General features: G+C 62.4%; 51 protein-coding genes (2 of these 51 only partly in view). 19 read left to right on the top strand and 32 right to left on the bottom strand.

The genetic code is table 11. From position 1 onward, the window contains the following. A protein-coding gene (locus AC1DVW_RS15840; protein ID WP_477324240.1) for a DUF72 domain-containing protein crosses the window boundary here: on the top strand, positions 1-229 show its 3' end. The gene continues 575 nt to the left of window position 1, outside the view; only the last 229 of its 804 coding nucleotides appear in the window; its start codon lies beyond the left edge, outside the window; its stop codon occupies positions 227-229. 62 nt (positions 230-291) lie between these two features. Here the strand turns inward: AC1DVW_RS15840 and AC1DVW_RS15835 are convergent, their stop codons facing one another. The 6 genes from AC1DVW_RS15835 to urtA form a co-directional block, all read right to left on the bottom strand. Beyond that, a complete protein-coding gene (locus tag AC1DVW_RS15835) occupies positions 292-468 on the bottom strand; it encodes a hypothetical protein (protein ID WP_477243035.1) in 177 nt (58 codons plus the stop codon). A gap of 502 nt (positions 469-970) precedes the next feature. After that, positions 971-1,666: an urea ABC transporter ATP-binding subunit UrtE gene (urtE, locus tag AC1DVW_RS15830; RefSeq protein ID WP_477324238.1), complete on the bottom strand. Its 696-nt coding sequence runs from the start codon at positions 1,664-1,666 to the stop codon at positions 971-973. A gap of 69 nt (positions 1,667-1,735) precedes the next feature. Beyond that, on the bottom strand, positions 1,736-2,482 hold the full coding sequence (gene urtD, locus AC1DVW_RS15825) for an urea ABC transporter ATP-binding protein UrtD (RefSeq protein ID WP_477324236.1): 747 nt from the start codon (positions 2,480-2,482) through the stop codon (positions 1,736-1,738). Positions 2,483-2,488: 6 nt separating this feature from the next. Beyond that, positions 2,489-3,721, bottom strand: coding sequence for an urea ABC transporter permease subunit UrtC (gene urtC / locus AC1DVW_RS15820; protein ID WP_477324234.1), 1,233 nt, complete (start codon positions 3,719-3,721; stop codon positions 2,489-2,491). Then, positions 3,718-5,334, bottom strand: a complete 1,617-nt coding sequence (gene urtB / locus AC1DVW_RS15815) for an urea ABC transporter permease subunit UrtB (RefSeq protein WP_477324232.1) — start codon at positions 5,332-5,334, stop codon at positions 3,718-3,720. Before urtB ends, urtC begins: the two co-directional genes overlap by 4 nt. A gap of 116 nt (positions 5,335-5,450) precedes the next feature. Beyond that, positions 5,451-6,761, bottom strand: coding sequence for an urea ABC transporter substrate-binding protein (gene urtA, locus AC1DVW_RS15810; protein WP_477243030.1), 1,311 nt, complete (start codon positions 6,759-6,761; stop codon positions 5,451-5,453). Between the two features lie 318 nt (positions 6,762-7,079). Here urtA and AC1DVW_RS15805 point away from each other — a divergent pair, with 318 nt between their 5' ends. After that, on the top strand, positions 7,080-7,469 hold the full coding sequence (locus tag AC1DVW_RS15805; protein WP_477324230.1) for a hypothetical protein: 390 nt from the start codon (positions 7,080-7,082) through the stop codon (positions 7,467-7,469). Positions 7,470-7,509: 40 nt separating this feature from the next. Here the strand turns inward: AC1DVW_RS15805 and AC1DVW_RS15800 are convergent, their stop codons facing one another. Both AC1DVW_RS15800 and cckA read right to left on the bottom strand, forming a co-directional pair. Next, the gene (locus AC1DVW_RS15800) at positions 7,510-8,220 is read right to left on the bottom strand and encodes a purine-nucleoside phosphorylase (RefSeq protein WP_477324228.1); all 711 of its coding nucleotides are present in this window, start codon (positions 8,218-8,220) and stop codon (positions 7,510-7,512) included. Between the two features lie 213 nt (positions 8,221-8,433). Next, positions 8,434-11,007 (bottom strand): cell cycle histidine kinase CckA, encoded by a 2,574-nt coding sequence (gene cckA, locus AC1DVW_RS15795; RefSeq protein ID WP_477324226.1) that lies wholly within the window; start codon positions 11,005-11,007, stop codon positions 8,434-8,436. 217 nt (positions 11,008-11,224) lie between these two features. Between cckA and AC1DVW_RS15790 the strand changes: the two genes are divergently transcribed. Next, positions 11,225-11,941, top strand: a complete 717-nt coding sequence (locus AC1DVW_RS15790; protein ID WP_477243026.1) for a hypothetical protein — start codon at positions 11,225-11,227, stop codon at positions 11,939-11,941. A gap of 146 nt (positions 11,942-12,087) precedes the next feature. On the opposite strand, the gene dksA is transcribed toward AC1DVW_RS15790, so the two are convergent. After that, a complete protein-coding gene (dksA, locus tag AC1DVW_RS15785) occupies positions 12,088-12,504 on the bottom strand; it encodes an RNA polymerase-binding protein DksA (protein WP_006202025.1) in 417 nt (138 codons plus the stop codon). A 254-nt stretch (positions 12,505-12,758) separates the two neighbouring features. On the opposite strand from dksA, the gene AC1DVW_RS15780 reads away from it, so the two are divergent. The 4 genes from AC1DVW_RS15780 to AC1DVW_RS15765 all read left to right on the top strand — a co-directional run bounded on the left by AC1DVW_RS15780 (position 12,759) and on the right by AC1DVW_RS15765 (position 16,529). Then, positions 12,759-13,262 carry a SixA phosphatase family protein gene (locus AC1DVW_RS15780; RefSeq protein WP_477269499.1) on the top strand — a complete coding sequence of 168 codons (504 nt, stop codon included), beginning with the start codon at positions 12,759-12,761 and terminating at the stop codon, positions 13,260-13,262. A 64-nt stretch (positions 13,263-13,326) separates the two neighbouring features. Beyond that, positions 13,327-14,805 (top strand): YcjX family GTP-binding protein, encoded by a 1,479-nt coding sequence (locus AC1DVW_RS15775; protein ID WP_477324224.1) that lies wholly within the window; start codon positions 13,327-13,329, stop codon positions 14,803-14,805. Further along, positions 14,802-15,896, top strand: coding sequence for a YcjF family protein (locus AC1DVW_RS15770; protein ID WP_477243023.1), 1,095 nt, complete (start codon positions 14,802-14,804; stop codon positions 15,894-15,896). Before AC1DVW_RS15775 ends, AC1DVW_RS15770 begins: the two co-directional genes overlap by 4 nt. Before the next feature lie 78 nt (positions 15,897-15,974). Further along, complete coding sequence (locus tag AC1DVW_RS15765; protein ID WP_477243022.1) at positions 15,975-16,529, top strand: hypothetical protein; 555 nt, start codon at positions 15,975-15,977, stop codon at positions 16,527-16,529. 79 nt (positions 16,530-16,608) lie between these two features. On the opposite strand, the gene AC1DVW_RS15760 is transcribed toward AC1DVW_RS15765, so the two are convergent. The 3 genes from AC1DVW_RS15760 to AC1DVW_RS15750 form a co-directional block, all read right to left on the bottom strand. Beyond that, complete coding sequence (locus tag AC1DVW_RS15760; protein WP_477243021.1) at positions 16,609-16,875, bottom strand: hypothetical protein; 267 nt, start codon at positions 16,873-16,875, stop codon at positions 16,609-16,611. 183 nt (positions 16,876-17,058) lie between these two features. Beyond that, a complete protein-coding gene (locus AC1DVW_RS15755; protein ID WP_477324222.1) occupies positions 17,059-18,267 on the bottom strand; it encodes an MFS transporter in 1,209 nt (402 codons plus the stop codon). A 60-nt stretch (positions 18,268-18,327) separates the two neighbouring features. Next, the gene (locus tag AC1DVW_RS15750) at positions 18,328-19,317 is read right to left on the bottom strand and encodes an AraC family transcriptional regulator (protein ID WP_477243019.1); all 990 of its coding nucleotides are present in this window, start codon (positions 19,315-19,317) and stop codon (positions 18,328-18,330) included. 161 nt (positions 19,318-19,478) lie between these two features. Here AC1DVW_RS15750 and AC1DVW_RS15745 point away from each other — a divergent pair, with 161 nt between their 5' ends. Genes AC1DVW_RS15745 through AC1DVW_RS15735 form a run of 3 tightly spaced genes read left to right on the top strand, consistent with a single transcriptional unit; the run spans position 19,479 to position 22,141 of the window. Next, complete coding sequence (locus AC1DVW_RS15745) at positions 19,479-21,317, top strand: monovalent cation:proton antiporter-2 (CPA2) family protein (protein WP_477243018.1); 1,839 nt, start codon at positions 19,479-19,481, stop codon at positions 21,315-21,317. A gap of 4 nt (positions 21,318-21,321) precedes the next feature. After that, positions 21,322-21,870, top strand: a complete 549-nt coding sequence (locus tag AC1DVW_RS15740) for a DUF924 family protein (RefSeq protein ID WP_477243017.1) — start codon at positions 21,322-21,324, stop codon at positions 21,868-21,870. A 25-nt stretch (positions 21,871-21,895) separates the two neighbouring features. Then, complete coding sequence (locus tag AC1DVW_RS15735) at positions 21,896-22,141, top strand: hypothetical protein (protein ID WP_477243016.1); 246 nt, start codon at positions 21,896-21,898, stop codon at positions 22,139-22,141. A 7-nt stretch (positions 22,142-22,148) separates the two neighbouring features. Here the strand turns inward: AC1DVW_RS15735 and folK are convergent, their stop codons facing one another. Genes folK through folP form a run of 3 tightly spaced genes read right to left on the bottom strand, consistent with a single transcriptional unit; the run spans position 22,149 to position 23,859 of the window. After that, the gene (gene folK / locus AC1DVW_RS15730) at positions 22,149-22,661 is read right to left on the bottom strand and encodes a 2-amino-4-hydroxy-6-hydroxymethyldihydropteridine diphosphokinase (protein WP_477243015.1); all 513 of its coding nucleotides are present in this window, start codon (positions 22,659-22,661) and stop codon (positions 22,149-22,151) included. Continuing rightward, on the bottom strand, positions 22,645-23,004 hold the full coding sequence (gene folB / locus AC1DVW_RS15725) for a dihydroneopterin aldolase (RefSeq protein ID WP_477243014.1): 360 nt from the start codon (positions 23,002-23,004) through the stop codon (positions 22,645-22,647). Before folB ends, folK begins: the two co-directional genes overlap by 17 nt. A 3-nt stretch (positions 23,005-23,007) precedes the next feature. Continuing rightward, complete coding sequence (folP, locus tag AC1DVW_RS15720) at positions 23,008-23,859, bottom strand: dihydropteroate synthase (RefSeq protein ID WP_477324220.1); 852 nt, start codon at positions 23,857-23,859, stop codon at positions 23,008-23,010. A gap of 84 nt (positions 23,860-23,943) precedes the next feature. Between folP and AC1DVW_RS15715 the strand changes: the two genes are divergently transcribed. Together AC1DVW_RS15715 and AC1DVW_RS15710 are read left to right on the top strand one after the other, a co-directional pair. Next, a complete protein-coding gene (locus AC1DVW_RS15715) occupies positions 23,944-24,564 on the top strand; it encodes a DUF922 domain-containing Zn-dependent protease (protein WP_477243012.1) in 621 nt (206 codons plus the stop codon). Positions 24,565-24,799: 235 nt separating this feature from the next. Further along, positions 24,800-26,281: an MDR family MFS transporter gene (locus tag AC1DVW_RS15710; RefSeq protein WP_477324218.1), complete on the top strand. Its 1,482-nt coding sequence runs from the start codon at positions 24,800-24,802 to the stop codon at positions 26,279-26,281. A gap of 70 nt (positions 26,282-26,351) precedes the next feature. Here the strand turns inward: AC1DVW_RS15710 and AC1DVW_RS15705 are convergent, their stop codons facing one another. The 3 genes from AC1DVW_RS15705 to AC1DVW_RS15695 all read right to left on the bottom strand — a co-directional run bounded on the left by AC1DVW_RS15705 (position 26,352) and on the right by AC1DVW_RS15695 (position 28,223). Then, positions 26,352-27,380, bottom strand: coding sequence for an NAD(P)/FAD-dependent oxidoreductase (locus tag AC1DVW_RS15705; protein WP_477269480.1), 1,029 nt, complete (start codon positions 27,378-27,380; stop codon positions 26,352-26,354). Positions 27,381-27,461: 81 nt separating this feature from the next. Next, positions 27,462-27,782, bottom strand: a complete 321-nt coding sequence (locus AC1DVW_RS15700; protein WP_258601887.1) for a (2Fe-2S)-binding protein — start codon at positions 27,780-27,782, stop codon at positions 27,462-27,464. 102 nt (positions 27,783-27,884) lie between these two features. After that, positions 27,885-28,223 carry an Hpt domain-containing protein gene (locus tag AC1DVW_RS15695; RefSeq protein WP_477269999.1) on the bottom strand — a complete coding sequence of 113 codons (339 nt, stop codon included), beginning with the start codon at positions 28,221-28,223 and terminating at the stop codon, positions 27,885-27,887. Positions 28,224-28,525: 302 nt separating this feature from the next. On the opposite strand from AC1DVW_RS15695, the gene AC1DVW_RS15690 reads away from it, so the two are divergent. Together AC1DVW_RS15690 and AC1DVW_RS15685 are read left to right on the top strand one after the other, a co-directional pair. Then, positions 28,526-34,537, top strand: a complete 6,012-nt coding sequence (locus tag AC1DVW_RS15690; protein WP_477243008.1) for a coiled-coil domain-containing protein — start codon at positions 28,526-28,528, stop codon at positions 34,535-34,537. 118 nt (positions 34,538-34,655) lie between these two features. Next, positions 34,656-35,027: an Imm1 family immunity protein gene (locus tag AC1DVW_RS15685; protein WP_477269476.1), complete on the top strand. Its 372-nt coding sequence runs from the start codon at positions 34,656-34,658 to the stop codon at positions 35,025-35,027. Positions 35,028-35,059: 32 nt separating this feature from the next. On the opposite strand, the gene AC1DVW_RS15680 is transcribed toward AC1DVW_RS15685, so the two are convergent. The 4 genes from AC1DVW_RS15680 to AC1DVW_RS15665 all read right to left on the bottom strand — a co-directional run bounded on the left by AC1DVW_RS15680 (position 35,060) and on the right by AC1DVW_RS15665 (position 39,146). Further along, a complete protein-coding gene (locus AC1DVW_RS15680) occupies positions 35,060-35,647 on the bottom strand; it encodes an ABC-type transport auxiliary lipoprotein family protein (RefSeq protein WP_477324386.1) in 588 nt (195 codons plus the stop codon). Positions 35,648-35,747: 100 nt separating this feature from the next. After that, positions 35,748-37,121, bottom strand: a complete 1,374-nt coding sequence (locus AC1DVW_RS15675; protein ID WP_477324215.1) for an MlaD family protein — start codon at positions 37,119-37,121, stop codon at positions 35,748-35,750. Positions 37,122-37,135: 14 nt separating this feature from the next. Further along, complete coding sequence (locus AC1DVW_RS15670) at positions 37,136-37,957, bottom strand: ABC transporter ATP-binding protein (RefSeq protein WP_477324213.1); 822 nt, start codon at positions 37,955-37,957, stop codon at positions 37,136-37,138. A 1-nt stretch (position 37,958) separates the two neighbouring features. Next, a complete protein-coding gene (locus AC1DVW_RS15665) occupies positions 37,959-39,146 on the bottom strand; it encodes an MlaE family ABC transporter permease (RefSeq protein ID WP_477243003.1) in 1,188 nt (395 codons plus the stop codon). Between the two features lie 76 nt (positions 39,147-39,222). On the opposite strand from AC1DVW_RS15665, the gene dgcA reads away from it, so the two are divergent. Continuing rightward, the gene (gene dgcA, locus AC1DVW_RS15660; RefSeq protein ID WP_477243002.1) at positions 39,223-40,206 is read left to right on the top strand and encodes an N-acetyl-D-Glu racemase DgcA; all 984 of its coding nucleotides are present in this window, start codon (positions 39,223-39,225) and stop codon (positions 40,204-40,206) included. Here dgcA and AC1DVW_RS15655 read toward each other — a convergent pair. Together AC1DVW_RS15655 and AC1DVW_RS15650 are read right to left on the bottom strand one after the other, a co-directional pair. Beyond that, complete coding sequence (locus AC1DVW_RS15655; protein ID WP_477324211.1) at positions 40,177-41,391, bottom strand: MFS transporter; 1,215 nt, start codon at positions 41,389-41,391, stop codon at positions 40,177-40,179. The genes dgcA and AC1DVW_RS15655 overlap by 30 nt on opposite strands. A 127-nt stretch (positions 41,392-41,518) precedes the next feature. Then, entirely contained in the window at positions 41,519-42,301 is a 783-nt protein-coding gene (locus tag AC1DVW_RS15650) for a UDP-2,3-diacylglucosamine diphosphatase (protein ID WP_477324384.1), read from the bottom strand. A gap of 152 nt (positions 42,302-42,453) precedes the next feature. Here AC1DVW_RS15650 and AC1DVW_RS15645 point away from each other — a divergent pair, with 152 nt between their 5' ends. Beyond that, positions 42,454-43,233, top strand: a complete 780-nt coding sequence (locus AC1DVW_RS15645; protein WP_477324209.1) for an SDR family oxidoreductase — start codon at positions 42,454-42,456, stop codon at positions 43,231-43,233. 173 nt (positions 43,234-43,406) lie between these two features. Continuing rightward, positions 43,407-45,731 carry an NADP-dependent malic enzyme gene (locus AC1DVW_RS15640; RefSeq protein WP_477269467.1) on the top strand — a complete coding sequence of 775 codons (2,325 nt, stop codon included), beginning with the start codon at positions 43,407-43,409 and terminating at the stop codon, positions 45,729-45,731. 5 nt (positions 45,732-45,736) lie between these two features. Here AC1DVW_RS15640 and AC1DVW_RS15635 read toward each other — a convergent pair whose 3' ends face one another. Further along, on the bottom strand, positions 45,737-46,357 hold the full coding sequence (locus AC1DVW_RS15635; RefSeq protein ID WP_477324207.1) for a DUF1287 domain-containing protein: 621 nt from the start codon (positions 46,355-46,357) through the stop codon (positions 45,737-45,739). 165 nt (positions 46,358-46,522) lie between these two features. Between AC1DVW_RS15635 and AC1DVW_RS15630 the strand changes: the two genes are divergently transcribed. Further along, a complete protein-coding gene (locus tag AC1DVW_RS15630; RefSeq protein WP_477324205.1) occupies positions 46,523-47,728 on the top strand; it encodes a DUF2865 domain-containing protein in 1,206 nt (401 codons plus the stop codon). Here AC1DVW_RS15630 and gltX read toward each other — a convergent pair. Beyond that, on the bottom strand, positions 47,646-49,019 hold the full coding sequence (gltX, locus tag AC1DVW_RS15625; RefSeq protein WP_477324203.1) for a glutamate--tRNA ligase: 1,374 nt from the start codon (positions 49,017-49,019) through the stop codon (positions 47,646-47,648). The genes AC1DVW_RS15630 and gltX overlap by 83 nt on opposite strands. A gap of 731 nt (positions 49,020-49,750) precedes the next feature. Between gltX and AC1DVW_RS15620 the strand changes: the two genes are divergently transcribed. Next, on the top strand, positions 49,751-53,509 hold the full coding sequence (locus AC1DVW_RS15620) for a vitamin B12-dependent ribonucleotide reductase (RefSeq protein ID WP_477324201.1): 3,759 nt from the start codon (positions 49,751-49,753) through the stop codon (positions 53,507-53,509). 70 nt (positions 53,510-53,579) lie between these two features. Here AC1DVW_RS15620 and AC1DVW_RS15615 read toward each other — a convergent pair whose 3' ends face one another. From AC1DVW_RS15615 to AC1DVW_RS15590, 6 genes are all read right to left on the bottom strand, one after another. Then, complete coding sequence (locus AC1DVW_RS15615; RefSeq protein ID WP_477324199.1) at positions 53,580-54,365, bottom strand: hypothetical protein; 786 nt, start codon at positions 54,363-54,365, stop codon at positions 53,580-53,582. After that, positions 54,366-54,830: a DUF488 domain-containing protein gene (locus AC1DVW_RS15610; RefSeq protein ID WP_477324197.1), complete on the bottom strand. Its 465-nt coding sequence runs from the start codon at positions 54,828-54,830 to the stop codon at positions 54,366-54,368. It abuts the gene before it with no gap. A gap of 192 nt (positions 54,831-55,022) precedes the next feature. Further along, positions 55,023-55,988 (bottom strand): DUF3592 domain-containing protein, encoded by a 966-nt coding sequence (locus tag AC1DVW_RS15605; protein ID WP_477324195.1) that lies wholly within the window; start codon positions 55,986-55,988, stop codon positions 55,023-55,025. 171 nt (positions 55,989-56,159) lie between these two features. Then, complete coding sequence (locus AC1DVW_RS15600; protein ID WP_477324193.1) at positions 56,160-56,597, bottom strand: VOC family protein; 438 nt, start codon at positions 56,595-56,597, stop codon at positions 56,160-56,162. A gap of 101 nt (positions 56,598-56,698) precedes the next feature. Further along, on the bottom strand, positions 56,699-57,307 hold the full coding sequence (locus AC1DVW_RS15595; RefSeq protein WP_477324191.1) for a class I SAM-dependent DNA methyltransferase: 609 nt from the start codon (positions 57,305-57,307) through the stop codon (positions 56,699-56,701). A gap of 45 nt (positions 57,308-57,352) precedes the next feature. Beyond that, positions 57,353-57,523, bottom strand: partial view of a hypothetical protein gene (locus AC1DVW_RS15590; RefSeq protein WP_477324189.1) — the 3' portion only. The gene runs 3 nt beyond the window's last position; only the last 171 of its 174 coding nucleotides appear in the window; the start codon falls outside the window, past its right edge; the stop codon is at positions 57,353-57,355.

Here is a 57,523-nt window from a genome sequence, read left to right as displayed (position 1 = left end):
GCAGACCGGCAGCGACGACAATCCCGATTGCTATACGCCGAAAGGTCTCGACGAATGGGCAGCGCGGGTAAAGATCTGGGCGGAGGGCAAGGTCCCGGCCGACCTGCCGCGCGCCGATCCCGCGACCGAAGCGCCGGTGAAGCCGCGCGACGTGTTCGTCTACTTCATCACCGAAGGCAAGGTGCGCGCGCCATTCGGAGCCATGGCGCTGATGAAGCGCGTCGGCTAGATTTTCGGCCTGCCCGCAACCGCAGGCAGGCCGATGCTCATGTCCTTTTTGCAGCGGGCGATTTACGCCGCCAGGACGATCTCATTGTAGGCATCGAGATCGACGTAAAAAACCTTGGTGATCTCGCCGATCAATTCGTCGCGGTCGTAGCCTTGCGACCTTAGAATGTTGATGGCGGTAATGATGTCGACGCGCTCCGTGAGCCGTCGCTTCTGGTAGTCTTCGACGAAACGTTCCATCGGCTGTTCTCCTGGCCTGAATGCTCAAACGCGTTGAACACAAAACAGGTCGCAGGAGGGAAGCTAGGTGTGCTTGCTTGTGTGGAACTTGCCGGCTTGACCCGCGCATTCCCCTCGATCTGCGACAAACCAGACTGAAACGGAAGCGGCCGACTCACCAAGGCCAAGCAAAGACTAGCACGCAATATTCGGCGTGCCAGAGGCGCCCATCACTTCGTCATCCTTGGGCGTAGTGAACGCGAAGCGGAGCGAAGACCCAAGGATCCATGCCGTGACTTCGACGCGTCACCAACGGTGTAGAATCTGGAAATGGATGGGGCTTCGGAGAACGGGTTTATTCTGCGCCGCTACACTCTTCGGCAGATGTCATGGCATGGACTCTGGGGTCTGCGCCGCGTCGCTGCGCTCCTTGCTTCGCCCCAGGATGACGACGTGATGGAGAGCTCCGGCTAATCTCCAAGGTTGCGATTCGCCACAGAGGAGAACCGCCACGCTCTCTGAGCTACACCGTCAGAAATTTCCTGACATCCGCCCTGTCCAGATCCTCCGCCGGGCCAGTATGGACGATGACGCCACGGTCCATGATGTTGACCTCGTCGGCGAGCTCGCGGCAGAAATCGAGATACTGTTCGACCAGCAGCACGGCGATGCCGGCCTGGTCGCGCAGATAGCGAATGGCGCGGCCGATATCCTTGATGATCGACGGCTGGATGCCTTCGGTGGGTTCGTCGAGCACCAAAAGCTTCGGCCGCATCACCAGCGCCCTGCCGATGGCAAGCTGCTGCTGCTGGCCGCCGGAGAGGTCGCCGCCACGCCGGCCGAGCATCTGCTTCAGCACCGGAAACAGTTCGAAGACATGAGCGGGAATGTTGCGGTCGGCCCGCTTCAGCGGCGCAAAGCCTGATTCGAGGTTTTCGCGCACCGTGAGCAGCGGAAAGATCTCCCTGCCCTGCGGCACGAATGCGATGCCCGACCGGGCGCGGTCATACGCCGCGCTCCGGTCGAGCGCCTTCCCCTCGAAGGCAACGCTTCCGCTCGTCAGCCGGTGGTGGCCGACGATCGATCTCATCAAACTGGTTTTGCCGACGCCGTTGCGGCCGAGCACGCAGGTGATCTTGCCGGCGCCGGCTTTCAGCGACACGCCGCGCAGCGCCTGGGCGGCGCCGTAGTGCAGCGTGGCATTGGAGACTTCGAGCATGTCAGCGCCTTTTCCAGAACCTGAGGAACGACAGATCGAAGCGATGGAATTGAACCCGCCAGACCATGCTCATCTCCCCAGATAGACTTCGACGACGCGCTCGTCGGCCGAAACGAAATCGAGCGTGCCTTCGGACAGCACCGAGCCTTCATGCAGGCAGGTGACCTTGACGCCGAGCTCACGGACGAAATGCATGTCGTGCTCGACGACGATGACCGAATGGTCGCGCGCGATGTCCTTGAGCAGGCGAGCGGTTTCCTCGGTCTCGGCGTCGGTCATGCCGGCGACCGGCTCGTCGACCAGAAGCAGTTTTGGATCCTGCGCCAACAGCATGCCAATCTCGAGCCATTGCTTTTGGCCGTGGCTCAAATTTGCCGCCAATTCGTTGCGCTTGTCGCCGAGCCTGGTGACGCCGAGGATGTCGTCGATCTGCCGCGCTTCGGACGCCGAGCGGCGATGGAACAGCGCCGGGAAGATCGAACGCGGGCCTTTCAGCGCCAGCATCAGGTTTTCCTCGATGGTGTGGTTTTCGAAGACGGTCGGCTTCTGGAATTTGCGGCCGATGCCCATCATGGCGATCTCGGCTTCGTCATGCTTGGTCAGGTCAACCTGGCCGTCGAAGAAGACCTCGCCCTGGTCGGGCCGCGTCTTGCCGGTGACGATGTCCATCATCGTCGTCTTGCCGGCGCCGTTGGGACCGATGATGGCGCGCATCTCGCCCTTGTCGAGCACCAGCGACAGATTGTTGATCGCGCGAAACCCGTCGAAGGAGACCGAGACGCCGTCGAGATAGAGGATCGTGTTCGACTTGGACATGATCGCTCACTCCGCCGGCTGCGGTTCGGGACTGGACGCGGACCAGTCGCCGGGCTTTGTCGCCGCGCTGCGAACGATCTTTGCCGGCGGTGGACCATCAGCATCGGTGCCGGCTTCCTCGGCGATTGAGGCGGCGCGCATTGCCCTGGCGTTGCCGCGCCAGCTGTCCCACATGCCGATGATGCCCTTGGGCAGGAAGAGCGTGACAGCGACAAACAGCCCACCCAGCGCGAACAGCCAGAACTCCGGCAGCACGCCGGTGAACCAGGATTTGCCGGCATTGACCAGCAGCGCGCCGATGATCGGTCCGACGATGGTGCCGCGCCCGCCAACGGCGGCCCAGACGACGACCTCGATCGAATTGGACGGCTCGAACTCGCCCGGATTGATAATGCCGACCTGCGGCACGTAAAGCGCGCCGGCGATGCCGGCCATCACAGCCGATACGGTGAAGGCAAACAGTTTGACGTTCTCCGCCCGCCAGCCGAGGAAGCGGGTACGGCTCTCGGCGTCACGCACCGCCATCAGCAGCTTGCCGTATTTGGAGCCGACGATGGCCCAGGTGACGTAGACGGCGAGCGACAGCGTCACCGCGCTGGCCGCGAACAGCGCCGAGCGTGTCGCGTCGGCCTGCACGTTGAAGCTGAGAATATCCTTGAAATCGGTCAGGCCGTTGTTGCCGCCGAACCCCATGTCGTTGCGGAAAAAGGCGAGCAGCAGCGCGTAGGTCATCGCCTGGGTGATGATCGAGAGATAGACGCCGGTCACACGGCTGCGGAAGGCGAACCAGCCGAAGACGAAGGCGAGCAGGCCGGGCACGGCCAGCACCATGATGGCGGCAAACCAGAAATGGTCGAAACCGGTCCAGAACCACGGCAGCGCCTTGTAGTTCAGGAACACCATGAAGTCCGGCAGGACAGGGTTGCCATAGACGCCGCGTGAGCCGATCTGGCGCATCAGATACATGCCCATTGCATAGCCGCCGAGCGCAAAGAAAGCGCCATGGCCGAGCGAGAGAATGCCGCAATAGCCCCAGACGAGGTCGAGCGCCAAAGCCAACAGCGCGTAGCAAAGATACTTGCCGGTGAGCGCGACGATGTAGGGCGGGATGTAGAACGCGCTCGTCGGAGAGATGGCCAGATTGAGCAGCGGCACGATGATGGCGACTGCCAGCAGAATGAGAATCGTGATGGCGACGCGGCGGTCGGCGCCAGCGGCGAAGAAGCGTCCGGTGATCATACTTCCACCGCCCTGCCCTTGAGCGCGAACAGGCCGCGCGGGCGTTTCTGGATGAACAGGATGATGAGGACCAGGACAACGATTTTGCCGAGCACGGCGCCGGCATAGGGCTCGAGGACCTTGTTGACGATGCCGAGCGAGAAGGCGCCGACCAGCGTGCCCCAGAGGTTGCCGACGCCGCCGAAGACGACGACCATGAAGCTGTCGATGATGTAGCCGCGGCCGAGATTGGGCGAGACGTTGTCGATCTGGCTGAGTGCGACGCCGGCGATGCCGGCAATGCCGGAACCCAATGCAAAAGTCAGCGCATCGACCCACGGCGTCCTGATGCCCATGGAGGCCGCCATGCGGCGGTTTGCGGTGACGGCGCGCATCTGCAGGCCCCAGGGCGTGCGCTTCATGACATAGAGCAGCACGCCGAAGACGCAGAGCGCGAAGACCAGGATCCACAGACGGTTCCAGGTCACGGCCAGCTGACCAATGGAGAAGGAGCCGGACATCCAGGACGGATTGCCGACCTCCTGGTTGGTCGGGCCAAAAATGGTGCGCACCGCCTGCTGCAGGATCAGCGACACACCCCATGTCGCCAGCAGCGTTTCCAGCGGCCGACCATAGAGGAAACGGATGACGCCGCGCTCGATGATGAGACCGACCAAAGCCGCGACGAGGAAAGCCAGCGGCAGCGCGATGACCAGCGACCAGTCGAACAGGTCGGGGAAGGAATTGCGGATCACCTCTTGCACGACAAAGGTGGTGTAGGCGCCGAGCATGACCATCTCGCCATGCGCCATGTTGATGACGCCCATGACGCCGAAGGTGATGGCGAGGCCGATAGCGGCGAGCAGCAGCACCGATCCCAGCGATATGCCGTACCAGATGTTCTGGCCAGCATCCCAGAATGCCAGCGTCGAGTTGATGTTGGCCATCGCTGCCGTCGCCGCTTCCTTGACCGCGCCTTCGGAGTTGGCCTCGACGGAGGTGAGCAGCGACAGCGCGTCGCGATCGCCGCGGGCGCCGATCAGGGCGATGGCCGCCAGCTTGTCAGCCTCCGGGCGGTCGGACACGAGAATGGACGCCGCGCGGGCCTGTTCGAACAAGGCCTTCACGCTGGCGACGGTTTCGCCAGCGATCGCGGCATCGAGCGGCTCGATGTTGGCGGCATCGGGCGTCTTGAACATGGTGTCGGCGGCGGCGATGCGCACTGCCGGATCCTTGGCGCGCAGCGTCAGCGTGCCCAGCGCATCGCGGATGACGCGGCGCAGCGTGTTGTTGACCTTGATCTTGGTGAGATCGGCCTTGGCGGCCTCAGCGGATTTTTCACCGCTCAAAGGGTCGAGCAGCTCGACGCTGTCGCCGGCCTCTTTGCCGACGAAGACCAGGGAATCAGCCTTGCGGATGTAAAGATTGCCGTCGCCAAGTGCTGCCAGCGGGCGTTCGACCAAGGGATCGCCGGTGGCCGCAAGCTCATGCACGACAGCTTCGGTGGCCGAGAAATTCGAGGCGGTGGCGAATTTGGCGATGATGGCGCGAAGATCGGCTTCGGCTGCGTTTGACGGCAACAGACTTGCCATCAGGAACGCCAGCATGAGGCCGAGATTGCGCAACAGGATCATCCGTTCAGATACTCGTCGTGAGCTGAAAAATCGGGCGTCCGGGCGGGCTGGAGCCACCCGGACGCTTCGCAGTGCCGATCGTGGATACGTCCACGATCGGTCAGGCCCGGGAGGGATCAGTTTGTGCCCTTGCCGCCGCATTTGCCGGTGGCAACATTGAAGTTGCCGCAAGACAGAGGCGCGCGCCAATCGGAGATCAGGTCCTTGGAGTCGGGCAGGTAATCGGACCATTCATCGCCCATGACCAGACCGGGCGTCTGCGAAACGGTCTCGAACTGGCCGTCGGCCTGGATTTCGCCGATCAGCACCGGCTTGGTGATGTGATGGTTCGGCATCATGGTCGAATAGCCACCGGTCAAATTGGGCACGGAGACACCGATCATGGCGTCGATGACCTTGTCCGGATCGGTGGTGCCGGCCTTCTCGACGGCCTTCACCCACATGTTGAAGCCGATATAGTGAGCTTCCATCGGGTCGTTGGTGGTGCGCTTGTCGTTCTTGATGAACTTGTGCCAGTCGGCGATGAACTTCTTGTTTTCGGGCGTATCGACGCTCTCAAAGTAGTTCCAGGCGGCGAGATGGCCGACCAACGGCGCGGTGTCGAGACCGGCAAGCTCTTCCTCGCCGACCGAGAAGGCCATGACCGGGATGTCCTCGGCCTTGATGCCCTGGTTGCCGAGCTCCTTGTAGAACGGCACGTTGGCGTCACCATTGACGGTCGAGACGACGGCGGTCTTCTTGCCGGCCGAACCGAACTTCTTGATCGCCGAGACTTCGGTCTGCCAGTCGGAGAAGCCGAACGGCGTGTAGTTGACCATGATGTCCTCGGCGGCAACGCCCTTGGCCTTCAGATAGGCCTCGAGGATCTTGTTGGTGGTGCGCGGATAGACATAGTCGGTGCCTTCCAGCACCCAGCGCTTCACCGAGCCGCCGTCTTCGCTCATCAGATAGTCGACGGCCGGGATAGCCTGCTGGTTCGGCGCAGCACCGGTGTAGAACACGTTGCGCTCGCTTTCCTCGCCCTCATACTGGACGGGGTAGAACAGGATGTTGTCGAGTTCGGAGAACACCGGCAGCACGGACTTGCGCGACACGGACGTCCAGCAGCCGAACACGGCAGCGACCTTGTCCTTGGAGATCAGCTCGCGCGCCTTTTCGGCGAACAGCGGCCAGTTGGAAGCCGGATCGACGACGACCGCCTCGAGCTTCTTGCCGAGCAGGCCGCCCTTTGCATTCTGCTCGTCGATGAGCATCAGCATGGCGTCCTTCAGCGTCGTCTCCGAAATCGCCATGGTCCCCGACAGCGAATGGAGAATACCGACCTTGATGGTGTCGTCAGCCGCCTTGGCCGGAGCGGACATCAAAAGCCCCGCCGCCACCACGCTTGCCGAAAACATCTTTGTTATCGTCGAGAAATTACCCCTCATATTACAGACTCCCAAGCTGGTTGATGGTACCGCAACCAGACCATGCAACGGCTGTGCCAACCGCTGGAGCAACGTCGACAACCACGGAAATTTCCAATATTATCAGATGGTTATTATATTAGCCGTCGAATATACATTGACAACGAACAGCGCTGGTTAAAATTTGATTGAGAAAAAATTACGCACCCTTGCCTAATTTTCACCCAAATCGCCTATCTGCCTAAATTTTGATCTGCTGTGCGTCAGTGGACCGCTGTCGACGACCGTTGCGGCATTGCCGGAAAATAGGGCAAGTTCGATCCTCAAACGAGCGACGCCATGACCTCCAGGATTTCTTGTGTTTTCAGCATCGTGCTGATGCTTGCGGCGACCGGCACTGCGCGTGCCGACTTCACCGACGGCAAGCTGCCGGACGGGACCTATCATTGCGAGGTCTATCTGCTTGGCATGTTCCTCAACCTCGGCGACATCACCATCAAGGGCAATGTCTATAGCGGCCCGGTGACGTTCGGCACCGCCCAGCAGGGCTACAACTACCAGATGGATGCAAACGGCGTCGTGACCTGGCTCGGCCCCTTGGGCGGCTACACCGCGGGCGGGAACAGCCTGTCGTTGACGCAAGCGACCCTGGACGGCACCCCGTCCTTCGACATCATCATGAGACAGCAGGACGGCGCCTTTACCGCCTCGACCTGCACCAGGCGTTGAGCGGCGGCCGCGGGTCGCTTGTTTCTGATGCTCGGCTAAATTAGGAAGCGTCAGCGACTTCGAGCGCCAGGCGGGTCATATCGGTGAACAGCGCCTGGCGTTCGGAATAGTCGGTTTGCTCGCCGGTCACGACATTGTCGACGACGGTCAGCAGCGACAGGGCGCGAGCGCCGAAATGCGCGGCGATGCCATAGAGGGCGCTGGTTTCCATATCCACGGCGAGCGCGCCAAGGGCCTGGCCTTCGGCGAAGCGGGCGCGCCCCTCGGGATGATAGAATATGTCACTGCCGATCGTCAGCCCGGCAGAGTGTTCAATGCCGAGTGCCCCGGCCCGGGCCAATGCATGGGCGAGCAACGCGGGATCAGGCCCTGCGGCGGCGTCATAGAGCCCAAAGGCCTGACCGCTCATGCCGCTTTCCGCGCGCACCGATTGCGAGATCACCAGGCTGCGCAGTTTCACGCTATCGGTCAGGCCACCACAGGTGCCGGTGCGGATGAGCGTTTTGACGCCATAGAAATCCAGCAATTCATGCACGTAGATCAGGAATGACGGGACACCGATGCCCGTAGCCTGGATGCTGACAGGCTGGCCGCGAAACAGGCCGGTGAAGCCCAGCGCACCCCTGCGTCGGTTGACGCAGCGCGGCGCCTCGAGAAATGTCTCAGCCATCCATTCGGCGCGTTGCGGATCGCCCGGCAACAGCACCGTTTCGGCATAATCGCCCTTGTCGGCCTCATTGTGTGGCGTCACGGCATCTTCCCCAAATCCTGCCGCGTTTGTCATCACAATCATGGCAGGCTGGCGTCGATGCGCAAGCGGCGATTGCGAAGCTCCAGTCGCCGGACCTCACTGGTTATGAACGGACGGCTCGTTACCCGGCGCCGGCACGTGTAAACGGCATGGCACGGGCGTCTGTGCGCTTGTTCACATTCGGGCGACGCACTTCATGCGGGGCGCTCTAAATCAGGACTCCAGCACGTCCTTGACGATGGTGGCCAATTGCTTGAGCGAAAAGGGCTTTGGCAGGAAGCCGAACTGCGCGTCCGCGGGCAGGTTCCTGGCAAACGCGTCCTCGGCATAGCCGGACACGAAGATGAACTTGATGTCCGGTTGCCGTTTGCGCAATTCGCCAAGCAGCGTCGGCCCATCCATCTCCGGCATGACCACGTCGGAAACGACGATATCGACCTTGCCGCCAAGCGCTTCGAACACTTCCAGCGCCTCGACGCCCGAGGACGCCTCATGGACTGTGTAGCCGCGCGACGTCAGCGCCCGCATGCCGCCCATGCGCACGGCATCCTCGTCCTCGACGAGCAGCACCGTGGCCGACCCCGAGAGGTCCTTGGCCGCGTCGGCGATCTTCGCGGGTGCGGCCGGTGCATCGGCGGGATCGCCGGGCTTTCTCACTTCGGCAATGTGGCGCGGCAGGAAGATGCGGAACGTCGAGCCCTTGCCGACTTCGGAATCGCAGAAGATGAAGCCGCCGGTCTGCTTGATGATGCCGTAGACCATCGACAGGCCGAGGCCGGTGCCCTTGCCGACCTCCTTGGTGGTGAAGAAGGGTTCGAATATCTTTTTCAGGATGTCCGGCGCGATGCCGCTGCCTGTATCCTCGACCTCGACCACCACATAGTCGGCCGGGGTGAGTTCGCGGTAGGCAAAGGTCTTGCACTCCGCTTCGGTGACGTTGCGGGTGCGCACGGTGAGGTCGCCGCCGGCCGGCATCGCATCGCGCGCGTTGACGGCGAGGTTCACCACCACCTGCTCGAATTGGCCGATGTCGACCTTGACCGGCCACAGGTCGCGGCCATGATCGACTTTCAGCTTGATGTCGTTGCCGACCAGACGGGCAAGCAGCATCCTGAGGTCAGCGAGCACGTCGGTCAGGTTGAGCACCTCCGGCCGCAGCGTCTGCTTGCGTGAGAAGGCCAGCAGCTGCCGTACCAGCGATGCCGCCCGGTTGGCGTTCTGCTTGATGTTCATGATGTCGGGGAAGGACGGGTCCGACGGACGGTGATTGGTCAGCAAAAGGTCGGACGCCATGATGATGGCGGTCAGCACATTGTTGAAATCGTGCGCGATGCCGCCGGCAAGCTGGCCAACCGCCTGCATCTTCTGGCTTTGCGCCATCTGGCCCTCGAGCGCCTTTTGCTCGGTGGTCTCGACGGCATAGACGATGGCGGATTCCTCGGCGCCCTCGCCGCCGGTGCTATCGGCAACCGCGTTGACGTAGAAGCGTATGTGGCGGTCTTCGTTGCCGGGCAGCAGCGTGTCGATCGGCTCGATGTCAGCCTGCCGCTGCCGGGCCTTTTCGAAGGCCGCGGCAAAGGCCGGCCGATCGCGCTCGTGGATCACCGTATCCAGCCGCACGCGGCGATCGACTGCGTCGCCATCGACGACGGAGGAAAACAGCGACAGGAACGGCGCGTTGGTGCGCAGGATGCGGCCGCTCTTGTCGACGGCGGCAATCGCCATCGGCGTCGAGTTGAAGAAGCGGGTGAAGCGGACCTCGGAGGCGCGAAGATCGGCGGAAGCGTCCTCGCCCTGCGTGCGGTTGAGCACGATGGTGCGGGTCGGACCGTTCAGCCCTTCCCGGCTGGCTGAAACACGGTGCATGAAGCGCACCGGCAGTGCCTCGCCCTTGGCTGTCGTCAGATCGAGATCGATGACGGCATTGCGGGTGGTGCCGGGATCGGCCTTGACCGAGCGGACCAGCGCCATGCCGTCGCCGGCAACGATCTCCGACAGTGTGACGGCGCCGGGCGTGAAGCTGGCCAGATCAACGCCCAGCCATTCGGCGAGCGTGGCGTTGATATAGGTGACGCGGCCTTCCTGGTCGGCGGAAAAGAAGCCAGCCGGCGCATGGTCGAGATGATCGATGGCCTTTTGCAGGTCGAGAAAGAAGCGCTCCTGCTCGGCCCGCTCCTGCGAGATGTCGGCAAGCTGCCAGGCGAGCAGAGGCAGCCGCTGGCCCGGAACACTGAAGGCGCGGGCGCGGGCGCGATACCAGCGCGCGCCGGGTTCGGCGCCTGGGCGAATGGATTGCGCCAGCCGGAACTCGCCGTCGCCCGGCTGGCCGTCACGCAGGCCGGACGCCAGCCGGTAGATGGTCACCGAGGCCTCGGGAATGTCGGAAAGCAGCCCTTCGACCGTCTTCAGATCCGTCGCCGACGCGGCACCCGTCATGTCGGCATAGGCCCGGTTGGCGTAGACGACACGGCCCTTGGTGTCGGTGACGAGCAGGCCTTGCGACATCGAATCGACGAAGGCTTTCGACAGTTCGTCGCTGGTCGAGCGCGGCGCGATCTGAACGAAACCGATCGCGGTGGCGAACAGGAAGCCGACACCGATCATTGCCAGCACGCCAAGCATGCCCAGCAGGAAGGGGTCGCCAAGACGCTCGCGGAACAGCCCAAAAACGATCGCAGCCCCGGTCAGGACGACGATGAAGACGACGAGCCGGGCAACCGCGCCCGGCCTTGTGTTCTGGTCGACGATAGGTACCGGATAGAAATCGCCGCGCGTTTCCTTGGCCATGTGCCCCCTGCTCGTGAATTCCGGTGTCCGACACCTGGCCCGGTTGAATCACATTCTCCTAGTCCGGAAAAGGCCCCGACGGCAAATGTCCGTTAAAAATGGTGCCGTTGGGCTTACAGTGTTTCAAGCTGTTCACGACGCGTGAAACGCAACTTGCGGTCGCCTGCCGCAACGGTCTAGTGTCGCGTCACTTCGACAAGGCGATTTGGGGGCACCGATGCTGCAGATGCTGGATAGCGTGGCCGGTCCTGGATATGCCGCGGCAATCCTGTGGACGTTTGCCGCGCTTGTCCTGCTGGTCATCATCCTCGTCATCGTCAAGCTTGTCCGCAACCTGACTTTTGGAACATTCGTCGCCGGTGGCAGAAACCGCAAGACGCGGCTGGCGGTCATGGATGCCACCGCCGTCGACAGCCACCGCCGGCTGGTGCTGGTGCGGCGCGACGATATCGAACATCTGCTGCTGATCGGCGGCCCGACCGATGTCGTCGTCGAACGCGACATCCGACTGGCGGCGCCACGGCGCCCGGCCTTGACCGGAGATGGCGGCCAGCAACAGGCGCCGCGACCGCGCGCGCCGCAACCCGGCGCAGCACCTGCGAGGCAGGCGCCAGCACCGCAGCCGGTCAATGCGGCTCCAGCGCCCGTTAAACCCCGTCCGGTAACACCGGCGCCGAAACCGGCCGCGCCAAGCTATCAGCCCTCCAACATCACCCCGCTGCCTGCCTATGGCTCAGCCAACGCCAATGTCGTTCGCCATGCGCCGCCGCCGAGGCAAGATTCCATCGACGATACGCTGATGAAGGAGCTTGAGGTTTCGCTCGATGATCCGCGCGCCGCCAAGCCTGCGAGCAAGGCGGCAGCGAAGGCGCCGCCCTCACTCGACGACGAGATGACAAAACTTCTCGGCGAGCTCTCCAGCCAGAAACGATAAAGCGCAACGCGCTTTAAGTCTTTGTTTTTATGCATGTCGTTGTCCCAAAACCGGGACCACTTTTGGGCGACATGCATTAGCCGAGAGCCAAAAAAATGGCCGGGAAAACCGGCCATTTCTTACGAATTTTGCTCCAGCTGAACGCCTCAGTCGTCGCGATAGACTTTCTCGCGGCGCTCGTGGCGCTCCTGCGCCTCGATCGACAAGGTCGCGATCGGACGCGCGTCGAGCCGCTTCAGTGCGATCGGCTCGCCGGTTTCCTCGCAGTAGCCGTAAGTGCCTTCGTCGATGCGCTGCAGCGCGGAATCGATCTTGGAAATGAGTTTGCGCTGGCGATCGCGGGCGCGAAGCTCGATGGCGCGGTCGGTTTCCGAGGATGCCCGATCGGCAAGATCGGGGTGGTTGGCGTTTTCCTGCTGCAGGATTTCGAGAGTTTCGCGCGCTTCGCGCAAGATGTCGTTCTTCCAAGTGACGAGCTTCAGGCGAAAGTAGGATTTCTGCCGCTCATTCATAAACGGCTCGTCTTCGGAGGGTACGTAATCGGCGGTAACGATGTCGTTCATTCGACTCACCCAACAACCCCAAATTTTGCGCCTATATATTCGCCGTCCGACGCCTGCACAAGCGCAATCGGCCGCAGTCTCACGCAAATTTTAATGTTGGTGAACTGGCACCGGCAACAGCTTTTGCAGCAAGGGTGCGGCCAAATTCCCACATGATTCGTTGTGCTTGAGGGCGCCAGCCATTGTGCGCGAGACTTTCTCATGGCTAATCCTGCAATGTCATTGCTAGACTTTGCGGCGCCAATGAGGGTTCGGTGAGCAGACTTTATCTGTTGAGGCATGCGAAGGCCGGATGGGCGCTGCCCGGCGTGCGCGACTTCGATCGTCCACTCGACGCGTCCGGCATCGCCGACGCCGAGGTGATGGGGGCGGCCATGCGGACCCGCAACTACATTCCCGACATCACGCTTTGCTCCAACGCCAGGCGAGCCCGCCAGACGCTGGAAGGCCTCGCCGGCCATACCGATACCGGCCGGGTGCTGTTTTTCGACACGCTCTACAGCGAAGACGCCGCCGGCTACCTCGGCATTATCCGCAAGAATGGCGGGCCGGGCTCGCTGCTGGTCATCGGCCACAATCCGATGACGGAAGATCTTGCCATGGCGGTTTCGGGCGACGGCGACGAGGCTGCGAGGGGAATGCTCAACCATGGTTTCCCGACTTCCGGTCTTGCCGTCGTGCGGTTCAACGGCAATCTTGCCGAAGCCGCGCAAGGCAGTGGCTATCTCGAGGCCTTCCTGACCCCCGCCGATCTCTGAGACCATTACAAAGCCCGGTTCCAGAGCCTATATCGGAACTCACCGAGACCCCGAGAGAACCGATTTGGCATCATCGCTGACCACTTTCACCGACGAGGCGCGGATTGCACTGGATACGCTGTCCGGGCGCGCCGCCGGGCTCTTTTCTCCGTCGCTGCGGCTGGGGGTCACCGGCCTCTCCCGTGCAGGCAAGACGGTGTTCATCTCGGCCTTTGTCCACAATTTGATCCGTGGCGGGCGCCTGCCGCTGTTCGAAGCGCAAAGGTCGGGGCGCATCGCCCGGGCTTTCCTCGAAGAGCAACCGGACGATGCCGTGCCGCGTTTCCAGTACGAGGATCACATCGCAGCCCTGGTCAACGACCGCGTCTGGCCGGACTCGACACGCGCCATTTCCGAGCTGCGGCTGACCATCGAATTCGAATCGGCTTCCGGCTGGAACCGTATGTTTTCCCGAGGAAAATTGTCGGTCGATATTGTCGACTATCCGGGCGAATGGCTGCTCGACCTGCCATTGCTCGGCAAATCCTTCGCCGATTTTTCGCGCGAAGCTTTCGAGATGGCGGCGCTGCCGGTGCGCGCCGATCTTTCGCAAGCATGGCGGGCGCTTGCCGCCACGATCGATCCCAATGCCGACGCCGACGAGATGACGGCACGTCGTCTCGCCGAGAGCTTTGCCGCCTATCTCAAAGCTTGCAAGCTCGACGAGCGGGCGCTTTCGACCCTGCCGCCAGGCCGCTTCCTGATGCCTGGCGACCTGGAGGGTTCGCCGGCGCTGACTTTTGCGCCCTTGCCGATCCGGAACGACCGGCGGCCGCGCTCGGGATCGCTGCAGGCGATGATGGAGCGGCGCTACGAGGCCTACAAGACGCATGTCGTCAAACCGTTCTTCCGCGAGCACATCACCCGCCTCGACCGCCAGATCGTGCTGATCGATGCCATGCAGGCCCTGAACGCCGGTCCCGGCGCGATGGCCGACCTGGAACGCGCCGTCACCGAAATCCTTTCCTGTTTTCGCCCCGGCCGGGGCGGCTTTCTCACCGACCTGTTTGCACGGCGCATCGACCGCATTTTGGTGGCCGCGACCAAGGCCGACCATCTGCATCACGAAAGCCACGACCGGTTGCAGGCGATCGTGCGGCGGCTTGCCGACCGCGCCGTGGCGCGGGCGAATTTCACCGGCGCAGATGTCGATGTGGTCGCCATGGCCGCCATGCGCGCGACAAGGGAAGGCACGGTCAAACAAGGCCGGGAAACACTGCCGGTGATCATCGGCACGCCGTTGAGCGGTGAAAGGATCAATGGCGAAACGTTTGATGGGAGAACCGAAACAGCTATATTTCCCGGTGACTTACCGGAGAAGATTGATGCCGTTTTCGACATTTCCGAACCAGACCATCGGCAGAACAATGACGACCCGGCGATCCGCTTCGTGCGCTTTCGCCCGCCAAAACTCGAACGCACGGCCGAAGGCGTGACGCTGTCGCTGCCGCATATCAGGCTTGACCGTGCCCTGCAGTTCCTGATCGGAGACCATCTGGCATGACCGCGCCCCGCAGACCGGCGGCATTCCGCATCGAGCCGGAGGCCGCAACCAGGCAAGAGGCGGCAAACCATCGCGCGCAAGTCGAGGTGGCGCCGGCGCGAAAGCCGCGCACGACGAAGACCGACATGGCTGTTGTCGTGCCGGCCGAGATCGACGTCTTCGACGAGCCCGATATCATTGCTGCCGAACCGCCGCCCGCCACCGCGCCGCGCAAGCGTTCGCTGCTCGCCAGCATCTTCTTCGGCGCGTTCGGCGTGCTTGTTTCGCTGGCTGTTGGTCTGTGGACCGACCAGTTGATTCGCGACCTGTTCGAGCGTGCGCAATGGCTGGGCTGGCTGGCCGCCGGAATGGCCACGGTCGCGGCACTGGCGCTTGTGATTATCCTTTTCCGCGAGTTTTTGGCGATTGCCCGCCTCGCCGAAGTCGAAAAGCTGCAGAAACGGGCGCTGGATGCTGTCGCGCGCGACGATCCGAAGGCCGCACGCTCAGTTGTCGACGAGCTTTCGGCCTTTGTCGCCGCCAAACCCGAAACCGCGGCCGGCCGGCGCTCGCTGGCCGAATTGCGCGGCGAGATCATTGACGGCGGCAATCTGGTGCGCCTGGCCGAGACCGAAATCCTCGGGCCGCTCGATATCAGGGCCAAGGTGATGATCCTCGAAGCGGCAAAGCGCGTATCGCTGGTGACGGCAGTCAGCCCTCGCGCAATCGTCGATGTCGCCTATGTCGTGTTCGAAGCCGGGCGCCTCATTCGCCGCCTGTCGGAGCTTTATGGCGGCCGGCCGGGCACGCTGGGCTTCTTCCGGCTGGCGCGCAGCGTTCTCGCCCATCTGGCGGTCACCGGCTCGATCGCCGTCGGCGACAGCTTTGTTCAACAAATCGTCGGGCACGGCCTTGCCGCCCGGCTTTCGGCGAAGCTTGGCGAAGGCGTCGTCAACGGCATGATGACGGCACGCATCGGCATAGCGGCGATGGAAACGGCGCGGCCCCTGCCCTTCATCGCCGGCAAGAGGCCAGGCATGGGCGATTTCCTGTCGGCGCTGACATCGTTTGCAACCAAAAAGGAAGAGGAAACACCTGTTCCCGGCAAGTGACGGTCATCAAGCATTAACCAATCTTGTTCATGGTCAGACGAGTTCCAACAACAGTCACTTTGTTGCCGGGTGTCGTCGATGAAAAGCGTAATTCTGTCCACCGTCCTGCCCCTGACGATCGCGGCTGCGGCACCTGTGGGCCTGGCGGGGAAGGCGTTTGCGGCAGAGCCCGACAAGCAGTTCTTTCACACGGTTGAAGGCCAATGGGTCGGCCCGGGTGAAATCGTCGCCGGCAAGTACAAGGGCACGAAATTCTCCTGCAATTTCACCGGCTCCACGCCTGACGGCGGAACCGGCATGACGCTCGATGGTGACTGTCGGGTCGGCGTGTTCACGCAGAAAATGTCGGCGACCGTCGAACGCAAGGGGCGCGACGGCTACAAGGGCAATTTCATGGGTGGCGCTGCCGGAACCGGCCTCGACATCATCGGCGGCAATGTGGTCGATGCCCGCAAGGTCGTCTTCACCATCAACCGCAACCAGCTGCGCGGGGTGATGCAGGCCCGCATCCCCGACGACAATTCGATGACGGTGACGATTGCAGTGCGCGTCGACAAGCAATTGGTGCCGGTTATCGGCATGAGCTTGAAGCGGATCGATGCCGTCGAAGTCGGTTCCATCGAGCCGAACTGAGAACCCGTCCTGAACGCAAAAAGGAGGCGGCAGCCAATGGCCACCGCCTCCTTTCAAAGCAAACAGATCAGCGCTTCGCTCAGCCCTTGATGGCGGCAAGCACGTCGTCATAGGCCTTGCAGGCCTCTGCCGCCGTGGTCGCGCCCGAATATTTGGTGGTGACCGCCTGGACCTTGGCGGTGAGATCGGCGGCCTTGGACGGATCCTTGGTGATCGCCTCCTGCAGAGCGGTCGTCACATCCTGAGCCTTCTTGGTCAGCATTTCCGTCGTGCACTCCGGCGCCTTCGAACAGGCCGAACCGGCAAGCGCCGCGATGCCAACGGCAACAAGCAAAAACTTCTTCATGTCAGTCATCTCCTCAGAAAGGCCGCGACTTGATCGTCACTGGTCCTCCAATGGCCGAAGCCGACTGTCCTTAGCGCCCGATTGTGGCAACACGCAACGCAACCGTCGCGTAAACTTGTGTAACGCGGCTGCAACATCGCGGCGGCCCCGGATTCAGGCCGCCCGTGTCAGTTGGGGCAGGGTTCAGCCACGAGGCTGCAGCAGCGCCAGCACGGCTGTCGATGCGGCAAGGATGGCGGTCAGCGTCAGGGGCGCCGTGGCACCGTAATTGTCCACGACGTAGCCGCCGACAACCGCGCCAATGGTGATGGCAATTTGGAAAGAGACGACCATCAGGCTGCCCGCTGCTTCCAGCGCATCAGGTGCCGCGCGGGACAGATTGGTCGGCAGCACCACCGGCCCCATGCCGAAGGCGAAGCCCCAAAGTGTAACGAATACGAAGGCAGCGCCAATTTGCACGCCCCAAAGCACCAATGCCAGCGCCGCAAACGCCATCAACACGGCGGTGACCACGAGAGCCACGCGGATATTGGCATCGGCCAAACGGCCGCCGGCAATATTGCCGACCACAGCGGCGATGCCAAATCCGAGCAGCGCGAGTGCAATCGGCCCGGTTGCAAGCAGCGTCACGTGTTCGAGGAAGGGGCGCACATAGACCGAACCGGCGAAATGTCCTGTCATCAGCAAGACAATGGCAAGCATGCCGAGTTGAATGCCACGCCGCCGCGTCAGCCGAAACACGTCTCCAAGACTATTGCTGGCGGTTGCTGGCAAGGTCGGCAGGCTGAGAAACTGCAGCAGCATGGCAACCACGGCTAGCCCCGCTGTCATCGCCATCGCGCTGCGCCATCCCAGCCAGTCGCTGATCAAGGCCCCCATCGACGGCGCGGCGATGGTGGCAAGCGAAACGCCGAGGGTGACGATAGCCATGCCCCGACCTGTCGCATTGGCGCCAACCAGCCTAGCCACGACGGCAACCGAAAGTGCCCAGAAAGCGCTGAGAGCAATTCCCAGCCCGGCTCGGCCTAGCAACAGCAGCCAGAAATTGGGCGCCAGCGCTGCAAGAATATTGGAAGCGACCGCCAGGGCCATGAGGCCGACCAGCACGGTCTTGCGGTTCAATCGGCCGATGAGAACATTGCACAGCATGGCCGTCACGGCGCCGACCGAGGCGGTGGCGGTGACGACCTGCCCGGCTGTGCCCTCGCTGATGCCGAGATCGCGCGCCATTGGGGTCAACAGACCCGCCGGCAGGAACTCGGCCGACACTAGGGCAAAGCTGGTGGCCGCCAATGAAATGACCGCAAACCAGGTGGCTGCGTTCCATGCGGACGGCGCATCGGCGTCAAGGCCGATCGCGGCGTCTTCAAGCTGTAATGTTGTGTCAGTCACGGGAGGATCTCCAAAGGTTGGAGATCTTAGATAGGCGAGTCAGCCCGGATGATATGTACCTTAAAATCCGAAATTCATGTCCATTCGTCCGGGAATTGTGCGGCGCACAACGCCCGGCGAGACATTGGTGATGCGCTTGAACGCGCGAGCGAAGGATGCCTCGGAATCATAGCCCAAACGGGTAGCGACTTCGGCAACCGACATGCCGTTTTGCCCCAGCAATTCGCGGGCAAGCTGCATACGCAGGCGGGCGAGATAGTGTGCGGCACCCTCCCCCAAGACAGCGCTGAAACGCTCGGCGAAAATCGAGCGCGATTGGCCTGCCACACCGGCGAGGCTTCCCAGCGTCCAGTTATGGCCGGGGTCTCGGTGCATGGCTGCCAGGGCGCGGCCGATATGGGGGTCGCGAATGGCTGCGAGCCAACCGGTGGTCACGGCGCCATTGCAATTGACCCAGCAGCGGATGAGCCGGGCCGTCAGCAAGTCCGCCATACGCGACAGAATCGTGGCGCTGCCCATCTGCGGTTGTGCGGCCTCCACCGTCATGGCCGCCAGCAAAGGGCCGACGACAGGGTCATTGCCGGCCACGTCGCAACCCTTGATGATGGGCGGCATCAATGTGATCAATGGATTGAGCGCACAGGAGCCCAAGGCCATCGAGCCGCAGAAAAGGGTGCTTGTCGCGCCCGTTCCCTGCCTTACCACTTCGCAGACATTGCCCCCCAACTTGGTCACCTGGCACCCCTCGAGCGAGTCGCCCACCACGTCCGGCGCACTCGCCAGCCGATGGGCGACGCCTTGCGGCAGCAACACAAGATCGCCATCGCGCAACTCCTGCCAGCCTTGCGCTTCGGTATGAATCCAGCACGGACCCTGGCCGACAAAGTGAAACCGAAGCAGCTGTTGTTGCGGAAATTCTATGCTCCAGGGATGTCGGAGCTCGCAGCGGCCATAGTTGACACCGCTCAAGCGAAAGTCCCGCAGCACTTCGCTGAGTGCGTCCATCGGGATATGCGGCAGCGGCGACGGACGGGACGAATGGTCAAGCATTAATCAGATATAGATGCCGAACGTCCGGCAGGCAAGCGGTGACCGTTGTTCCACCAAGGGAATCGCTTCTAACGCACCCTACCCTTCCTGGCAGGCTTCTCGCCCTTGCCTCCCGCTCCAACTGCATGCAAGGAGTGCTGGGAGAGACAGGGACAAGAGGCATGGCAGCGGACGTATCGGGCAGCGATCTCATTCAGGTGGTGGCGCTGCTTGCCGCAGGCGTCGTTGCCGTACCGATCTTCAAACGCATGGGGCTGGGCTCTATCCTCGGCTATCTCGCAGCCGGCGTGGTCATCGGCCCGTTCGGCATCGGCATCTTCTCCGAATCGGAAGCCATTCTCCATGTCGCCGAACTCGGCGTGGTCATGTTCCTGTTCATTATCGGGCTGGAGATGCAGCCATCGCGGCTTTGGGGCCTGCGCCGGGAAATTTTTGGCCTCGGCGCGCTGCAGGTCGGCGTATGCGCGCTTCTGCTGACCAGCGTCGGACTGGCGGGCGGTTTTCCGATTGCCGTGTCCTTCGTCGCCGGGGCCGGCTTTGTGCTGACGTCGACGGCAATCGTCATGCAACTGCTCGAAGAACGCGGCGAAATGGCTTCACCAAAAGGCCAGCGCATCGTTTCCGTCCTGCTGCTCGAAGATCTGGCGATCGTGCCGCTGCTGGCGCTGATCGCCTTCCTGGCGCCGGGTGGCGCCGATATGAGCCTGACGCAACGGCTGACCGAGGTCGGCATTGGCCTTGCCGCGATTGTCGGGCTGGTGGTGGCCGGTCGCTATCTGCTCAATCCGTTCTTCCGCATACTGGCGGACGCCCGCGCTCGCGAAGTGATGACCGCGGCGGCCCTGCTGGTCGTGCTCGGTTCGGCGCTCGCCATGCAGCTCTCCGGCCTGTCGATGGCGATGGGCGCCTTCCTGGCGGGCGTGCTTTTGTCGGAATCGACCTTTCGCCACCAGCTGGAGGCTGACATCGAGCCGTTCCGCGGCATCCTGCTCGGCCTGTTCTTCCTTGCCGTCGGCATGTCGCTCGATCTGCATGTGGTGGTCGAGAACTGGCGCCTGGTCGCCATCTACGTCGTCGCCTACATGGTGATGAAGGCGCTCGGCATCTACATCGTCGCCCGCCTGCTCAAGACCGGTCACCGGGAAGCGCTCGAGCGCGCCGTGTTCATGGCGCAAGGTGGCGAATTCGCCTTCGTCCTCTATTCCGCAGCCGCGGCGGTCGGCATCATCGACAGCCGGGCCAATGCGACCCTGACTGCGATCGTCATCATCTCGATGGTGCTGACGCCGCTGGCAATCATCGCGCTCAAATATCTGACGCCGCGCGACGAGCAATCGCTCGAAGGCGTCGATATTGCCGACGGCCTCACCGGCAGTGTTCTGGTCATCGGCTTCGGCCGCTTCGGCCAGATCGCCAGCCAGCCGCTGCTGCTGCGCGGCATCGATGTGTCGATCATCGACAATGATGTCGAAATGATCCAGGCGGCCGCGGATTTCGGCTTCAAGGTCTACTATGGCGACGGCACGCGGCTGGACATTCTGCGTGCCGCCGGCGCCGGAAGGGCGCGCGCCGTGCTGATCTGCGTCGACAAGCCGGACGCCGCCGTGCGCATCGCGGAGCTGATCAAGGCGGAGTTTCCATTGCTGACGGTGCTGGCGCGCGCCTTCGATCGCGGAACCGCGCTGCAGCTCATTCGCGCCGGCGTCGACTTCCAGCTCCGCGAAACCTTCGAATCGGCGCTCATTTTCGGCGGTTCCACCCTGGAAGCGCTGGGTGTCGACCCCGAAGACGTCGCCGAGGTGATCGAGGATGTGCGGCGCCGCGATGCTGCCCGTTTCGAGATACAACTGGCTGAAGGCGTTCGCGCCGGCCGGCGCTTCCTGAAAGGCAACATCAACACGCCCATCCCGACGCCGCTTGCCCCGCCGCGCCGTCCCGGCCAGGCGCTCAACGAAGAGACGGCCGGCGTGCTGCACAAATCCGAGCCTGCGGGGGAGTAAGCCGATGACCGAACTGGATGAACGGGCGCTCGCCGTCACCAAATTCTGGCGTGAGGCCGGAGAAGATGCGTGGTTCGAGAAAAACGATGCCTTCGATACCGACTTTCGCGACCGGTTCCTTGACCTGCACTTCGCCGCCGCCCGGCGCGAATGCGACCACTGGTCGGACCATGCCGAGGGCTCACTGGCGCTGATGATCCTGCTCGACCAGTTTCCGCGAAACTGCTTTCGCGGCACCGGCCACATGTACGCCACCGATGCGTTGGCGCGGCATTTTGCGGGCAAGGCGATTGCCGCGGGCCAGGACCTGTTGCTCGACGAAGTGCTCCGCGTTTTTCTTTATTTGCCGTATGAGCATTCGGAACACCTCGCCGACCAGCTCAGGTCGGTGGAACTGACCACCGCCAAGGCCTCCGAATATCTGAAATATGCGGTCGAGCATCGCGACATCGTCCAGCGCTTCGGCCGCTTTCCGCATCGGAACAGGATGCTGGGCCGCGAGACGACGCCGGACGAACAGACGTTTTTGGACGGTGGTGGATTCTCAGGTTAATTGGGTAGACTCGGGTATTTGCCACATGGTTGAGCTGGCAGGGCGGAACTATACAGCCACAATTGGAAGCGATGTCCAACGCGACGGAATGTATCTGGAACTCGCCGACCAAGATGATCACATAGTGGGCGAGATTTTCTTCTCAGATGTCGATGGGAAGATGACAGTTATCTTATCTCAGCCTGAAGTGCCCGTGGAAGTGGTTGAATGGATGATTGCCACAGCCAAGGTCCGTCTTCCACCAACTGATGGTGCTGTCGGCCAACCATAGCAATCCGCTAAGCCAGCCACCACTTCTGGCCAGACGGCAGCCGCTCGATGCCCGAAATGTCGACGGCGCCCAGCCGCTCCGACACGCTGCGGCCGCCAACGGCTAGGCCAGGTGCGATTTCGGCCAGCGGCGCAAGCACGAAGGCGCGTTCCAGCATCCTGGGGTGCGGCACTTCGAGCCCGGTCTCATGGATGATGCGGTCTGCGAATACCAGGATGTCGATGTCGATCAGGCGCGGACCCCAGCGTTCCTCACGCACCCGCTTTAGTCGGCGCTCGGCGTCGAGGCAGAGATCGAGCAGCGCGCGCGGTGCCAGCGCCGTCGAAATTTCGGCCGCCGCATTCAAGAAATCCGGCTGGTCGAGCTTGCCCCAGGGCGGCGTGCGATAAAGCGAGGAGACGGCAACGACGCGCGTATCGCGATCGGCATCCAGCATGCGCAACGCCGAACCCATCGATTTCGCGGGGTCGCCGAGATTGCCACCGAGGCTGAGATAGACGGTGTTATTCGGGCCAGACAACGGTCACCTCGACATAATCGAGCACACCGGGTACCGGCGCATTCGGTTTGCGCACGGTGATCTCGGCCCTTTTTATCTGCGGAAACCGCGCTGTAAGCGCCCGGGCAACCTCCAGCGCCAGCGCCTCGATCAGAAAGCGCCGCTGTCCGGTGATGATCTTTTCGATCACCGCAAAGGCGATGCCATAGTTGACGGTGTCGTTGATGGAATCATCGACCAGTGCGCTGCCGGGGTCGACGGTAAGGGCGGCATCGACATAGAAGCGCTGGCCGAGCTTTTCCTCCTCGTCCAGCACGCCGTGCCGGGCAAAGAAGGCGCAATTCTTCATGCGGATGACATACATCGCTCAGCGTCCTGCCTGGCCTGTTTCGCGCGCCAGCATAGCATCGGCGACGGCCAGTGCGTCCACGTTGATTGCGACATCATGGACGCGAAACAGATCGGCGCCTTTCAGCCTCAGAATGACGCTGGTGGCTGCCGTGCCGGCGGCCCTGTCCATCGCATCGCGACCGGTAACGTTGCCGATAAAGCGCTTTCGCGATGTCCCCGCCATCAGCGGAAAGCCGAGCGCATTGAGTTCGGCAAACCGCGCCATCAGGTCGAGGTTCTCTTCCGCCGTCTCCTTGGCGAAACCGAAGCCGGCATCGAGCACGATATGCTCGTCGCCGACGCCGTTGTGGCGGGCAATTTCCAATGATTTCCCGAGAAACAGAAACTGATCGGCGATCACGTCGGGCAGCTTCTCGCGATTGCGTCCGGTGTGCATGATGACCAGTCCGGCGCCGGTCTCGGCGGCGACACGGGCGATGCCCGGTTCGCGCTGCAAGCCCCAGACATCGTTGACGATATGGGCGCCGGCGGCGACGGCAAGCCCGGCCGTAGTCTCGCGATAGGTGTCGACGGAAATCAGGGCTTCGCCAAGTCCGGCGAGTGCCGCGATGACCGGCAGGATGCGGGCTTGCTCTTCCGCGGCGGTCACCGGTGATGCACCGGGACGGGTCGATTCGCCGCCGACGTCGATGACAGACGCCCCCTCCTCCAGCATGCGGCGCGCCTGGGCCAGCGCCCGATCGGCCGCGACGAACAGGCCGCCATCGGAAAAACTGTCCGGCGTGACGTTGAGGATGCCGACAACCACGGCCTTGCCGCCAAGGTCGAGATGGCGTCCGTGCGCCAGCTGCCATCGCCTTGTCGTCATTGTCCATCAACCATGTGTGATCTGCCCGGGATCAATTCCGTTGCGCCGGGAACGGCCGTAAAGCAAGGTGGCTGAAGAGGCAACATGATGAAACGACCCCTGCTGTGCGCCCTGATGCTCGCTTTGACCGCCTTGCCGGCGGGCGCGGCTAACCTGGTGAAGACATATAGCTACTTCGCCATCGGCGGCAGGACGCTCGAGGACATCGAGGCTCAGCTGTCGAAACACGGCCCCCAGGTAAAAAGCACCGGGACGCGGCATCCGGGCGCCACCCAGATGGCGTTCACCACCCGCATCAGCTACGCGCAAACCGCCAAATCCTGCGGGATTGCCGAGGCCTTTGTCACCGTCAAGGTCAAGGTGATCCTTCCCGAGTGGCGGCGTCCGCACAAAGCCGATCCGGATGTAAAGCTGTTCTGGGACACGCTGTCGGCCGACATCAAACGCCACGAGGAACGCCACGTCGAAATCGCCAAGAACCATGCCCGCGAACTCGAGAATGCGTTGAGGGCGGCCTATCCGCAGAAGAACTGCAATGCGGCCAAGGCAAAGGCCGCCGATATCACTGCCGCCATCCTTGCCAAGCACGACAAGGCTCAGGTGCAGTTCGATCGCATCGAAAGCGTCAATTTCGAAAGCCGCATCCTGCGGTTGCTGCGCTACCGCATCCAGCGCATCGAGAGTGGCCAGCTGCCACCCGCCTGAATTTCGCCAAGCAAAAGTGTAGCATCGACGGCAAGCCAATTTCGCCGAAGCGTAGTGCCAGTGCCGAAAAACTTTCGAGCCCCTGTCGAAATCGGCCTATACGGGACGACATAGTTGAGGTTGGCAAAGGCGCAACCTCCAGAGCACGAGACGCAATCATTCGACGCGGCAGACGCACCTCATCGGCCCAGCCAGCGGCCTTAGGAAGCGCACGCAAACACATGGACGACCCAGCATGGACCAGGCTGTCGACAAGCAAACGATGGTGGAAGCCGGCACGCCGCTCAGCGAAAGCGAGAAAAACGCCATCATCGCTGGGGTGTTGTTGTCGATGCTTTTGGCGGCACTTGACCAGACCATCGTCTCGCCGGCCATGCCGACGATCGGGCGGGCGCTCGGTCATGCCGAATATTTGCCATGGATCGTCACCGGCTATCTCTTGACCGCCACCGCCGTGGCGCCGCTCTACGGCAAGATTTCCGATGTCTACGGGCGGCGGCCGACCGTCTACGCGGCGATCCTGATCTTTCTCCTGGGATCGCTGGTCAGCGCCATGGCGCCGAACATGCTCGTCCTGGTCATCGGCCGGGCGATCCAGGGCGCCGGCGGCGGCGGGCTGTTTGCCCTGGCGCAGACAGTCATCGGCGACCTCGTGCCGCCGCGCGAGCGGGCGCGTTATGCCGCCTGGATCGCCGGCACATGGGCTGTCGCCAGCATCGCCGGTCCGCTGCTTGGCGGCACCTTTGCCGAACATTTGCACTGGTCGCTGATCTTCTGGATCAACATTCCGCTCGGCCTTGCGGCGATGGCGATCATCAACAAGCCGCTGAAGAAACTGCCGATCGCGGCAAAACATCATAGCATCGACGGCCTCGGCGCGGTGCTTCTGGTGGTGGCGACGGCGCTGCTGCTGCTGGCGCTGAACTGGGGCGGCAGCACCTATCCCTGGATGTCGCGCGAAATCCTCGGGCTCGTTGCCTGTTCGGCAGTTTTCTGGGCCGCCTTTGCGCTGCGCCTGCTGCGCGCGGCCGAACCGCTGATCTCGCTCGAAGTGCTTGGCAATCCGATTGTTCGCGCCGGCACGCTTTCGATGTTCATGCTGCAGGCCGCCAATATCGGGCTGGCGGTCTACCTGCCTGTCTATCTGCAATCGATCGTCGGTTTGTCGGTCAGCCAATCGGGCATCGCCATGCTCGGCTTGCTGCTCGGCACGGTGGCCGGCGCGACATTCAGCGGCCGCACGATCCCGCGCTTTACCCACTACAAGCGGATCGCCATGGTGGGGGTGACATTCGCCATACTGTGCCTGGGATTGCTCAGCCTCGTTGCCGAACATGCCCCACTGGTGGTGGTCGAAGTGCTGACCATCTGCATCGGGCTGGGCTCGGGAACAACCTTTCCGGTGGTCACGGTCTCGGTCCAGAATGCCGTCGACCGCATGCATCTCGGTGTCGCCACCGGCGTGCTGACGTTCCTGCGTTCGCTGGGCAGCGCGCTCGGCGTCGCCATGCTCGGCGCCGTCGCCCTGGGCTACGGCTTGCCGCTTGCCGGCGAAGGCACGCCGGCCGCGGGACAGGTCATATCCGGATTGCCGTTCGTGATGATCTTTCTCGCCGCCGCAGCGACGCTGGTCCTGGCGCTGGTGATGCTCGCGCTGATGCCGGAAAAAGTGCTGCGCGGCAATGACGAGACCGCGGCTCCAATCTTGGCGGAGTAGGCTCTAGCTGTTCGTTTGAGCACGATCTTGTCCGAAAACCGGAACCACTTTCGGGATCATGCTCCAGACTTCAATCGTGGACGCCGAGCTTCTTCTGCAGGCTGGTCGACGACGTCGTGTACTGGAACACGATGCGCTCGCCGGGGCTGATGATGCGCTTGGCGGCCTGCGCCATCAGCGCCACCTCATGGAATCCCGACAGGATCAGCTTCAGCTTGCCGGGATACCAGTTGATGTCGCCGACGGCGAAAATGCCTGATACCGAGGTCTGGAATTTCTCGGTATCGACCGGGATCAGGTTCTCGTGGAGATTGAGCCCCCATTCGGCGATCGGCCCGAGCTTCATGGTCAGGCCGAAGAACGGCAGCATGCGCGTGCAAGGCACTTCGACGTCGCCGTCAGGTCCCTTGATGATCGCCGAGGCAAGCTGGCCGTCGGCGCCGGTCAGGCCGGTCACCTGGCCGACCTGAAAATCCAGCTCCTTCATCGCCTGCATGGCGTACATCTTGTTGACGCTGTCGGGCGCGGCGCGGAATTCCGGGCGACGGTGCACCAGCGTCACGCTTTTTGCCACCGGTTGCAGGTTCAGCGTCCAGTCGAGCGCTGAATCGCCGCCGCCGACGATGACGAGATCGTGGCCGCGGAATTCCTCCATGCGGCGAACCGAGTAGAAGACGCTTTTGCCTTCATAGGGCTCGATGCCCGGGATCGGCGGCCGTTTCGGCTGGAACGAGCCGCCGCCAGCGGCGATCACCACCACCTTGGCTTCAAACACCTCGTTCTCGTCGGTGGTGACGCGAAAGCTGCCATCCTCGAGCTTTTCGAGGCTAGAAACCATGCGGTTGTAGGAGAATTCCGGCTTGAACGGGTGGATCTGCTCGAGCAGCTTGTCAACCAGGCCCTGCGCCGTGATCAGCGGCCAGCCGGGAATGTCGTAGATCGGCTTTTCCGGATAGAGTTCGGCGCATTGTCCGCCAGGACGATCGAGAATGTCGATCAGATGGCACTTCATGTCGAAGAGGCCGAGTTCGAACACAGCGAACAGGCCGACAGGCCCTGCCCCGACAATGAGTACGTCCGTCTTGATAATATCGGTCATGAAAAGCGCCTCGATGCGGAAACCGCGCGACACTGCATGACCATAGGCCTGCTGCCAAGCTGCAGCGGAAAAAAAGCCGGCTCAGCCCTGGCGGGCGGGCACGCGCACAACCAGGCCGTCGAGAGCGTCGCGCACCTTGATCTGGCACGACAGCCGCGAGTTCGGCTGGACCTCATAGGCGAAGTCCAGCATGTCTTCCTCCATCGCTTCCGGTTCGCCGACCTCGGCCGTCCATGCCTCGTCGACATAGACATGGCAGGTCGCGCATGCGCAGGCGCCGCCGCATTCGGCCTCGATCCCCGGCACCGCATGGCGGATTGCGTTTTCCATGACGGTCGAGCCGTTTTCGGCATCGACGTCGAAATGAGTGCCGTCATGGGCGATGAAGGTCAGCTTGGTCATTTGTCACCTGAAGGGAGTCCCAGCCGAGATAATCACTCCGCCAGACAAGTCAACTGCCGTGCGAAAGCGGCGCTGCGTGACGTTTTTTAGGGAAAACCGATTTCAGCGACTGATGGCGGCGATGAAATCGCGCACTTCCTCGATCAAAGTGCCAAGACGCTTGAGGGTTCTGACGTCTTCGGGCTGACGCTCGATGTCGGTTGCGCAGTCGGCGATGGCGAAGGCGCCGACCCCTCGCGCCGAACCCTTCAGCCCATGCGCCAGAAGCAGTCGTTCCCTGACGTCGGCGTCGGCTATCTTGTCGCGGACGGAAAGCGCCTGCTGCACGAACAGCGCCAGCACCTCCTGCTCAAGGCCCCGGTCACCCATCGTCTGACGTGCAAGATGGGCCAGGTCCACCGGTCGCGCTCGACCCGTTCCCGACACATCGCCACCGGGCATTGAAAAGGCAATGCCGCTTTCACCGCGTACCAATTTGAAACTCCTTGTCCCGACCGCCGAAAAAACTACGCGATTTCCGTAGCTATCGCGTTAATGAATGGCCCGGAAAATTGTTGCCGCAGAGGCCGCGAAATCACGTTCCTGTTAACCTTATATTTAAAGTTTTACGTATCTCGCGGAATGCAGGTTTTCTTTACCCCTGTGTGTCATTACGATACGAGGGGTCCATTTTCAGCCTCCTGCATGGGATAAGACAACCAGAATCATAAGTCCCGCGGCAGCTAGTACAGGGTAGCGAAGGCATGGCGAAGAAACCAACAACGACGACCAGAACTCTCGACAGCGACGTAGCCAGGGAACTCGAAAAGGCACTTGATCTCGATCTGAGCGGAGACACCGGCGACCTCGACATCGCCGCTTCGATGGAAGACCTGGAAGCACAGATATCGCAAGCCGCGGACGAATTGGCGCGCGAAGGCCGCAGCCCGCAGCCCGCCGCCGCTCCTGCCAATCAGAGCCAGAACGCAAAGCCCGCAGCCAAGGCCAAGCCGGCCGAGTTGCGCCCTGTGGAAACCCGCAACAGCTCCCAGCCGGCCGGTTTCGCACCAGCCAATGACGACCGTCAAAAAGACTACAAGTCGCTTCTGCATACCCTCAATCGCCGCGCTTCGAACACGATCTACTGGGTCGTGGCATTCGTTTCGCTGGCCTGGATTGCGGGCGCCGGCGGCCTGGCCAATCTTTTGTTTGGGCCCAGCATCTGGAAAATCCGCACGCTTGACCAGTTTCTCGCCCGCCCCGAGCTGATCGGGCTGGCGGTCGCGGCGATCATTCCTATCATCCTGTTCTGGGCCTTCGCGGCGATGATCCGGCGCGCGCAAGAAATGCGCATTGCCGCACAATCGATGACCGAAGTGGCCTTCCGCCTGGCCGAACCGGAAAACCTTGCCCAGGACCGCGTCATGATGGTCGGGCAGGCCGTCCGCCGCGAGGTGGCGGCCATGGGTGAAGGCATCGAACGCACGCTGGCGCGTGCCGTCGAGCTCGAAACCCTGGTCCACAGCGAGGTCAACCAGATCGAACGCTCCTATTCGGAGAACGAATCCCGCATCCGTTCGCTTGTCGACGGGCTCGGCAGCGAGCGCGAAGCCGTTGTCACCCACGCCGAGCGGGTGCGCGCCTCGATCACCGGCGCCCACGAGACGCTGAAGGATGAAATCGGCGCTGCCAGCGACATCATTCGTGACTCGATCCTCAACGCATCGACCAAATTGTCGATGACGATCACCAATTCCGGCGACACGCTGATCGACAGGATCAACGAAAGCTCGATGTCGATCTTCGATTCGGTCGAAGGCCGACTCGATTCGATCACCGACCGGCTGTCAACGTCCGGCGAAGCCTTCGCCAGCCTGCTCGACACCCGCATTGCCAAGCTGACGGACACGACCGACGGTCTCACCCGATCGCTGACCGACCTGCTCGACGACCGCACCACCGGCATGGTGTCGCTGCTCGGCGGTGCCGCGCGCACGCTCAATTCCGAATTCGAAGCCAGCCTCAACGGCATCGAACGGACGCTGGCCGAGCGCGGCCAGGCTCTGATCAGCGAATTCCAGACCCGCGCCGAGGCGCTGGACACCGGCACGCAGAAACTCAATGCCGCTCTCGAAGCCCGCGCACGCCAGATCAACGAGACATTGGTCGAGCGCGCGCGTGAGATCGCGCACACCTTCGCGGAGAGCAAGGACACGCTGTCGGCGATGATCGATCAGGGCAAGACCCAGATCGGCGCCGATATGGCCGACATCGTCTCGTCCACCTCGTCGATGCTCGAAGCCCGCGCCAGCGATTTCGCCGGCCGCATGGAAGCGGCCCGTCATGTCGTATCGCGTTCCTTCGACACCGACATCCAGCGGCTTTCCGATGCCCGCGTCGGCATCGAGGAAGCGATCGAAGACCACAGCCGCAAGCTTTCCGAAAGCCGGGACCGCATGGCGGCTGCGATGGAGGCCGATCTGGCGAAGTTCGCCGAAGGTCGCGCCGGCATCGACGCCGCCGTGACCAACCAGGTTCAGAAGCTGGCCGAAGGCCGCAACCTGATCTCGCGCGCTCTCGAAGAGGATCTGCGCAAGGTCAACGAGTCGCGCGCCGCCATCGACGCTTCACTCGGTAGCCATCTCGAGCGGCTCGAAGACGGCCGCAGCCGGCTGTCCCAGGCCTTGAACGACGACTCCGGAAAACTGGTGCAAGCCCGTACGATCATTGATGAAATGGTTGCCGGGCATGTTGGCAAACTCGCCGAGGGCCGCAACATTCTTTCGCGCGCGCTCGAGGCTGATCTCGGCAAGCTGGCCGACAGCCGCGCCAGCGTCGACGGTCTGGTCGCGAGCCAGGTCGAGAAGATCGCCGAAGGCCGCGCCATTCTTACCAAGGCGCTGGAAAGCGACATTATCGGCATCAAGGGCGTGATCGAGAATCATTCGGCGAAACTGGCCGAAGACCGGACCGAGCTAAGCAGAGCGCTGGAGAGCGATCTGTCGGGCATACGCAATCTGATCGAAGGTCATTCGACCAGGCTCGCCGACGATCGCACGCTGCTGTCGCAGACGCTCGAAGCCGACCTTGCCAAGCTGGCGGAAGGACGATCGAGCATTGACGGGCTGGTCGCTGGCCAGGTCGAGAAGCTGGCCGAAGGCCGTGACATCCTCAAGCGCGCGCTCGAAGCCGATCTGAATACGATCAAGAGCACCCTCGCCAGCCAGTCCGAAAAACTGGCCGAGGATCGCAGCCAGCTTTCACGCGCATTGGAAACCGACCTGCAGAGCGTGAACGGCATTGTCTCCGACCATATGAACAGGCTTGCCCAGGATCGCTCGACCCTGTCGAAGGCGCTCGAAGACGATCTCGCCAAGCTGGCGGAAAGCCGCTCCAGCATCGACGGGCTGGTCGCTGGCCAGGTCGAAAAGCTGGCCGAAGGCCGCGACATTCTCAGGCGTGCGCTGGAAGCCGATCTGAACATGATCAAGGGCACCATCGCCGACCAGTCGCAGAAGCTGACCGAAAACCGTTCGGAGTTCGCACGGGTGCTGGAAGCCGATCTGGAAAACGTCAACGGCCTCCTCCAAGGCCACAGCGAAAGGCTCGTCCAGGATCGTTCGACCCTGTCGAAGGCGCTTGAAGACGATCTCGCCAAGCTGGCGGAGAGCCGTTCCAGCATCGACGGGCTGGTCGCCGGCCAGGTCGAAAAGCTGGCCGAGGGCCGCGACATCCTCAGGCGCGCGCTCGAAGCCGATATGCAGAAGCTTGCGGCGAGCCGCAGCGAGGTCGACGACATCATCGCCGGGCACGTCGGCAAGCTGGCCGAAGGCCGCAACATGCTGACCCGTGCGCTGGAAGACGATCTCGTAAAACTGACCGATACGCGCAAGGACGTCGACCGCTCGCTGTCCGGCCATATCGATCAGATCGCCGCCAGAAGCACCGATATTTCCGCTGCAATCGCCGCCGATGTCGAGAAGATCGAGCAGGCATTCAGCCGGCAGACCGGCATCATCGAGGAGCGCGCCGGAACCATGGAGCGTGCGCTGTCGGTGGGTGTCGACAATGTCCGCGCCGTGCTTGAGAAAAGCGCCGTCTTCGTCGCCGGCGCCTTGCGCGAGAAGGTCATGGAAGTCACCAGCGCGCTGCACGAGCAGGCGGGTGCCGCCTTCAGCGATGCCGACCGCAAGATCGCCGAACGCGCCGAGCAGACTTCGGCGGCCCTGCTGGCCAGGGCCGAGGACATCGCCCGCACCTTCGAGGAGGCGGATCGCCGCCTGCATGCACGTGCAGAAGACACGTCGAGTGCCTTGATCGCGCGGGCCGAGGATACTTCGAGCGCGCTGCTTGCCCGGCATGACGACACGCACAACACGTTGCTGGCTCGCGCCGAGGCGACGGCCGAGCAGTTGGCCGCCCGCGCCGGCGAGATCGCCGGCACATTCGACGCGGCGGACCAGAAGCTGGTTGCCCGCGCCGTCGAGACGGCGCAGTCGCTGGCAGCACGCGCCGGCGACATCCTGCGCAATTTCGAAGGCGCCGACCAGCGGCTGAGCATGCGCATCGGCGAATCGGCCGAGGCGCTGGCGTCACGCGCATCGGATCTCGGCCGCATCTTCGATGCCGCCGACCAGCACCTGCTCTCGCGTATCGCCGAAGGTTCGGAAGCGCTGTCGTCGCGTGCATCCGAAATCGCCCGCATCTTCGACGATGCGGACCAGCGCCTGGTGTCGCGCATCGCCGACAGCAGCAGCGCGATCGGTGGGCACGCCGAGACCATTGTCGGCGCCTTTGCCAGCACCGAGCAGAGGGTTGCCGACCGTGCACGCCAGACCGGTCAGGAACTGGCCGTCCACGCCCGCGAAATCGAGCAGGCGCTTGCCGGCGCCGACGAGCGCCTTGCCTCGAGCGCCGCGGCTGCGGCTGCCCGTGTCGAGGAGCAGATCGCCGGTGTCGAAAACCGCCTCGCCTACACCGCCGAGACGATGGGCCAGAGGCTCAACGAGCAGGTGTCGAGCGCCGAGGCTCAGCTGGTTTCGCGCGCCAATGTGATCGCGGAAACCTTCACCGCGGTCGGCCAGCATATCGGCCAGAGCACCAACGATGCCGCCAAGACCATCGGCGCCAACACCCGCGAGCTCAACACCATGCTCGCGTCGCGTTCCGCCGAGATGGCCAAAATCCTCGACGAAACGGCGCGGCCGCTGGTCGAACGTTTTGCCCAGGGCGGCTCGGAATTGCAAAAGAGCATGGAAGAGGTCACCGAACGTGCGACCGAGAAGCTGCGCAGCGAAAACGCCGCCCTCGTCAACGCGCTCGCCAGCCGCACGGCCGAAACCTTGTCGGCGGTCGAAGGCGCGCGCTCGTCGCTCTCCGACAGTGTCGCCGATCTCATCGGCCGCATGTCCACCTCCAGCTCGCAGCTCGGTCAGCTCATCGAGCAGGCCGCGGTCAATCTGGGTCAGGTCGACGAACGCCTGAGCGGCAGCACACAGAGCTTTGCCGCAACGACGGAAAAGGCCGCGCAGACTTTTGCCAGCTCGGCGCGCCTGGTCGATTCCAACACGACACGGCTTACCGAACTGTCGTCGTCCACGTTGCGCGAGGTCGCCTCTATCGCCACCAAGTTCGACGAGCACAGCCGCTTGCTGTCCAGCGCTTCGGACCTGTTGAGTTCGGCGCAGAGCAACCTCGAGCATACGCTCGAGCGGCAGTCGTCGCTCGAGGACCTCGCCGTCGGCCTGGTCAAGAAGTCGGAGGATCTCGAAAAGGTCATGCGTTCGTTCGAGAGCCTGGTCGGCCAGACGATGCAGAACGCCGAAGGCAGAACCATGGAATCGGCGGAAAAGATTCGGACCGCTATTTCCGAGGTCGTCGATTCGGCGACAACGCGCTTCGCCGAAGCCACCGAGGAGATCCGGCGCACGGCCGGCTCGATCAAGAGCGAGCTCGACCTCACCCGCGCCGAACTCAAGAAGGGCGTCATCGAGATGCCGGAAGAGGCCAAGGAATCGACCTCTGCCATCCGTCGCGCCGTCGCCGAACAGATCAACGCGCTGAAGGAACTGTCGGATATCGTTGCGAAATCGGGCCGCGGAAGCGACAATTCCGAGCAGCGCAACCTGCGTCCGGCACCGCAAGCGCCTGTTCAGCGTCCGGCCGAGCCGCAGCGCCGTCCCCCGGCGCCGCCGCAGCCGCAGGCGGAGCGTCTGGCCCCGCAGGCGCCGTTGGGCGGCACCGCACTGCGCGGCACGCTCGACCTCGAGCGCCCGACCGAGACGGCCCAGCGCCAGCGCGATCAAAACGCCCGTACGCCGCAAGGCGGCTGGGTGCGCGATCTGCTGACCGGGGCTTCGCGTGAGGAAGACGCCAGACCCGTCGCACCGGCGGAAGCACCTCGCTCGGCTCCCGCCCAGCGCTCGCCGCTGCACGTCATGGAGTCGCTCAACTCGCTGTCCGTCGACATTGCGCGGGCCATCGATCACGACGCCTCAATCGAGCTGTGGAACCGCTACCGACGCGGCGAGCGTGACGTGTTCACGCGGCGGCTCTACACGCTGAAGGGCCAGCAGACGTTTGACGAGATCCGCCGCAAGTATCAGTCAGAGGCCGAGTTCCGCGCCGCCGTCGACCGCTACTGCGACGATTTCGAGAAGCTGCTCAAGGACGTGTCGCGCAACGACCGCGACAACATCATGGCGCAGACCTACCTGACGTCAGACACCGGCAAGGTCTACACCATGCTGGCGCATGCCAGCGGCCGGTTGCACTAGCTCCGATCCGCATGCGGGAGACCCCCGGTCTTCCGCAGTGGACACGGCAACGCTTGCTCCTTGCAAGCTCCGATGGTGGTGACCGCATTGCCACCACTTTCAGCGACAGGCTGACCCGGTGGAAGTCACACTCAACGGAATCTCTCAGTCATATGAAGGCTTCGAAGAGTTTGCTTCTGCCTTGAGCCGATTCGATCTGGAGCCGCTGTTTGAGCTTTGGATTTCAGCCCCCGGTGGCCAATCCATTTCCATGCTGCGAAATGGCCGCAAAGCCTGGCTGATGTATCTGCGCTACGAAGGCGATAGCGGCTCGGTGACACTTGGTGCCCACCGTGGGGATGGGACCTGCGTCTACACCCTCGCGAACGGTCAGATCGACGTGTATCCGCTCTCGTGGTGCATCCCGATCGACCAATGTTACAAGGCGATCGCGCACTTCTTTCGCAACGAAGGTGCCCGATACGACTTGGTGGCTTGGCAGGACACTTGAGGAACTATCCGGGCAACCGATCGTCAGGCTGCTCAGATCAGCGAATCCGTCCAGCGGACGATCTGCTTGGCCGTGTCGCCAAAGGCACTGTCGAGTGCGGCGACATAGGCCGCATTGCCGCTGCCCGAAACCGGCGCGGATGCCGTGAAGCTCTTCGAGGCGCGGACCTCGCCGTTGCGGTCGTTCAATATGCGCACGAACAGGTTGACCTCGGCGTGGTCGCCACCGTCGACGCGGACTTCGAAGGAACGGATCTCGACGATCACCTGATAGTCGATGGCCAGCCCCTCGCCGGGCTTGCCGACGCCGGCAAAGCTGCCCGAGCGCTGAAACGTCTCGGCCAGCCGCGCCTGCACGATCAGTGGCAGCCGGTCGGCCCATTGCGCACCCTTGAGATACTGGATCGAGCGATCGGACGGCTTGATGACGATGTTCTGGCTGTCCAGTGCCTTGAGCGCCGACGGCTGGGCGATGAGTATCTGGCGACGGCTGTGGCCGCGCGCATCGAGCGACGGCGCCGAAAGTTCAAACGTATCCAGCGGGGCAGGCTTGCCACCCAGCGCCGCGCAACCGGCAAGCGTCAATGCAAGCAGGGCCGCAGCCGACGTCAACCCGCCCATTCTCACCGACACCGACTTCACGCGCGATCCCCGTTGTCCCCGGATCGTAAGATCAACCCGCACTCGCTGCTCATGTTCTTGGGGCGAGCGGAGGCCGAAGTCAACGCCGCACCCTGCCATCATATTGCCGAACCTCACCGTCGCCACCGGAAAGAATCCGCTGCGGATTGCGGCTGAGGTCGGTTACCGCCTCTTCGATGCGGCTGATCGAACGACGGCTGTCCTGGACCAGCGCCTCGACATTTGAGAGCCCCTGGCCGGAGAACCGCGCCAGATTGTCGGTGATGACGCCAAGGCGAGCGTTCAGCGTGTCGGCGACCTGCTTGAACGACTTCAGCGTGTCCCTGGCATCAGCCATCAGGCCGTCGGCCTGGCCGGAGCCCAACAGCGTGTCGACCCTGGCAAGGATGCCGTCGACGCGCACCGAGGCGTCGTTGAGACGCTGCGCCAGCTGCTTGGCATCCTTGATCGTCTCGTCGATATCGTCGGCCCGGTCGGCGAACTTGCCGGTCACCTTCGCGATGTCGGCAGCCGCCTTGTCGGCGCTTTCGCTGGCTTTCTGGATGTTGGCCAGCGCCGTGCGGACCTGCGCCGGATCGATGCCGTCGAGAACGCCGTCGACCTTGGCCAGCGTGCCTTGCGTCTGCTTGGCGAAATCATTGACCGACCCGACCGCCGTGTCGACGTTCTTGATCACGCCGTCGAGCTGTCCGCTGGTCTCCTTCAGATTGGCGGTTACGGTGTTCACATTGGCGACGATGCTCTTGATCTGGTCCTTGTCGACGGCATTGAGCAAGCCTTCCGCGGCCTTCAGCGTGCCGTCGAGCTTGCCGGAAACCCCCTTCAATTCGTCGGCCAGCGCGCTGACACTCGACAGGAACTTGTCGATACCATCGGCATTCTTGGCCAGCGCATCGGAGAAGGTCTGGGCGTTCTTGACGGTCTGGGTCAGTGGTCCGCGAACATCCTTGGTGAAACCTTCGAGATCGGAAAGCACCTTGTCGGCACGGGTGAAGATGTTCTGCGCCGTCTGCAGGAGATTGTTGACGGCGGACGGGTTGGCGACGATCTCGGCGGTCCTGCCTTCCTTTTCCGCTTGCTCGAGCAGCCTCGGCTCCTTGGGATCGGCGCCCTTGAGTTCGATGTTGACCTGACCGGCAAGGCTGGCGATGCCGATATCGGCCTGCGTCGATTTGGTGATCGGCGTTGTCTTGTCGATCTCGGTGTTGGCGATGGCGGCATTCGGATCCTTGGGGTCGAAATAAACGCGCTTGACCACACCGACCTTGACGCCGTTGAACAGCACCAGACTGCCGGGGCCGAGGCCGGAAGCCGAACCCTGAATGCGCACCCGCAACAACGTCGTCTCGCCCTTGTCGCCGATCTGGGCGGTCCAATAGACGAAGGCGAAGGCCGCCAGGATCGCAGCCAGGGTGAAGATGCCGACAATGACGTAGTTGGCTCGGGTTTCCATTGCTTCACTTATGGCTATGCGCGCGCGGCAAGATCAAGTTGCCGGGCGCGTTTTCCGCGGAAATAGGATTTTACCCACGGTTCCTCGCTCTTCAGCATGTCGTCGATCGTGCCTTCAACCAGCACTTTCTTGTTGCCGAGCACCGCTACGTGGTCGCAAGCGGTGAACAGCGTGTCGAGATCGTGCGTGACCATGTAGACAGTCAAATCCATCGTGTCGCGCAGCTTGACCACCAGTTCGTCGAACTCCGCCGCGCTGATCGGATCGAGACCGGAAGTCGGCTCGTCGAGGAAGACGATGTCCGGATCGAGCGCCAGGGCGCGCGCCAGGGCCGCACGTTTGATCATGCCGCCGGAAAGCTCGGAGGGGAATTTCTGCGCCGCGTCCGGCGGCAGCCCGACCAGTTCGACCTTGAGCATCGCCAGCTCATCCATCAGTTTTTTCGGCAAATCGAGATATTCGCGCATCGGCACCTGAACGTTCTCGAGCACCGTCAGTGCGGAAAACAACGCGCCATGCTGGAAAAGAACGCCAAGACGCATGTCGATGCGTAGGCGCTCCAAGTCGCTCATTTTTTCGACATCGATGCCGAACAGCTTGATCGTTCCCGACTGTTTGCTTGTCAGGCCAAGGATGGTGCGCAAAAGAACCGACTTGCCGGCACCCGAGGCGCCGACGAAGCCGAGAATCTCGCCGCGCCTGATATCGAGCGACAGTTTGTCGAGAATGATCTTGTCGCCAAAGGCCACGGTGACGTCGCGCGCGGAAAGCACGATGTCACCCTCGCCTGCATCGACCGCCAGTGCACTCGCCCTTCTCTTCTTTCGCAACATCATGTCAGAACTCGATCGCCGCGTAGAAGATGGCGAAGAGCCCATCGAGGATGATGACGACGAAGATCGACTTCACCACCGAGGCGGTGACGTGCAACCCCAGCGATTCGGCGCTGCCGCCGACTTTCATGCCTTCCACGGAAGCAATGGTGCCGATGATCATGGCCATGAACGGCGCCTTGATCAGGCCGGCGAAGATGGTGCTGATATCGATCGCGCCGCGCAGCCGGTCAATGAAAGCGGACGGCGCAATGCCCGAATAAAGCCAGGCGGCGAGGATGCCGCCGCCAAGGGCTGCGAAATTGGCGATGATGGTCAGGCAGGGCAGCGCGATCACCAGCGCGACCAGGCGCGGAAAGACCAGCACGCCGATCGGATTGAGGCCGATGACCTTCAGCGCATCGACTTCCTCGCGCATCTTCATCGAGCCGATTTCGGCAGTGATGGCGCTGCCGGAGCGGCCGGCGATCATGATGGCGGTCATCAGCACGCCAAGTTCGCGCAGGATCAGCACGCCGACCAGGTCGACGACGAAGATGTTGGCGCCGAAATAGTTGAGCTGGTAGGCGCCTTGCTGGGCAACGATTGCGCCGACGATCGCCGACATCAGCACAACCACCGGAATGGCACCGACACCCATGCGATCGATCTGATTGAAGATCGCCGCCGGGTTGATGGCATGGCCGCGCCCCAGCTTCATCTGCGCGCCGCCGATGGTGGCGCCGAGAATGTTCATCGAGGCAAGGAAATCGTCGCGCATCTCATAGACGCGGCGCCCGACCGCCTCCAGCCCGCGAATGACGATGTTGGGCGGCCGAACGCGGCTCGATTCGGACTCGCGCCGGACAGCTTCGCCGACAGCGCCGAGCAGGATCGAGGCTATCTCGCTTTGCCCCTGCATCTTGACCTCGACGCCCTTCTTCTCGAAGGCGCTGACCAGACGGTCGATGAGCCAGGCGCCGGCGGTATCAATCTTCTCGATCTTGGAAAGGTCGAGCGCCAAAATCTTGAAATTGTTTCGTTTCTCGATTTTGCGCATTTCGGCGTCGACCAGCGCAACGGTGCGCGTTGTCCAGATACCGGAGAAAGCGCAGCCGAGAATATTGCCCTCTTCGCCAACCGCGACACGCGGCTCTCGGTCAGCCTCCTTGGCGGTCGTGCCGCTTGCGTCGCGTTTGCCGATGGTCAACATGGCGTCCTGTTTAGCCTGGCGGGTCTGACCTGTCGATTTGCCGACGACGCTTGTCGCACGGCCGGAGCAGAAAAATATGGCGCGTGTCATTTCGGTTGAGGCCGAGCGTTTTCCCATCGCCGGAACCTTCACCATCTCACGCGGTTCGAAGACCGAGGCCGAGGTCATCACCTGCACGATCGGCGACGGCGCCCAACGCGGTCGCGGCGAATGCGTTCCCTACAAGCGCTATGGCGAGAGCATGGAGGGCGTGCACGACGCGATCGAAGCCATGCGCAAGCCGATTGCGGACGGCATCAGCCGCACCGCCCTGCTCAGCGCGATGCCGGCCGGTGCGGCGCGCAACGCCATCGACTGCGCGCTATGGGACCTGGAGGCGAAGATCAGCGGCAAGACGGTGGCCGCAAGCATCTGCAGCGAGCCATTGCGGGCGCTTGAGACGGCCTACACGCTGTCGCTCGGCGAACCCGAAGCGATGGCGGCACAGGCCCGCGCCAATGCGGCGCGGCCGCTGCTCAAGGTCAAGATCGGCGGCGACAATGATGTCGCCCGTATCCGCGCGGTCCGGGACGCTGCACCGGCCAGCCGCATCATCCTCGACGCCAATGAGGGCTGGACCGACGACAACATCGTCGCAAACCTCGCTTTCGCCGCCGAGCTGGGCATTGCGCTGATCGAACAGCCGCTGCCGGCTGGCCGGGACGGCATCTTGCGCCACATCGCGCACCCCGTGCCGATCTGCGCCGATGAAAGCGTGCATGAGGCAGAAAACCTCGCAGCACTTGTCGGCCTTTACGATGCCGTCAACATCAAGCTCGACAAATCGGGCGGGCTGACCGCAGCACTCATGCTTCGCGATCGCGCCCGTGAGCTGGGTTTCGGCGTAATGGTCGGCTGCATGGTCGGGACATCGCTGGCGATGGCGCCGGCCGTGCTGCTGGCGCAGGATGCCGACTTCGTCGATCTCGACGGTCCGCTGCTGCTTGCCCGCGACCGCGATCCCGGTCTTGTCTACCGCGGATCGATGGTATCACCGCCCGATACGGCGCTGTGGGGCTGAGCGCGCGGCAAAGCCGATCAGCGTCAGTCCAATCAAGGCGATCGGGATCATGGCAAAGAAGCCATCGACGCCGAAGCGGTCGTAGAGGGGACCCGACGCCAGCGTTGCCACGGCCATGAAGAAGCCGTTGGAGAAGTAGGCGATGCCTTGCGCGGCTCCGGTGCGCTCTTCGGAGACAGTCTCGCCGATCATCTTCTGCAGGCCGATCAGCACCATCGCGACCGAAACCGCGTGCAGTGTCTGAACGCCGAAAAACCCTGGAATGCCCAGGCCGAGCGGCCAGATCAGCGGGAAGGCGATCCAGCGCACGACCGAGCCGATGCCGGCGATGGCCATGATCGAGACGACGGAGAACGACCCGAAAACGCGGGTGAAGATCACGAACATGCAGACCTCGGAGACGACGCCCCAGGCCCAGAGCAGTCCGACGACCGAATCGCTGATGCCGATCGATTTCCAGTAGATCGACACGAAGCCGTAGAGAAAGGCATGGCTGGCGGTGATGGTGCCGACGCCGATGGAGAAATACAGGAAATACGGGTTGAGCAGTTTTGGCGCCGATTGCTGGATATCGGTGGCCGAAAGCGGCGAGGCGCGGCGGGGCCGGCCAAGGCGCGGCGCCAGCAGGCCGGCGCCAAGTTGAGCACTGAGCGCCACGAAGATGATCACCGGAACGGCTTGCGGCCCGGTTGCCGCCAGGATGAAGCCGCCTGCAACGTTGGCGCACAGATAGGAGATCGATCCCCATTTGCGCATGCTGGTGTAGTTCGAGCCGAAGCGGCGCACGCCCGACAGCGCCAGCGAATCGGCAATCGGCGAGTGCGGCGTCCAGACGATGGTCAGCGCCAGCGATACGGCGAGCACCATGGCGTAGGTGGCCGGCAGAAAATAACCAGCGGAAAGCACCAGCGTCGCAAGCACCAGCGCGATGTAGACATTGGCGCGGTCCCTGGCCCGGTCGGCCAGCGCGGTCAGCAGCGGCGTCGTCACCACGCGCAGAAACATCGGTGCTGCGAGAATGACGGCGATCTGCCCGGCATGGAAACCCTTTGCCTGCAGCCAGAGCGGGAAATAAGGCAGATGCGTCCCCAGCGACACGAAAAGTGTCGCGAAGATCAGGCTCATGCGCAGTTCGAAATGGCGTGGTTTGACGAGCTGTTCGGGCGAGAGCGGCGGCAGCGACATGAATCGATCCAATTACGCCGCATTCGACCGGCCGGCCAGCAACGTACAGACCCCTTAACACGGAGGAAATCAGGACGAAACCGGCTGGACCAACCGATTGGCGCCGAAATCCGCAACGCGTTTTGCGTCACGCGGCCTCGACCACCCTGTCCTCGATGAGCATCGGGATGAACGGCTCGTCGAGAGCTTCAGGCAGGACCTGCGCCCAGTGCAGGATTTCCATCCGGCCGTCAAAATGCTCGACCACGGCCGTGCAGCTTTCCACCCAGTCGCCGGTGTTGATGTATTGCACGTCCCCGTAGTCCTCGATCGCGGCATGGTGGATATGGCCGCAGATGACACCGTCGACATGCGAGCGCCGCGCTTCCTCGGTCAGCATGGTCTGGAACGAGCCGATGAAGTTCACCGCCTTCTTGACGTTGACCTTGGCCCAGGACGAAAACGACCAGTAGGGCAAGCCCAGCAGCTGGCGAAGCCGCGTCACCACCCGGTTGACGAGCATGGCCGCGTCATAGGCGTAGTCACCGAGATAGGCGAGCCAGCGCGCATTGTGGACGACGGTGTCGAACTGGTCGCCATGGATGACCAGCAAACGCCTGCCATCGGCGGTTTCGTGGATGGCGCGATCGGCAACGACGATGCCGCCGAAATGCACGCCCTGGAACTGGCGGGCGAACTCGTCGTGATTGCCGGCGATATAGGTGATGCTGGTGCCCTTGCGCGCCTTGCGCAGCAGTTTCTGGACAACGTCATTGTGGCTCTGCGGCCAATGCCAGCTTCTGCGCAAGCGCCAGCCGTCGACGATGTCGCCTACGAGATAAATGATATCGGCGTCGTGGTAACGCAGGAAATCGATCAGGAACTCGGCCTTGGCCGCCTTCGATCCGAGATGGATATCGGAGATGAACATGCTGCGGAAAGTGCGGGGCTCTTCGCCAGACATCAGATTGTCACCGTTGCTTTCGCGCAGGCTATGCCCCGATTCATGCAACAACCGTATGACGGTTGCGATTGGTCCAGCCAAAGGACTAGCTTGCCGCCGATCAATTGGAGGATTTCGTCATGGATCTCGGCATTCGCGGCAAGAAGGCCATTGTCTGCGCTTCGAGCAAGGGGCTGGGGCGCGGTTGCGCCATGGCGTTGGCCGAGGCCGGCTGCGACCTGGTCGTCAACGGGCGCAATGCCGAGCTGCTGGCCAGGACCGCCGCGGAGCTGCGCGAAAGATTCGGCGTCAAGGTGACTGAAATCGTCGGCGACGTGTCGAAGCCGGAGGTGCAGAAGGCGCTGCTTGCCGCCTGCCCCGACCCCGATATCCTGGTCAACAACAATGGCGGTCCGCCGCTGCGCGATTTCCGCACGCTCGATCGCGAAAAGATCCTCGAAGGCGTGACCCAGAACATGGTGACGCCGATCGAGCTGGTGCAAGCCGTGATCGATGGTATGGCGGTACGCGGCTTCGGCCGCATCGTCAACATCACCTCGCTGTCGGTCTACGTGCCGATCCCAGGCCTTGATCTGTCGTCCGGCGCGCGCGCCGGGTTGACCTCGTTCCTTGCCGGCGTGGCGCGCACGGTGGTCGACCGCAACGTGACCATCAACAGCATGCTGCCGGGCAAGCTCGACACCGACCGGCTGCGCGGCCCGCACGAGGCCGGTACCGTGGAAGATCCGGCAGCCGCTGCGGCGCGCAAGACCCGCATCAGCGCCGACGTCCCGGCCAAGCGGCTCGGCACGCCGGAGGAATTCGGCCAGATCTGCGCCTTCCTGTGCTCGGTCCATGCCGGTTATCTCACCGGTCAGAACATACCGGTCGACGGCGGCCTCTACGTCAGCGCGTTCTGATCGCGCGGCCCGGAGCGCGACCTGATCCATTCGACAGGATTTCAGCACAAGCATCTGAGATAACTTGATTTTTGACGCTTCGCCGGTCTATTCGGCGAATGCGTCATTTGGCGTCGCGAAAAACCGCTGCCGCATGCTAAAAGGCTTCAAAGCAGGATTGCAGGGAGGCCGGCATGGAAGGCGAAAGCAACAAGACGGCACGGTCGGATCTCGACGAAGCCGCGCTCTACTTTCACAAATTCCCGACGCCGGGGAAGCTCGAGATACAGGCGACCAAGCCGCTCGGTAACCAGCGCGACCTGGCGCTCGCTTATTCGCCGGGCGTCGCCGCCCCTTGCCTCGAAATCCGCGACAATCCCGAGACCGCCGCCGACTATACGGCGCGGGCTAATCTGGTCGGTGTCGTCACCAATGGTTCGGCGGTGCTCGGTCTCGGCAATATCGGCCCGCTGGCTTCCAAGCCGGTGATGGAAGGCAAAGCGGTGCTGTTCAAGAAATTCGCCGGCATCGACGTGTTCGACATCGAGATCGACGCGCCGGGGATCGAGCGCATGGTCGAGACGATCTCGGCACTGGAACCGACCTTTGGCGGCATCAACCTCGAGGACATCAAGGCGCCGGAATGTTTTGAGGTCGAGGAACAGCTGAAGGCCCGCATGGGCATTCCGGTGTTCCATGACGACCAGCACGGCACTGCCATCATCGTTGCTGCCGCCGTGCTCAACGGCCTGGAATTCGCCGGCAAGACCATTTCGGACATCAAGATCGTCACCTCGGGCGCCGGAGCCGCCGCGCTTGCCTGCCTCAATCTTCTGGTCTCGCTCGGCGCCAAGGTCGAAAACATCTGGGTCACCGACCGTTTCGGCGTCGCCTACAAGGGCCGCATCGATGAGATGGACCGCTGGAAAGACCCCTATGTGAAGGACACCGAGGCGCGCACGCTGGCCGATGTCATTCCAGGCGCCGATGTGTTCCTCGGCCTTTCCGCCGCCGGTGTGCTGAAGCCGGAATTGCTGCAGCACATGGCGCCAAAACCGCTGATCCTGGCGCTGGCCAACCCTAATCCCGAGATCATGCCGGAAACGGCGCGAGAGGCGCGCCCCGATGCGATGATCTGCACCGGGCGTTCGGATTTTCCCAATCAGGTCAACAATGTCCTTTGTTTTCCTTACATCTTTCGCGGCGCGCTGGATTGCGGCGCCAAGGCCATCAACGAAGAGATGAAGATGGCGGCGGTGCGGGCAATCGCGGCCCTTGCCCGCGAAGAGCCGTCGGATGTCGCGGCGCGCGCCTATTCCGGCGAGACACCGATCTTCGGCCCTGAATTCCTGATCCCCTCGCCCTTCGATCCGAGGCTAATCCTGCGCATTGCGCCCGCGGTCGCCAAGGCTGCGTGCGAGACGGGTGTCGCCACACGGCCGATCACGGACTTTGCCGCCTATATCGACAAGCTGAACCGCTTCGTCTTCCGCTCCGGCCTGGTCATGAAGCCGGTGTTCTCCTCGGCCAAGGCGTCGAGCGCCAAGCGCGTCATCTATGCCGACGGCGAGGACGAGCGCGTGCTGCGTGCCGCCCAGGTGGTGCTGGAGGAAGGCATCGCCGAGCCGATCCTGATCGGCCGCCCGCACGTCATCGAAGTCAGGCTGAAGCGTTACGGTCTGCGCATCAGGCCGGGCGTCGATTTCGGCCTGATCAACCCCGAAGACGATCCGCGCTATCGCCACTATGTCGACCTGTTGATCGAACTTGCGGGACGGCGCGGCGTGACGACGGAAGCCGCGCGCACCATGGTGCGCACCGACAACACGGTGATCGCGGCACTTGCCCTGAAGCGCGGCGACGCCGATGCCATGATCTGCGGGCTCGAAGGGCGTTTCGAGCGCCATTTGCGCAACGTGACGCTCGTCATAGGCCCACGTGCTGGCGTCAGGGACCGAGACCTGTCGACACTTTCGATGCTGATCTCGCAGCGCGGCATCATTTTCCTCACCGACACCCATGTCTCCGTCGATCCGACGGCGGAAGAAATCGCCGAGATGACAGTGCTGGCGGCGGAAGAAATCCAGCGCTTCGGCATCGAGCCGAAGGCCGCCCTTTTGTCGCATTCGGATTTCGGCTCGCGCGATTCGTCGAGCGCCTTGAAGATGCGCCAGGCAGCGGCAATCCTGGCGCGGATAGCGCCCGACCTGCAGTCAGACGGCGAGATGCATGCCGATTCGGCCCTGTCTGAGCATCTGCGCCAGCGCGTCTATCCGCATTCGCGGCTGAAGGGCGAAGCCAATCTGCTGGTCTTCCCCAATCTCGATTCCGCCAACATCACGCTCACCACGCTGCGCACGATGATGGACGCGCTGCATGTCGGTCCAATCCTGCTCGGCACAGACAAACCGGCGCACATTCTGACGCCGTCGGTGACCTCGCGCGGCGTCGTCAACATGACGGCGCTGGCGGTGGTCGAAGCCGCCCACAAGGCGCAAGCGGTGGTCGATCTGGGGTGAACCTCTCAGGCCGGCGCGAAGCGAAAATGCCCGGTCTGCTCGAAGGCGAACAGGGTGTCCTCCTCCTGGGCGCCCCGCCCGATATTGTGGATGACCAGCGGCCTTTCCGGCGCTGCGGCTGAACGATTGTACGAGACGATGGCGATGTGCGGCACGTTGGGTGCCAGCATCTGGGTGACGAGATCGCCCGGCAAATAGTCGGCGGGATCCTGGCTGACGGCCAAGGAGACACCCCGCCGCCCGAAAAAGACAGCAAGGTTGGGCACCCGCCGGTGGTCTATATTGCGGTCGGTCGCTTTCAGGCCCCAAGTCTTCGGATAGGCAGCGAAATTGGCCGCCATATCCTCATGCACCAGCCTTTGCAGATCGAGATCGAAGGCGCGGCGATAGGCGCGGACCACGACATCGGTGAACACGCCCCGCTCCGGCGCGACATCGCCACCGGGATAGCCGATGCGGACATAGGTCGGATCGTAAAGGGTGGTGACGCCGGTCTGTTCCCGGGCGGCATCGACCAGTCTGCTGCGCCAATCCGGCGCGTCGGGCTTCTGCTGCGCCATAGCGGCAGGCATCGCCAGACACAAAAGACCGAACGGCAGTGCGGTTCGACGGGTAATCGCGCTCACGCCAAGCCTCCGGGTCTTGCTGGATCCTGGCAGTTTTCCCGGGCGAATACGCCTTTTTCATGCAGCGCAGGAATGGGCTAAGACCATCTTTGGCTGTAGATTGAGGGAACGGTTAACCGCGAATCCGGTAGCATCGCGACAGGCAAGCAAGCGAGGTTTCGGGCAATGATGGGCGGAGGGTGGAAGCTGACGCACCTTGCTGCGCTGCTTGGCGCCTTGGCGTTGTCTGCCATTGCTGTCACCGAGCCGCAGGCCGCATCGCGCCTTTGTCGCCAGCTCGAGGCCGAACTCGCTGCAGCTTCAAATGGTGGCGGCGGCGGCTCGGCGATCCTGCGAAGATATGATGATGCCATCGATCGGCAGCGCGAACAGCTTGCCAAGGTCCGCGGCCGGGCGAGCGATGCCAATTGTGGCTTTTCACTGTTTTCCCGCAACGTCAACCAGTGCGCCGCGCTCAACAGCACCATCGACCGCATGAATGCCAATCTCGACGCCTTGCAGGCCAAGCGCGCGCGGCTCGCCGGCGGCGGTTCGCGGCGCGATCGCAACCGCATCCTGGCCGCGCTCGACGCCAATGACTGTCGTGACGACGCCGTTGCGCCGCAGCGCGCACCCGTCCAGGAGGCAAACCCCGACAGTGGCAATGGAAATCTGTTCGAGCAGCTTTTCGGTGGCGGCAGCCACCAATCCGATACGGTCGATACGCTCGACCAACCCGACGATCCCGGCGAGGAGCGCAACATCCGCCGGGTGCTCAACCAACCCGGCGGCCCGGATTTCCCCAGCGTCGGCGGCGAGTTCCACACGATGTGCGTGCGCACATGCGACGGCTATTTCTTCCCGATGTCGAACGCGGCCTCGCTGAGCGACTTCGAACGCGACCAGAAGAACTGCGAATCGGCCTGCCCGGGCACCGAAATGCAGGTTTTCTATTCGCGCGGCATGGACGACGATTCGGCCAACATGACATCGTCGGTGACTGGCAGGCCGTATAGCGAATTGCCGAGAGCCTATCTCTACAAGCAGACTAACATACCGCGCCCGCCAACCTGCGGCTGCAATGCGGCCCAGAATTTCGAGATCATCGGCGGCAATCCGCCCAACCCCAACCAGTCACAAGCCGATACGCAGACGACGCCGTTCGTTCCGGTGCCGGTCGCCAAGCCCGATCCGGGCGCCGATCCGGAGACGCTGGCCAATATACAAGGCGGGCTCGACCGCGAGGCGATCAAGCGCCTGTCCGCCAAGCCTGTCACGTCGCCAGTGCTGCCGCCGGATCAGCGCAAGGTCAGGGTCGTCGGGCCAGCGTTCCTTCCCGACCCAGGAGCGGCAATAGATCTGCAAGCTCCGGCCCGGAAGGCAGTCCAGTAAGCGCCAGCCTGAGCGGCATGAAAAGCGCCTTGCCCTTGCGGCCGGTTGCTTCCCTGACCTTGCCGGTCCAATCCTTCCAGACCGTGCCGTTCCACGGTTCCTCAGGCAGCAATTCGAACGCCTGCTCCAGAAACGCGCGATCCTCGCCGGAAAACTCCGGCGGCTCCTGCGGGCCTTCGCCTAGGATGCGCCACCAGTTTACGGCGTCCGCCAGCGTGTCGAGATTGCCGCGCACCGCCAGCCAGAAGGCTTCAGCCTTGTCGCCGGAGATGCCGAACACCACCAGCCGGTCACGCGCCTCGGCGAACGGCATTTTGTGCAGCAGTGTGCGATTGAGCACGAAAAGCTCGTCCGGATCGAACTTGGCGGCGGTTTTTGACGTCGCGGCCGGATCGAAGCGCTCGGCAAGCTCGCGCATGTCATGCATCGCCACGACATTTTCCGAGGTGCCGACGAGCACGGCCAGCGACGCTACCGCCATCGGTTCGATGCCATCCTCGCGCAGGCTCTCGATCGACAGCGCGCCGGTGCGCTTCGACAGCCCCTCGCCCGAAGCCGTGGTCAACAGATTGTGGTGACCGAAGATCGGCGGCTCGGCACCCAGCGCCTTGAACAAGGCGATCTGCACGCCGGTGTTGGTGACGTGGTCGTCGCCGCGGATGACATGGCTGACACCCATCTCGATGTCGTCGACCACCGATGGCAGCGTATAGAGATAGGTGCCGTCCTCGCGCAGCAGCACGGGATCGGAAAGCGAGGCGAGGTCGACGGTTTCTTCGCCGCGCACCAGATCGTTCCAGTGGATTTCGGTGCGTTCCGGCTGCTGAGGGTCGTTGGTGAAATTGGGCAGCAGAAAACGCCAGTGCGGCCGGCGGCCATCGGACTTGTATTCGGCGATCTGGCTTGGCGTCAGCGTCAGCGCCTCCCGGCCATAGACCGGCGGCAGGCCGCGCGTGCGGCGCACCTTGCGCCTCAGATCGAGTTCTTCGGGCGTCTCATAGCAGGCATAGAGGAGGCGCGCCGCCTTCAGCCGTTCGACCGCAGCATCGTAAGCGTCGACGCGCCGCGACTGGTATTCGGTGGCGTCAGGGAAAATCCCCAGCCAGTGCAGATCATAGAGAATGGCGTCGGCAAATTCCTGCCTTGAGCGGGCAATGTCTGTGTCATCGAAGCGCTGGATGAAGCGGCCCTTGTTGTTCATGGCAAACAGCCAGTTGAACAGAGCGGTGCGCGCATTGCCGATATGAATGCGGCCGGTCGGTGATGGGGCGAAACGGACGGTAACTGTCATGAGCGGGGCGTAACGGATGCTTTTATGGTTGACAAGACGCGCCCCCGCGCGAGGCGCCAGACATAGAACATGCCAGGCGAAATGAAAAGGCTGTGGACCAAAGCTGCCCGGCGTGACCCGGATAGGCCGCCCATCGGCGACGGTACGCCGGCAAAACCGGGGATTTTTAAAACGTCATTCTATCCCCGTTATCCACATATGTGACACACAAGATGTTGGGGTCATAAAAGCTTCAGAAACGAATCCTTGACGGCGCAAAACGAGTCGCCTTTTATAGGCCATGCGTTCCTGTTGAGAGCGTGACCGGAAAGTTCTGAGCCCGGTCTTTTTCCCGGATTATGTGCGTTTTTGCCCGTATTTCCGCCCGTTTACGAGGCTGGCGGAAGCGTTGGGATTGTGGGGGCGTGGGGGACGATAGGGCGAATTGTCGGACTGGAATAAATTGTCTGTTAACACTATATTTAGTGTTTGCAGGTAGGTTCGACGCTAGATAGTGTGAATTTCCCTCGGGTGAGGGAATCGACAAAAAATCAGTTTTGAGGGACCCGCAGGGTTCGTCGCAGAGTTGGACAGGCGCTTCGCAAGGAGTTTTGACCAGCAGGACGGCGGCGACTGTGAAATGGAGAGCCGGCTGTTTTCGAACGCCGGCAAACGGCGGACTGCGCGTTTCGCTATTGGGGGCAGAAATCCCCTGGGGAAAGCGCTATATATAGACAAAAGGGATCGGACCAATGCGCATCGAGCGGCGTTTCACCAAGCAAGGGCAATCGGCTTACGCGGAGATCGAATTCCGCAAGGCGCTTTCGGAGATCAAGAATCCGGATGGCTCGGTGGTGTTCCGCCTGGATAACATCGATGTGCCGGCTCAGTTCAGCCAGGTTGCCGCCGACATCCTGGCGCAGAAGTATTTCCGCAAGGCCGGCGTTCCCGCACGACTGAAGAAGGTCGAGGAGAACGACGTCCCCTCCTTCCTGTGGCGCTCCGTTGCCGACGAGGCCGAACTCGCAAAACTGCCGGAGGCCGAGCGCTACGGCTCCGAGATCGACGCCCGCCAGGTGTTCGACCGCCTTGCCGGCACCTGGACCTATTGGGGCTACAAGGGCGGCTACTTCAAGTCGGAAGAAGACGCGAGCGCCTTCCGCGACGAGCTCGCCTATATGCTGGCCACGCAGCGCGTCGCGCCGAATTCGCCGCAATGGTTCAACACCGGCCTGCACTGGGCCTATGGCATCGATGGCCCGAGCCAGGGCCATTTCTATGTCGACCCGTTCACCGGCAAGCTGACCAAGTCGAAGTCGTCCTACGAGCATCCGCAGCCGCATGCCTGCTTCATCCAGGGCGTGCAGGACGATCTCGTCAACGAAGGCGGCATCATGGACCTGTGGGTGCGTGAAGCGCGGCTGTTCAAATACGGCTCCGGCACCGGCTCCAACTTCTCCATGCTGCGCGGCGAAGGCGAAAAGCTGTCGGGCGGCGGCCGCTCGTCCGGCCTGATGAGCTTCCTCAAGATCGGCGACCGCGCGGCGGGCGCCATCAAGTCGGGCGGCACGACGCGCCGCGCCGCCAAAATGGTCATCGTCGACGCCGACCATCCCGATATCGAGGAATTCATCGACTGGAAGGTCAATGAAGAGCAGAAGGTGGCCTCGCTGGTCACCGGCTCCAAGATCGTCAAAAAGCACCTCGAAGCGATCATGAAGGCCTGCATCAACTGCGAAGGCCATGACGACGATTGCTTCGATCCGTCGATCAACACCGCGCTGAAGCGCGAGATCAAGGCGGCCAAGAAGAATGCGGTGCCGGAGAACTACATCTACCGCGTCATCCAGTTCGCCAAGCAGGGCTACACCTCGATGTCGTTCAAGACCTACGACACCGACTGGGATTCGGATGCCTACCTCACGGTTTCGGGCCAGAACTCCAACAATTCGGTGTCGCTGAAGGACAATTTCCTGCGCGCCGTCGAGCAGGACGCCGACTGGCACCTGACCGCCCGCAAGGACGGCAAGGTGCTGAAGACGCTGAAGGCACGCGACCTGTGGGAAAAGATCGGCTACGCCGCCTGGGCGTCGGCCGATCCGGGTCTGCATTTCAACACGACGATGAACGACTGGCACACCTGCGCTTCGGCCGGTGCGATCCGGGCCTCCAACCCGTGCTCGGAATACATGTTCCTCGACGACACCGCCTGCAACCTCGCCTCGATCAACCTTTTGCCCTACCGCAACGCCGACGGCACGATCGATATCGCCGCCTACGAGCACACGGTGCGGCTGTGGACCATCGTTCTCGAAATCTCGGTGATGATGGCGCAGTTCCCGTCGAAGGAGATCGCCAAGCAATCCTACGAATATCGCACGCTCGGCCTCGGCTATGCCAACATCGGCGGCCTGCTGATGACGTCTGGCATTCCCTATGATTCCGACGAAGGCCGCGCCATCTGCGCCGCCCTCACCGCGATCATGACCGGCACCGCCTACGCCACCTCGGCCGAGATGGCTTCCGAACTCGGCGCCTTCGCCGACTACGACCGCAACGCGCAGAACATGCTGCGCGTCATGCGTAATCACCGCCGTGCCGCCTATGGCGAGAAGCAGGGCTATGAGAAGCTCGCCGTCAACCCGGTGCCGCTGGTCGCTTCCGACCTGAAGCAGCAGGAGCTTGTCGAGCACGCCAAGGCTGCCTGGGACCGCGCCATCGAGCTCGGCGAGGAACATGGCTACCGCAATGCGCAGGCAACCGTGATCGCGCCGACCGGCACGATTGGACTGGTCATGGATTGCGACACCACCGGGATCGAGCCCGACTTCGCGCTGGTGAAGTTCAAGAAGCTCGCCGGCGGCGGCTACTTCAAGATCATCAACCGCGCCGTGCCGGAAGCGCTGCGCACGCTCGGCTATTCGGAAGCCCAGCTTGCCGAGATCGAGGCTTACGCTGTCGGCCATGGCAACATGAACCAGGCGCCGGCGATCAACCCCGGCTCGCTCAAGGCCAAGGGCTTCACCGATGAAAAGATCGCGGCGCTCAATGCGGCGCTGAAGTCGGCCTTCGACATCAAGTTCGTCTTCAACCAGTGGACGCTGGGCGCCGACTGGGTGAAGGAGACGTTTGGCTTCACCGACGAGCAGCTCAACGATTTCTCGTTCGAGATCCTGCCGGCGATCGGCTTCTCCAGGAAAGACATCGAGGCCGCCAACATTCACGTCTGCGGTGCCATGACGCTGGAAGGCGCGCCGTTCCTGAAGGCCGAACATCTCGCGGTGTTCGATTGCGCCAGCCCGTGCGGCAAGATCGGCAAGCGTTCGCTTTCGATCAACAGCCACATCCAGATGATGGCGGCAGCGCAGCCCTTCATCTCCGGCGCTATCTCCAAGACCATCAACATGCCGAACGATGCGACGGTGGAAGATGCCAAGGGCGCCTACATGCTGTCGTGGAAGCTGGCGCTGAAGGCCAACGCGCTCTATCGCGACGGCTCCAAGCTGTCGCAGCCGCTCAACGCCTCTCTGCTCGCCGATGGCGAGGAGGACGAGGACGATGCGGTCGAGCAGCTGATCCAGGCCCCGGCTTCACAGCGCGCCGTGCAAGTCACCGAGAAGATCGTCGAGCGCGTTATCGAACGCCTCTACCGCGACCGCGAGAAACTGCCGAACCGCCGCAAGGGCTATACCCAGAAAGCGGTCGTCGGTGGCCACAAGGTCTACCTGCGCACCGGCGAGTTCGACGACGGACGCATCGGCGAGATCTTCATCGACATGCACAAGGAAGGTGCTGCCTTCCGGGCGATGATGAACAACTTCGCCATCGCCATCTCGCTCGGCCTGCAATATGGCGTGCCGCTCGAAGAATTTGTCGAGGCCTTCACCTTCACCAAGTTCGAGCCGGCCGGCATGGTGCAGGGCAACGACGCCATCAAGAACGCGACGTCGATCCTCGACTACGTGTTCCGCGAGCTCGCCGTGTCCTATCTCGGCCGCAACGACCTCGCTCATGTCGACCAGTCGGACTTCGACAAGACGGCGCTCGGACGCGGCATCAACGAAGGCAAGGCGACGCCGTTCTCGAAGGGTCTTACCCGCGGCGCCTCGCCGGTCAAGCTGGTATCGGGCACCGAGCCCAAGGGCTTTGCCGGATCACCCGCCGCGGCCCCTGCCCGTGTCGCTCCGACTGCGTTCTCAGGGTCCAATGTGCTGGCGTTGAAACCAGCCAGCGACGAAGCCATCGCCTACAAGCGCGAGTATGAAGAGCGGGCCAAGGAGTTGATCGAGGACATCGTTCACGAAGAGGCAACCGACCCAACTGGGCTGTTCACCGACGAAGCGGCGAAAGAGGCGGCAGAGGCGAAGGCGCTTGCCTCTACCCGGCGTCAGCAATCCTTGATGCAGGGCTACACCGGCAACGAATGCTCGGAATGCCACAACTTCACCATGGTGCGGAACGGCACCTGCGAGAAGTGCGACACCTGCGGCTCGACGAGCGGGTGCAGCTGAGGAAATCTGAAGCGCTAAGACGTAACATCATCGGCCCGGTCGCAAGATCGGGCCGATCTTGCTTAAATCGTCAAAAAAGAGATTCTTGGACCTCGTCCTCAACCCCATGATCGAGCCGGATCACACCATTAATAAGCCATTGCGGATAGGCTTTGTGCGTCCCCATCGCGAGAACAAAACCTTTTCTCGAATACTCTACCCCAAATCTTTCAGTCATTTTTCGTAGCGTTTCTGTCTCGCCATACAGACGTTGCCACTTAAGAAAAGTGGCCTCTATCTCCCAATCCTGGCAAGTTCCTTCGCGTGATCCATCAACCGTTTCATATTTATATTTGAAAAGAAATGGAGCTGGCTTATACGGAACTAAGCTCTTACCCAAAAATCCGAACAGGCTATTAGCCTCTTGATCGTGCCACATCTGAAATCGCGCTTTCTCATCCTCAAACGTAGCGCGATCTTTTCTTTCAACCACGAATTCAGCGTTCCGCGGTCGAATGAGTGCCAGACTTCGACCTTCTTCTAGTTCGGTATTGAGACTCGAAACAACATGCCGGGCTAAGAATTGGGCACGTGATTTTTCAGACAAACTGCCGGTTATTACGAGAGACTTGTGCTCCAGCCTTCGGCTCTCGCTTCGTTGGTCGCCTTTAGGGAGGCTCCAGCCATACTCAATGGTATCCCATCGGCCAAACTTCTGAGCGTCTTCCAGGGTGCGAAAAGCTACCGGATATAGCCGAATCCAATTACCGTTGAAATCCAACCCTGCACAACAGACTAGCTCGCCATGAGTTTCCCCAACACGCGGCGCCGCCTTTACCAGAATCACCGCAGAGTCGCGTTGGGAGAGAGATGCCAATCACGCAGCCTTTAGACGAAAGCCTTTCGGTACACCAATGTTTTTAATTGAAGTCTTCTTAATTCGCAATATCTCTTCACAAATAATGGAACGATGGCAGTCTTTGTGGTCTCTTTCAAAACACATTAGGCAGATGTTCTTTGTTTCTGCCTGCAGTGCCAACTCACGGATTATTTTCCCGGCTGCCTCATTCGCGATATGGCCTCTGAAAATGCGCTCGAACCGCAGACGATCACCGCTTCGGGCAGCCAACCGCCCCTCTCTGGGATCACCAAGGATTTTTGTGTGCCTATAGTCGATCGCAGAGTTTTCGAGATGGTTCCTAAGCGAATTTTTGGAGAAGCCTGGTTTTCTTGACAGAGGTAAATCTCTCACGTCGACAAGCAATTCGACCTTCGCTGCCTTTAGTACGGATACGAAGTCGTCAATTTCAGAACCTTCATAGCCAATCGTTAGTAGCGCCATGGGACATCTCGTTGTCTGTTATGATGGTCATAGGCGATGAAACTTGTCCGAAGCGTGACGCACGATCAATCATTAGATCGCACGTCAGGGCCTGCGGTGCGGTCATGTTGGTTTTGGCGAGCATCTACTCCGCCGCGCTGCGATGCAGCTTTGGGGTTTCGCCGGGCTTGATGCTGAAGGCATTCTAGCACCTCAGACCAGCCCGACCAGCCAAGCAGCACCACCGAGAAAACCAGCCGAACACACCCACAGCAGCCAGAGCCCGCGCACCCGGCATTCAAGCACCGCCGAGGCCGGGTTGGCGGGATCATAATGGACGTCGACATTGCTGCCCTCGACATAGCGCCGCGCCTGGCCGCTGACGAGGCCGGGCAGCGACGCCGTCACGTTGGCGCCGAAGGTGACGCGGTCGGCGGTGTAATTTTGGCCGGCGACGCTATAGCTGTAGACGATGCGAGACCGGAAGACGGTGCGCCAGCTTCGATAGATTCCATGGGCGCGGAGCGCCTCCAGGCCTGACGCATCGATACGCCCAGTGGCGACCGGCCATTTCTTCGCCCGCCGGGCGATCACTTTATGGGCGATGCCCATGAGCAGGATAACCAGGCCGATGAACAGCAGCAGCACGGCTGGGCCGAGATTCTCAGGCTTGGGCAGATGCGGCCGGATCGCGTCCAGCACGCCGCCGACGAAAAATACCAGCACCACCGCGCCGATCACCAGCCCGGCCGAAAGCTTGACCATGAACTTGAAGGCGCCATCCGGCAGGGTGCGCTCTATCACGGCTTTGCTCGGATCGGCCGGATTGTAGAAGACGGTCACTTCGGCGCCGCTCGGAAACTGCGCAAGCGTTTCGGCGACTTCGAAATTCCCCAGATTCTCCTTCACGCTGTAGCGCGAGCCTCGGAAGGTCTTTTTGCCCACCTTGTATTCGAAGGTGATCGCCGGAAAATTGCGGATTTCGGTGGCATCGTTGCTGTCCACGCCAACGCCCGAGACCCTCACCTTGCGTGCCTCGACGCGTGACGAGATGATCTTTCCCGGCGTCGGCAGCCAGTGGCTCAGCGCCCTCACCTCCCGCCATTTCACGAAGGTGATGAGCGACAACACGCACGCCACCACGCAGGCAAAGCCGACCAGCAGAAACTTGATCTCCAACTCGCCTCCGATGCCCAACGGTGCAGGAGCTGCAAATAGACATCAAGGCAGCGGCGATGTCTATTTGCGAGCTCATCGGGCTTGGCGAGAACACAACCCACCGTCGAGGATGCATCTCGACCAGGCTGGGCGGCCACGGACGCGCTCGTATTGCGCTCAGCTGGGTTCTGCTCAGCTGAGTTCCTGGGCGAGTCCGATGAGAAGCCCTTCAGGCCCACGGATGTAGCAGAGCCGATACGCGTCCTTATACTGGACGACTTCGCCGACGAGCTGCGCACCGCGCGTGCGGAGCCTTTCAAGCGTGTCGTCGATGTCGTCCACGGTAAACATGACGCGGAGGTAGCCCAGGGCGTTGACCGGAGCGTTCCGGTGATCTGCGACGACAGGCGGCCTGAGGAAGCGGGAGAGCTCGAGCCGGCTGTGGCCGTCCGGTGTGCGCATCATGGCAATTTCGACATGCTGATCGCCCAGTCCAGTGACACGTCCGGCCCATTCTCCTTCGATCGTGCCCTGCCCTTCGAGCTCGAGGCCGAGTTCGCGAAAGAAATCAATCGTCGCCGCGAGGTTTTCGACGGCGATTCCTACGTTGTCCATCCGCTTGAGCGCCATGTGTCCAATCTCCAAGCTGCTGTCCACATCAGAAGCTTGAACCATGGACCGCCTCGAACCGCCACCCCGTTTTCAAACTCAGAAGCAAAGTCCGCGCCGCGTCATGACGGTTTCACGGCCAGGAACGTGTTCCATTCGTCGGTACCGCGTCCCACGTTGAAATCGTCCCTGATAAGCACCAGCCCGGCGGCTTCGATGCGGGCCGCGAAGTCGTCCCTGCGCCAGTAGACCATATGATATTCGCCTGATGTCTCGCCGTCGCCATTGCGCATCGAGACGAGGAAGGCGCCGCCTGGCCGCAGCGAGCCGGCTATCTTGGCAAGCACCTGGTCGGTCTGGTCGCGCGGCACATGGATCAGGACGGCCAGGGCCAGAACCGCGTCATAGGGGCCGCCGAATTCGTCGGTGATGAGATCGAGCAGCTCACCATGTTTGCCGCGCGCGGCCTGCAGCTCGAGAAACCGCTTGGTTGCGTCGGTGCGCCGAACCTTGACGCCCAAACTCTCCAGAAAATCCGCGTCGTATCCCGCTCCCGACCCCACTTCCAGAATCTGGCCGCTTGTGCCGGCGATCGCCACTAGGCGCTTTAGCGATGCCTGCTCTCTCTCGTTGGGAACATGCCGCACGATTGCATCGTAGCGCTCCGCATAGTCCTCATAGGCACTGATCGTTTGACGGCTCTTCGCCAGATCCTGCGATGACGCGCTCATCTTCCCTCCCTTGCATTCTACGTCGGTCAATGAGCCCGATTTGCCTCAGCGGATGCTGCCGTTGGGAACGTGTCCGTCGAGCATGCCGATATCGCGCAGGAAATGATCCGACAGGCAACGATGATCGAGCAGGCCACGCTTGCGGGGCCTGAACGGAGCGGTGAAGAGGTCGAGCATCGGACGACGAAGCGAGTTGTAAAGAGCGATGGTGGTGGT

The sequence above is a fragment of the Mesorhizobium sp. P3_B5 genome, from assembly GCF_056402815.1.
Note: the sequence above shows the minus strand (reverse complement) of the source record. Positions and strands in the feature narration are given on the sequence as shown.

Excerpts from the sequence above, each read along its gene's own strand:
- urtE (WP_477324238.1), bottom strand. The coding sequence starts at position 1,666 with ATGCTCGAAGTCTCCAATGCCACGCTGCACTACGGCGCCGCCCAGGCG.
- AC1DVW_RS15630 (WP_477324205.1), top strand. The coding sequence starts at position 46,523 with ATGATGGGCGGAGGGTGGAAGCTGACGCACCTTGCTGCGCTGCTTGGC.
- AC1DVW_RS15600 (WP_477324193.1), bottom strand. The coding sequence starts at position 56,597 with ATGGCGCTCAAGCGGATGGACAACGTAGGAATCGCCGTCGAAAACCTC.
- AC1DVW_RS15745 (WP_477243018.1), top strand. The coding sequence starts at position 19,479 with ATGGCAGCGGACGTATCGGGCAGCGATCTCATTCAGGTGGTGGCGCTG.
- AC1DVW_RS15790 (WP_477243026.1), top strand. The coding sequence starts at position 11,225 with ATGCTGCAGATGCTGGATAGCGTGGCCGGTCCTGGATATGCCGCGGCA.
- AC1DVW_RS15650 (WP_477324384.1), bottom strand. The coding sequence starts at position 42,301 with ATGTTCATCTCCGATATCCATCTCGGATCGAAGGCGGCCAAGGCCGAG.
- dksA (WP_006202025.1), bottom strand. The coding sequence starts at position 12,504 with ATGAACGACATCGTTACCGCCGATTACGTACCCTCCGAAGACGAGCCG.
- AC1DVW_RS15645 (WP_477324209.1), top strand. The coding sequence starts at position 42,454 with ATGGATCTCGGCATTCGCGGCAAGAAGGCCATTGTCTGCGCTTCGAGC.
- urtA (WP_477243030.1), bottom strand. The coding sequence starts at position 6,761 with ATGAGGGGTAATTTCTCGACGATAACAAAGATGTTTTCGGCAAGCGTG.
- urtC (WP_477324234.1), bottom strand. The coding sequence starts at position 3,721 with ATGATCACCGGACGCTTCTTCGCCGCTGGCGCCGACCGCCGCGTCGCC.
- urtB (WP_477324232.1), bottom strand. The coding sequence starts at position 5,334 with ATGATCCTGTTGCGCAATCTCGGCCTCATGCTGGCGTTCCTGATGGCA.
- AC1DVW_RS15705 (WP_477269480.1), bottom strand. The coding sequence starts at position 27,380 with ATGACCGATATTATCAAGACGGACGTACTCATTGTCGGGGCAGGGCCT.
- AC1DVW_RS15805 (WP_477324230.1), top strand. The coding sequence starts at position 7,080 with ATGACCTCCAGGATTTCTTGTGTTTTCAGCATCGTGCTGATGCTTGCG.
- AC1DVW_RS15640 (WP_477269467.1), top strand. The coding sequence starts at position 43,407 with ATGGAAGGCGAAAGCAACAAGACGGCACGGTCGGATCTCGACGAAGCC.
- folB (WP_477243014.1), bottom strand. The coding sequence starts at position 23,004 with ATGTATGTCATCCGCATGAAGAATTGCGCCTTCTTTGCCCGGCACGGC.
- dgcA (WP_477243002.1), top strand. The coding sequence starts at position 39,223 with ATGGCGCGTGTCATTTCGGTTGAGGCCGAGCGTTTTCCCATCGCCGGA.
- AC1DVW_RS15620 (WP_477324201.1), top strand. The coding sequence starts at position 49,751 with ATGCGCATCGAGCGGCGTTTCACCAAGCAAGGGCAATCGGCTTACGCG.
- urtD (WP_477324236.1), bottom strand. The coding sequence starts at position 2,482 with ATGTCCAAGTCGAACACGATCCTCTATCTCGACGGCGTCTCGGTCTCC.
- cckA (WP_477324226.1), bottom strand. The coding sequence starts at position 11,007 with ATGGCCAAGGAAACGCGCGGCGATTTCTATCCGGTACCTATCGTCGAC.
- AC1DVW_RS15765 (WP_477243022.1), top strand. The coding sequence starts at position 15,975 with ATGAAAAGCGTAATTCTGTCCACCGTCCTGCCCCTGACGATCGCGGCT.
- AC1DVW_RS15760 (WP_477243021.1), bottom strand. The coding sequence starts at position 16,875 with ATGAAGAAGTTTTTGCTTGTTGCCGTTGGCATCGCGGCGCTTGCCGGT.
- AC1DVW_RS15655 (WP_477324211.1), bottom strand. The coding sequence starts at position 41,391 with ATGTCGCTGCCGCCGCTCTCGCCCGAACAGCTCGTCAAACCACGCCAT.
- AC1DVW_RS15740 (WP_477243017.1), top strand. The coding sequence starts at position 21,322 with ATGACCGAACTGGATGAACGGGCGCTCGCCGTCACCAAATTCTGGCGT.
- gltX (WP_477324203.1), bottom strand. The coding sequence starts at position 49,019 with ATGACAGTTACCGTCCGTTTCGCCCCATCACCGACCGGCCGCATTCAT.
- AC1DVW_RS15710 (WP_477324218.1), top strand. The coding sequence starts at position 24,800 with ATGGACCAGGCTGTCGACAAGCAAACGATGGTGGAAGCCGGCACGCCG.
- AC1DVW_RS15770 (WP_477243023.1), top strand. The coding sequence starts at position 14,802 with ATGACCGCGCCCCGCAGACCGGCGGCATTCCGCATCGAGCCGGAGGCC.
- AC1DVW_RS15735 (WP_477243016.1), top strand. The coding sequence starts at position 21,896 with ATGGTTGAGCTGGCAGGGCGGAACTATACAGCCACAATTGGAAGCGAT.
- AC1DVW_RS15715 (WP_477243012.1), top strand. The coding sequence starts at position 23,944 with ATGATGAAACGACCCCTGCTGTGCGCCCTGATGCTCGCTTTGACCGCC.
- AC1DVW_RS15690 (WP_477243008.1), top strand. The coding sequence starts at position 28,526 with ATGGCGAAGAAACCAACAACGACGACCAGAACTCTCGACAGCGACGTA.
- AC1DVW_RS15680 (WP_477324386.1), bottom strand. The coding sequence starts at position 35,647 with ATGGGCGGGTTGACGTCGGCTGCGGCCCTGCTTGCATTGACGCTTGCC.
- AC1DVW_RS15670 (WP_477324213.1), bottom strand. The coding sequence starts at position 37,957 with ATGATGTTGCGAAAGAAGAGAAGGGCGAGTGCACTGGCGGTCGATGCA.
- AC1DVW_RS15610 (WP_477324197.1), bottom strand. The coding sequence starts at position 54,830 with ATGGCGCTACTAACGATTGGCTATGAAGGTTCTGAAATTGACGACTTC.
- AC1DVW_RS15835 (WP_477243035.1), bottom strand. The coding sequence starts at position 468 with ATGGAACGTTTCGTCGAAGACTACCAGAAGCGACGGCTCACGGAGCGC.
- AC1DVW_RS15750 (WP_477243019.1), bottom strand. The coding sequence starts at position 19,317 with ATGCTTGACCATTCGTCCCGTCCGTCGCCGCTGCCGCATATCCCGATG.
- AC1DVW_RS15675 (WP_477324215.1), bottom strand. The coding sequence starts at position 37,121 with ATGGAAACCCGAGCCAACTACGTCATTGTCGGCATCTTCACCCTGGCT.
- folP (WP_477324220.1), bottom strand. The coding sequence starts at position 23,859 with ATGACGACAAGGCGATGGCAGCTGGCGCACGGACGCCATCTCGACCTT.
- AC1DVW_RS15700 (WP_258601887.1), bottom strand. The coding sequence starts at position 27,782 with ATGACCAAGCTGACCTTCATCGCCCATGACGGCACTCATTTCGACGTC.
- AC1DVW_RS15665 (WP_477243003.1), bottom strand. The coding sequence starts at position 39,146 with ATGTTGACCATCGGCAAACGCGACGCAAGCGGCACGACCGCCAAGGAG.
- AC1DVW_RS15595 (WP_477324191.1), bottom strand. The coding sequence starts at position 57,307 with ATGAGCGCGTCATCGCAGGATCTGGCGAAGAGCCGTCAAACGATCAGT.
- AC1DVW_RS15695 (WP_477269999.1), bottom strand. The coding sequence starts at position 28,223 with ATGCCCGGTGGCGATGTGTCGGGAACGGGTCGAGCGCGACCGGTGGAC.